General features: G+C 29.2%; 56 protein-coding genes and 1 other annotated feature (1 of these 57 running past the window's edge). Of the genes, 46 read left to right on the plus strand and 10 right to left on the minus strand.

What is annotated here, in order from left to right:
• Positions 1-131: 131 nt before the first annotated feature.
• The 3 genes from htpG to ACLVEP_RS05390 are packed head-to-tail and all read left to right on the plus strand — an operon-like array spanning position 132 to position 2,877.
• Positions 132-2,021, plus strand: a complete 1,890-nt coding sequence (htpG, locus tag ACLVEP_RS05380; RefSeq protein WP_412583343.1) for a molecular chaperone HtpG — start codon at positions 132-134, stop codon at positions 2,019-2,021.
• A 53-nt stretch (positions 2,022-2,074) separates the two neighbouring features.
• Positions 2,075-2,611, plus strand: coding sequence for a nitroreductase family protein (locus ACLVEP_RS05385; RefSeq protein ID WP_412583344.1), 537 nt, complete (start codon positions 2,075-2,077; stop codon positions 2,609-2,611).
• The gene (locus ACLVEP_RS05390; RefSeq protein WP_412583345.1) at positions 2,611-2,877 is read left to right on the plus strand and encodes a hypothetical protein; all 267 of its coding nucleotides are present in this window, start codon (positions 2,611-2,613) and stop codon (positions 2,875-2,877) included. The genes ACLVEP_RS05385 and ACLVEP_RS05390 overlap by 1 nt, the downstream gene beginning before the upstream one ends.
• A 28-nt stretch (positions 2,878-2,905) precedes the next feature.
• Here ACLVEP_RS05390 and ACLVEP_RS05395 read toward each other — a convergent pair whose 3' ends face one another.
• The 3 genes from ACLVEP_RS05395 to ACLVEP_RS05405 form a co-directional block, all read right to left on the minus strand.
• On the minus strand, positions 2,906-3,910 hold the full coding sequence (locus ACLVEP_RS05395; RefSeq protein WP_412583347.1) for a hypothetical protein: 1,005 nt from the start codon (positions 3,908-3,910) through the stop codon (positions 2,906-2,908).
• A gap of 54 nt (positions 3,911-3,964) precedes the next feature.
• Positions 3,965-5,638 carry a Na/Pi cotransporter family protein gene (locus ACLVEP_RS05400; RefSeq protein ID WP_412583349.1) on the minus strand — a complete coding sequence of 558 codons (1,674 nt, stop codon included), beginning with the start codon at positions 5,636-5,638 and terminating at the stop codon, positions 3,965-3,967.
• A gap of 79 nt (positions 5,639-5,717) precedes the next feature.
• On the minus strand, positions 5,718-6,665 hold the full coding sequence (locus tag ACLVEP_RS05405) for a Na/Pi cotransporter family protein (protein WP_412583351.1): 948 nt from the start codon (positions 6,663-6,665) through the stop codon (positions 5,718-5,720).
• A 94-nt stretch (positions 6,666-6,759) separates the two neighbouring features.
• Here ACLVEP_RS05405 and ACLVEP_RS05410 point away from each other — a divergent pair, with 94 nt between their 5' ends.
• The 7 genes from ACLVEP_RS05410 (at position 6,760) to ACLVEP_RS05440 (ending at position 13,158) form a co-directional block, all read left to right on the plus strand.
• Complete coding sequence (locus ACLVEP_RS05410; RefSeq protein WP_412583353.1) at positions 6,760-8,499, plus strand: ABC transporter ATP-binding protein; 1,740 nt, start codon at positions 6,760-6,762, stop codon at positions 8,497-8,499.
• A 66-nt stretch (positions 8,500-8,565) separates the two neighbouring features.
• Positions 8,566-9,264 carry an HAD-IIB family hydrolase gene (locus tag ACLVEP_RS05415; RefSeq protein ID WP_412583467.1) on the plus strand — a complete coding sequence of 233 codons (699 nt, stop codon included), beginning with the start codon at positions 8,566-8,568 and terminating at the stop codon, positions 9,262-9,264.
• Positions 9,265-9,297: 33 nt separating this feature from the next.
• Positions 9,298-9,552, plus strand: coding sequence for a hypothetical protein (locus ACLVEP_RS05420; protein ID WP_412583355.1), 255 nt, complete (start codon positions 9,298-9,300; stop codon positions 9,550-9,552).
• Positions 9,553-9,602: 50 nt separating this feature from the next.
• Positions 9,603-9,807: a binding site (T-box leader), on the plus strand.
• Positions 9,808-9,854: 47 nt separating this feature from the next.
• Entirely contained in the window at positions 9,855-10,619 is a 765-nt protein-coding gene (locus ACLVEP_RS05425) for a transporter substrate-binding domain-containing protein (protein WP_412583357.1), read from the plus strand.
• A gap of 25 nt (positions 10,620-10,644) precedes the next feature.
• Entirely contained in the window at positions 10,645-11,328 is a 684-nt protein-coding gene (locus tag ACLVEP_RS05430; RefSeq protein ID WP_412583358.1) for an amino acid ABC transporter permease, read from the plus strand.
• Positions 11,321-12,046 (plus strand): amino acid ABC transporter ATP-binding protein, encoded by a 726-nt coding sequence (locus tag ACLVEP_RS05435; RefSeq protein ID WP_412583360.1) that lies wholly within the window; start codon positions 11,321-11,323, stop codon positions 12,044-12,046. The genes ACLVEP_RS05430 and ACLVEP_RS05435 overlap by 8 nt, the downstream gene beginning before the upstream one ends.
• Positions 12,046-13,158 (plus strand): aminotransferase class I/II-fold pyridoxal phosphate-dependent enzyme, encoded by a 1,113-nt coding sequence (locus tag ACLVEP_RS05440; RefSeq protein ID WP_412583361.1) that lies wholly within the window; start codon positions 12,046-12,048, stop codon positions 13,156-13,158. Before ACLVEP_RS05435 ends, ACLVEP_RS05440 begins: the two co-directional genes overlap by 1 nt.
• 61 nt (positions 13,159-13,219) lie before the next feature.
• Here ACLVEP_RS05440 and ACLVEP_RS05445 read toward each other — a convergent pair whose 3' ends face one another.
• Positions 13,220-14,131: a LysR family transcriptional regulator gene (locus ACLVEP_RS05445; RefSeq protein ID WP_412583363.1), complete on the minus strand. Its 912-nt coding sequence runs from the start codon at positions 14,129-14,131 to the stop codon at positions 13,220-13,222.
• A 120-nt stretch (positions 14,132-14,251) separates the two neighbouring features.
• Between ACLVEP_RS05445 and ACLVEP_RS05450 the strand changes: the two genes are divergently transcribed.
• Together ACLVEP_RS05450 and ACLVEP_RS05455 are read left to right on the plus strand one after the other, a co-directional pair.
• On the plus strand, positions 14,252-15,670 hold the full coding sequence (locus ACLVEP_RS05450) for a pyridoxal phosphate-dependent decarboxylase family protein (RefSeq protein ID WP_412583365.1): 1,419 nt from the start codon (positions 14,252-14,254) through the stop codon (positions 15,668-15,670).
• A 644-nt stretch (positions 15,671-16,314) separates the two neighbouring features.
• A complete protein-coding gene (locus ACLVEP_RS05455; RefSeq protein WP_412583367.1) occupies positions 16,315-17,199 on the plus strand; it encodes an AraC family transcriptional regulator in 885 nt (294 codons plus the stop codon).
• Positions 17,200-17,213: 14 nt separating this feature from the next.
• Here ACLVEP_RS05455 and ACLVEP_RS05460 read toward each other — a convergent pair whose 3' ends face one another.
• Positions 17,214-18,515 carry an oligosaccharide flippase family protein gene (locus ACLVEP_RS05460; protein ID WP_412583369.1) on the minus strand — a complete coding sequence of 434 codons (1,302 nt, stop codon included), beginning with the start codon at positions 18,513-18,515 and terminating at the stop codon, positions 17,214-17,216.
• Between the two features lie 60 nt (positions 18,516-18,575).
• On the opposite strand from ACLVEP_RS05460, the gene ACLVEP_RS05465 reads away from it, so the two are divergent.
• The 4 genes from ACLVEP_RS05465 to ACLVEP_RS05480 are packed head-to-tail and all read left to right on the plus strand — an operon-like array spanning position 18,576 to position 23,373.
• Positions 18,576-18,866, plus strand: coding sequence for a post-transcriptional regulator (locus tag ACLVEP_RS05465; RefSeq protein WP_270591472.1), 291 nt, complete (start codon positions 18,576-18,578; stop codon positions 18,864-18,866).
• A gap of 34 nt (positions 18,867-18,900) precedes the next feature.
• Positions 18,901-20,529 (plus strand): single-stranded-DNA-specific exonuclease RecJ, encoded by a 1,629-nt coding sequence (gene recJ / locus ACLVEP_RS05470; RefSeq protein WP_412583370.1) that lies wholly within the window; start codon positions 18,901-18,903, stop codon positions 20,527-20,529.
• Positions 20,530-20,580: 51 nt separating this feature from the next.
• Positions 20,581-21,099 carry an adenine phosphoribosyltransferase gene (locus tag ACLVEP_RS05475; protein ID WP_022001752.1) on the plus strand — a complete coding sequence of 173 codons (519 nt, stop codon included), beginning with the start codon at positions 20,581-20,583 and terminating at the stop codon, positions 21,097-21,099.
• 45 nt (positions 21,100-21,144) lie between these two features.
• Positions 21,145-23,373 (plus strand): RelA/SpoT family protein, encoded by a 2,229-nt coding sequence (locus ACLVEP_RS05480; RefSeq protein ID WP_412583372.1) that lies wholly within the window; start codon positions 21,145-21,147, stop codon positions 23,371-23,373.
• Between the two features lie 48 nt (positions 23,374-23,421).
• On the opposite strand, the gene asnA is transcribed toward ACLVEP_RS05480, so the two are convergent.
• Entirely contained in the window at positions 23,422-24,429 is a 1,008-nt protein-coding gene (gene asnA, locus ACLVEP_RS05485) for an aspartate--ammonia ligase (RefSeq protein ID WP_412583374.1), read from the minus strand.
• A 168-nt stretch (positions 24,430-24,597) separates the two neighbouring features.
• Between asnA and proB the strand changes: the two genes are divergently transcribed.
• Together proB and ACLVEP_RS05495 are read left to right on the plus strand one after the other, a co-directional pair.
• Positions 24,598-25,719, plus strand: a complete 1,122-nt coding sequence (proB, locus tag ACLVEP_RS05490) for a glutamate 5-kinase (RefSeq protein WP_412583376.1) — start codon at positions 24,598-24,600, stop codon at positions 25,717-25,719.
• A gap of 4 nt (positions 25,720-25,723) precedes the next feature.
• Positions 25,724-26,953: a glutamate-5-semialdehyde dehydrogenase gene (locus ACLVEP_RS05495; protein WP_412583378.1), complete on the plus strand. Its 1,230-nt coding sequence runs from the start codon at positions 25,724-25,726 to the stop codon at positions 26,951-26,953.
• Here ACLVEP_RS05495 and ACLVEP_RS05500 read toward each other — a convergent pair.
• Positions 26,950-27,507 (minus strand): TetR/AcrR family transcriptional regulator, encoded by a 558-nt coding sequence (locus ACLVEP_RS05500; RefSeq protein ID WP_412583380.1) that lies wholly within the window; start codon positions 27,505-27,507, stop codon positions 26,950-26,952. The two genes, ACLVEP_RS05495 and ACLVEP_RS05500, sit on opposite strands and share 4 nt — an antisense overlap.
• Positions 27,508-27,670: 163 nt before the next feature.
• Between ACLVEP_RS05500 and ACLVEP_RS05505 the strand changes: the two genes are divergently transcribed.
• From ACLVEP_RS05505 to ACLVEP_RS05535, 7 genes are all read left to right on the plus strand, one after another.
• A complete protein-coding gene (locus ACLVEP_RS05505; RefSeq protein WP_412583382.1) occupies positions 27,671-28,630 on the plus strand; it encodes an acyltransferase family protein in 960 nt (319 codons plus the stop codon).
• 86 nt (positions 28,631-28,716) lie between these two features.
• On the plus strand, positions 28,717-29,181 hold the full coding sequence (locus ACLVEP_RS05510; RefSeq protein WP_412583384.1) for a MarR family winged helix-turn-helix transcriptional regulator: 465 nt from the start codon (positions 28,717-28,719) through the stop codon (positions 29,179-29,181).
• A complete protein-coding gene (locus ACLVEP_RS05515; protein WP_412583386.1) occupies positions 29,168-31,390 on the plus strand; it encodes an ABC transporter ATP-binding protein in 2,223 nt (740 codons plus the stop codon). Before ACLVEP_RS05510 ends, ACLVEP_RS05515 begins: the two co-directional genes overlap by 14 nt.
• Positions 31,383-33,233 (plus strand): ABC transporter ATP-binding protein, encoded by a 1,851-nt coding sequence (locus ACLVEP_RS05520; RefSeq protein WP_412583388.1) that lies wholly within the window; start codon positions 31,383-31,385, stop codon positions 33,231-33,233. Before ACLVEP_RS05515 ends, ACLVEP_RS05520 begins: the two co-directional genes overlap by 8 nt.
• Positions 33,234-33,311: 78 nt before the next feature.
• Positions 33,312-34,028, plus strand: a complete 717-nt coding sequence (locus tag ACLVEP_RS05525; RefSeq protein WP_412583390.1) for a GntR family transcriptional regulator — start codon at positions 33,312-33,314, stop codon at positions 34,026-34,028.
• A 60-nt stretch (positions 34,029-34,088) separates the two neighbouring features.
• Positions 34,089-34,547 (plus strand): COG2426 family protein, encoded by a 459-nt coding sequence (locus ACLVEP_RS05530; protein ID WP_412583392.1) that lies wholly within the window; start codon positions 34,089-34,091, stop codon positions 34,545-34,547.
• 39 nt (positions 34,548-34,586) lie between these two features.
• On the plus strand, positions 34,587-35,606 hold the full coding sequence (locus ACLVEP_RS05535) for a molybdopterin-binding protein (protein WP_412583394.1): 1,020 nt from the start codon (positions 34,587-34,589) through the stop codon (positions 35,604-35,606).
• Here ACLVEP_RS05535 and ACLVEP_RS05540 read toward each other — a convergent pair.
• On the minus strand, positions 35,590-36,471 hold the full coding sequence (locus ACLVEP_RS05540) for a LysR family transcriptional regulator (protein ID WP_412583396.1): 882 nt from the start codon (positions 36,469-36,471) through the stop codon (positions 35,590-35,592). The two genes, ACLVEP_RS05535 and ACLVEP_RS05540, sit on opposite strands and share 17 nt — an antisense overlap.
• Before the next feature lie 110 nt (positions 36,472-36,581).
• Here ACLVEP_RS05540 and ACLVEP_RS05545 point away from each other — a divergent pair, with 110 nt between their 5' ends.
• The 8 genes from ACLVEP_RS05545 (at position 36,582) to ACLVEP_RS05580 (ending at position 46,687) form a co-directional block, all read left to right on the plus strand.
• Positions 36,582-37,859 (plus strand): adenylosuccinate synthase, encoded by a 1,278-nt coding sequence (locus ACLVEP_RS05545; protein ID WP_412583398.1) that lies wholly within the window; start codon positions 36,582-36,584, stop codon positions 37,857-37,859.
• A gap of 15 nt (positions 37,860-37,874) precedes the next feature.
• Positions 37,875-39,422 carry a glutamine-hydrolyzing GMP synthase gene (guaA, locus tag ACLVEP_RS05550; RefSeq protein WP_412583400.1) on the plus strand — a complete coding sequence of 516 codons (1,548 nt, stop codon included), beginning with the start codon at positions 37,875-37,877 and terminating at the stop codon, positions 39,420-39,422.
• Between the two features lie 257 nt (positions 39,423-39,679).
• Positions 39,680-40,693 (plus strand): LacI family DNA-binding transcriptional regulator, encoded by a 1,014-nt coding sequence (locus ACLVEP_RS05555; RefSeq protein WP_412583402.1) that lies wholly within the window; start codon positions 39,680-39,682, stop codon positions 40,691-40,693.
• A 163-nt stretch (positions 40,694-40,856) separates the two neighbouring features.
• On the plus strand, positions 40,857-42,509 hold the full coding sequence (locus tag ACLVEP_RS05560; RefSeq protein WP_412583404.1) for an AAA family ATPase: 1,653 nt from the start codon (positions 40,857-40,859) through the stop codon (positions 42,507-42,509).
• Between the two features lie 128 nt (positions 42,510-42,637).
• Positions 42,638-43,681, plus strand: a complete 1,044-nt coding sequence (locus ACLVEP_RS05565; protein WP_412583406.1) for an alcohol dehydrogenase catalytic domain-containing protein — start codon at positions 42,638-42,640, stop codon at positions 43,679-43,681.
• Positions 43,681-44,532: a GRP family sugar transporter gene (locus ACLVEP_RS05570; RefSeq protein WP_412583408.1), complete on the plus strand. Its 852-nt coding sequence runs from the start codon at positions 43,681-43,683 to the stop codon at positions 44,530-44,532. Before ACLVEP_RS05565 ends, ACLVEP_RS05570 begins: the two co-directional genes overlap by 1 nt.
• A 135-nt stretch (positions 44,533-44,667) precedes the next feature.
• The gene (locus ACLVEP_RS05575) at positions 44,668-45,915 is read left to right on the plus strand and encodes an AIR synthase-related protein (RefSeq protein WP_412583410.1); all 1,248 of its coding nucleotides are present in this window, start codon (positions 44,668-44,670) and stop codon (positions 45,913-45,915) included.
• 25 nt (positions 45,916-45,940) lie between these two features.
• Entirely contained in the window at positions 45,941-46,687 is a 747-nt protein-coding gene (locus ACLVEP_RS05580; protein WP_412583412.1) for an HAD family hydrolase, read from the plus strand.
• Positions 46,688-46,711: 24 nt separating this feature from the next.
• Here ACLVEP_RS05580 and ACLVEP_RS05585 read toward each other — a convergent pair whose 3' ends face one another.
• Positions 46,712-47,329, minus strand: a complete 618-nt coding sequence (locus tag ACLVEP_RS05585; RefSeq protein WP_412583414.1) for a hypothetical protein — start codon at positions 47,327-47,329, stop codon at positions 46,712-46,714.
• 160 nt (positions 47,330-47,489) lie between these two features.
• Between ACLVEP_RS05585 and ACLVEP_RS05590 the strand changes: the two genes are divergently transcribed.
• The 3 genes from ACLVEP_RS05590 to ACLVEP_RS05600 all read left to right on the plus strand — a co-directional run bounded on the left by ACLVEP_RS05590 (position 47,490) and on the right by ACLVEP_RS05600 (position 49,309).
• Entirely contained in the window at positions 47,490-47,921 is a 432-nt protein-coding gene (locus ACLVEP_RS05590) for an NUDIX hydrolase (protein WP_412583416.1), read from the plus strand.
• 33 nt (positions 47,922-47,954) lie between these two features.
• Positions 47,955-48,170: a hypothetical protein gene (locus ACLVEP_RS05595; protein ID WP_412583418.1), complete on the plus strand. Its 216-nt coding sequence runs from the start codon at positions 47,955-47,957 to the stop codon at positions 48,168-48,170.
• Between the two features lie 311 nt (positions 48,171-48,481).
• On the plus strand, positions 48,482-49,309 hold the full coding sequence (locus ACLVEP_RS05600) for an HAD family hydrolase (protein WP_412583419.1): 828 nt from the start codon (positions 48,482-48,484) through the stop codon (positions 49,307-49,309).
• Positions 49,310-49,347: 38 nt separating this feature from the next.
• Here ACLVEP_RS05600 and ACLVEP_RS05605 read toward each other — a convergent pair whose 3' ends face one another.
• Positions 49,348-50,469, minus strand: a complete 1,122-nt coding sequence (locus ACLVEP_RS05605) for an aldo/keto reductase (RefSeq protein ID WP_412583421.1) — start codon at positions 50,467-50,469, stop codon at positions 49,348-49,350.
• 152 nt (positions 50,470-50,621) lie between these two features.
• Between ACLVEP_RS05605 and ACLVEP_RS05610 the strand changes: the two genes are divergently transcribed.
• The 10 genes from ACLVEP_RS05610 to ACLVEP_RS05655 form a co-directional block, all read left to right on the plus strand.
• Entirely contained in the window at positions 50,622-51,116 is a 495-nt protein-coding gene (locus ACLVEP_RS05610; RefSeq protein ID WP_412583423.1) for a hypothetical protein, read from the plus strand.
• Between the two features lie 73 nt (positions 51,117-51,189).
• A complete protein-coding gene (locus ACLVEP_RS05615) occupies positions 51,190-52,059 on the plus strand; it encodes a DUF362 domain-containing protein (RefSeq protein ID WP_412583424.1) in 870 nt (289 codons plus the stop codon).
• 144 nt (positions 52,060-52,203) lie between these two features.
• Positions 52,204-53,328, plus strand: coding sequence for an aldo/keto reductase (locus tag ACLVEP_RS05620; protein ID WP_412583426.1), 1,125 nt, complete (start codon positions 52,204-52,206; stop codon positions 53,326-53,328).
• Between the two features lie 153 nt (positions 53,329-53,481).
• Entirely contained in the window at positions 53,482-53,829 is a 348-nt protein-coding gene (locus ACLVEP_RS05625; RefSeq protein ID WP_412583428.1) for a hypothetical protein, read from the plus strand.
• A 128-nt stretch (positions 53,830-53,957) separates the two neighbouring features.
• Positions 53,958-54,365 (plus strand): DUF3842 family protein, encoded by a 408-nt coding sequence (locus ACLVEP_RS05630; protein WP_412583429.1) that lies wholly within the window; start codon positions 53,958-53,960, stop codon positions 54,363-54,365.
• A gap of 153 nt (positions 54,366-54,518) precedes the next feature.
• Positions 54,519-55,322: an ATP-dependent sacrificial sulfur transferase LarE gene (gene larE, locus ACLVEP_RS05635; RefSeq protein ID WP_412583431.1), complete on the plus strand. Its 804-nt coding sequence runs from the start codon at positions 54,519-54,521 to the stop codon at positions 55,320-55,322.
• On the plus strand, positions 55,285-56,031 hold the full coding sequence (gene larB, locus ACLVEP_RS05640; protein WP_412583433.1) for a nickel pincer cofactor biosynthesis protein LarB: 747 nt from the start codon (positions 55,285-55,287) through the stop codon (positions 56,029-56,031). The genes larE and larB overlap by 38 nt, the downstream gene beginning before the upstream one ends.
• Entirely contained in the window at positions 56,031-56,825 is a 795-nt protein-coding gene (locus tag ACLVEP_RS05645) for a LarC family nickel insertion protein (protein ID WP_412583435.1), read from the plus strand. The genes larB and ACLVEP_RS05645 overlap by 1 nt, the downstream gene beginning before the upstream one ends.
• A 2-nt stretch (positions 56,826-56,827) precedes the next feature.
• Positions 56,828-57,226, plus strand: a complete 399-nt coding sequence (gene larC, locus ACLVEP_RS05650; protein WP_256276236.1) for a nickel insertion protein — start codon at positions 56,828-56,830, stop codon at positions 57,224-57,226.
• Between the two features lie 10 nt (positions 57,227-57,236).
• Positions 57,237-57,671, plus strand: the 5' portion of a protein-coding gene (locus ACLVEP_RS05655; RefSeq protein ID WP_412583436.1) for a class I SAM-dependent methyltransferase. Its footprint extends 273 nt past the window's final position; the window shows 435 of its 708 coding nt (coding positions 1-435); its start codon is at positions 57,237-57,239; its stop codon lies off the right edge, out of view.

Raw genomic sequence — 57,671 nt, forward strand, 5'->3', positions numbered from 1 at the left:
CAAACCATTGATTTTAAAGGGTTTGCAAAAAAATAACAAAAATATTAGCACTCAATGCTTGACTATGCTAAAGCAAAGTAATATACTGTTTTTAGCATTTAGATAGCAGGAGTGCTAAAGGAGGATATATTATGGCAGAAAAAAAACAATTTAAAGCAGAATCTAAAAGATTATTAGACTTAATGATTAATTCTATATATACACATAAGGAAATCTTTTTAAGAGAATTGATTTCCAATGCAAGTGATGCAACAGATAAACTTTATTATAAAGCATTAACTGAAAATATTTCAGAAATCAATAAAAGTGATCTTACAATCGATTTAGCTTTTAATAAAGAAAATAGAACATTGACTGTTACTGATCATGGTATTGGAATGAACAAAGAAGAATTAGAAGAACATTTAGGTACGATTGCTAATAGTGGTTCTTTCAAATTCAAAAATGAAAATGAAAGTGATGATATTGATATTATTGGTCAATTTGGTGTTGGTTTCTATTCAGCATTTATGGTTGCTAAAAAAGTAGAAGTTTCTTCAAGAGCTTATGGTAGTGATCAAGGTTATACTTGGGTATCTGAAGCAAGTGATGGTTATGAAATCTTTGAAACAGATAATTTACCAACAGGAACAACTATTAAACTTTATTTAAAAGATAATACTGAAGAAGAAAATTATGATGATTATTTAGATCAATATCATATTGAATCTTTAGTTAAAAAATATTCTGATTATGTACATTATCCAATTAAAATGGATGTGACAACATCTAAGAAAAAAGAAGATAGCGATGAATATGAAGACGTTGTTGAAAATAAAACATTAAATTCAATGGTTCCTTTATGGAAAAGAAATAAAAAAGATATTAAAGATGAAGAATATAATGAATTCTATAAAGATAAATTCAATGATTTCTCTGATCCAATGAAAGTCATTCATACATCTGTAGAAGGAAATGTTTCTTATGATGCATTATTATTTATTCCAAGTCAACCACCAATGAATTTCTATTCAAATGATTATGAAAAAGGTTTACAACTTTATAGTCGTGGTGTCTTCATTATGGATAAAGCAAGCGATTTAATTCCAGAACATTTTAGATTTGTAAAAGGGTTAGTTGATTCACAAGATTTATCATTAAATATTTCAAGAGAAATGTTACAACACGATCGTCAATTAAAAGTTATTGCAGATCGTATTGAAAAGAAAATCCAAAGTGAACTTACAAATATGTTGAAAAAAGATCGTGAAACATATGAAAAATTCTTTAAAAACTTTGGTTTACAATTAAAATTTGGTATTTATCAAAGCTATGGAATGTTAAAAGATAAATTACAAGATTTACTTTTATTCTATTCGGGTAAAGAAGAAAAAATGATTACTTTAAAAGAATATGTTGAAAACATGAAAGAAGGACAAACAGAAATCTATTTTGCTAGTGGGGAAACAAAAGAAAAGATTTCTCATTTACCACAAGTAGAAGCTGTTAGAGATCGTGACTTTGATGTTTTATACATGATGGATAATGTTGATGAATTTATGATTCAAATGATGAGAGATTATGATTCTAAAGCTTTCAAAAACGTTGCTCAAGGTGATTTAAACTTAGATAGTGAAGAAGAAAAGAAAGAATTAGAAAAGATCAATGAAGATAATAAATCATTATTAGAATCATTAAAAGAAGCTTTAAAAGATAAAGTTGTGGATGTTAAAGTATCAAATAGATTAAAATCTCATCCAGTATGTTTAGTATCTGATCAAGGTGTATCTTTTGAAATGGAAAAAGTATTAAATGCAATGCCTGATGGTCAAGATGTTAAAGCAGGTAGAATTCTTGAAATCAATCCAAATCATGATATCTTCAAAGCCATTCAAAATGTTTATCAAAATAATGCAGATAAGATCAATGATTATGCTTCATTGTTATTCGATCAAGCATTGTTGATTGAAGGATTATCTATTGAAGATCCAGTGGCTTTTTCAAATAAGATTTGTGAGCTCATGATTGAATTAAATAAGTAAGGCTATCATTCGATAGTCTTTTCTTTTATAATAAAAGCAGGAGAGTGAAAATTATGGAGTTACAAAATGTTTTACAACAAAGAAGAAGTATTCGAAAATATAAACAACAACCTGTAGAAAAAGAAAAAATTGAAGAAATGATTCAAGCTGGCATCTATTCAGAAAGTTGGAAAAATAGCCAAACACCACGATATCATGTTATTCAATCAAGGGAAATGTTGAAACAGTTTAAAGAAAAATGTTTACCAGAATTTAATCAAAAAAATATAGCTGATGCACCTGTTTTAATTGTGACAACATTTGTTAAAGATCGTGCAGGTTTTCAAAGAAATGGAAGTCCTGACAATGAATTACAAAATGGTTGGGGTGTTTATGATTGTGGACTAGCTAATCAAAACTTGATCCTTAAGGCGACTGAACTTGGTTTAGGAACACTTGTTATGGGAATCAGGGATGAAAGAGCTATCCGTGAACTTTTAGAAATTCCTGTACAAGAAACGATTGTTTCTGTAATAGGTGTGGGTTATCCGGATATTGAACCAAGTATGCCAAAAAGAAAAACAATAGAAGAAGTGAGTACGTTTTATTAATGAAGAAATTACTGTATAAAATTTGTAAACCACATCATAAATATAAAATCAATTTGGTTGATGTTTTATTGCTTATTGAACCTGTGGTCATGAATACATCTTATTTTATGATTGGAAGAGTATTTTTGCTTATAGCGTTAATTCTTAACTATCTAGCCCATTATCTTTGTCATGATGATTATAGTGAGCTTGAAAGACGTGTACTTATTTCAACAATGATTATTATTGCTTTACTTCTTATCTATCTTATTATTACAGGTAAATAAAAAATCCACTTTGAGGTGGATTTTTTGTTTATTTATAAAACTCAATAATATTTTGATAATCATTTTTTAAACTAAAGTTTGCAGAAACAAAATAGAAATGATTTTCTTTTTTATAGAGTAAAGTATCATAAGATGTATCAAGTTTAAATAGATAAGTATTTTTATCAATTTTAATAACAGGAACATCTTCATAATTTTTTAAATAACGATTAAAGAAAGTGTTTGTTTTGTCAGTTGATTTAAAACAATAATCTTTACTATACATGAGGTCACCTTGTTTGTTTTCTTCAAAATAAGAAGTAGATTCAACAATAAAACTATTAGTGTGTTTGTAGTTTGGATATTTCTTTGAATTTGTTTCTTTATCAAATACTTGCAATGTTAAAATATTTTGATTTAAAGGAATATCCTTTCTATCAGTAATATCTAAAACACATCCAAGTATAGCTACTACACAAGTAACAATAGTCATAGCGTAGAAGAGATGTTTAATAATCTTTCCAAAGCTTTTTTGACAAGCTAAAACAATTTTATAAAGGCTACGAATAAGAATTGTTATAAATAAAATAAGAGGTAAATAATGGATGAAAATACTTCCATTAGTTAGAAATTCTTGAACTTGATTTTTTTGTAAAACAAGCTGTGCAACAAAAAAAGCAAAGAAAGTCCATAAAACAAAATAAGTTGTTGTACTAATTTTACGAGTACTTAAATATTCATCAATTGCTTTTTGTCTTTCTTTTGGTAAAGCACGTTTATTTTCAGTTGTAAAAATAATAAATTTTCCTATTTTACCATAATAATCAAACATTTGTTTTTCATATTCATTGATAAAATCGTGCAATGCCTTTCTTTTAGGAGTTGCTGGTTTTTTGATCAGTAAATCTACATGGTAGTAGTAGTGTTTATCATTTTTTACAAAATGACTGATTTTACCTAAAGAGGTAGGGTTAATCCCTTGTTTAGATAATTCATTTAAAGTGTTTTCTAATTGCTTATATTCAGTTATATCATAATCTAATAATTTATACATATGTGACTCCTTTGACTGTTACATCATAACAAAAATAGTCATGGAAATCCATGACTATTGATTAAATGCAGAATCAACTTCATAATCAGGTTTGAAGTTTTCTTCTTCTAACATATAAGATTCAGCAATGTTTTGGCAATGATCACCAATACGCTCTAAATTAGATAAGATATCAACGTATGTAGAATTGACAATAACTGATTTTTCAGTTTTATTAGTAACACGTTGAATATGTCTTTGTTTTGCTTTTTTATTATAATAATCTAAGTTACTTTCACGATCATCGACATATATAATATCATCTAAATCATGTTTATCAAAAGCCACCATTGCATGATTTAACATTTCAATATCCATATTGATCATAGCAATAATATCATCTTTAGCTTCTGATGAAAAATCATCTTTTTCATCATAAACAGCTTCAAAGAATTGAGTTAAGTTAATACATAAATCACCGACACGTTCTAGATCTTTAATTGATTTCATATCAGCAAAATATTCTTTTGAATCATGATCATTTAATTGTTCATGTGAAATAAGTAATAAATATTCAGCAATCTTTTTATCTAATAAGTTGATTGCATTTTCTAATTCTTCGACAGCTTCTTTAGCAGTAGAACTTTTAGAAATAAAATATTCTCTAACATTTTCACAAGCTTCAACAGTAATAGCTCCCATTTCTAAAATCTTGTTTTTAGCGATAGCTAAAGCATGAGAAGGGAACAATTGAACAACATGAGGATCTAATTCTGATAAATCCATTTGTAATTCTTTTGAATGATTTGGAATGATTTTTTTAATAATAACAACAATCTTATTAATAAATGGAAAGAATAAAATCGTTGTTACTATATTAAAGATACCATGAGCAACTGCAAGTTGTAATTCAGGGGACATGGTACTTACTGAATTAATATATTGAATCAATAAAGTAAATGGTGATAAAACAATCATGAATAAAACAGATCCAATAACATTAAATAAAACGTGGAAGAAAGCAGCTCTTTTAGCAGGGATAGATCCACCAATGGATGCTAGAACTGCTGTAATTGTTGTTCCAATATTTGATCCAAATAAAAATGGTAAAGCAATATTTAAACCGATAGCACCTGCTCCATACATTTGTTGAACAATGGCAATGGTTGCAGCTGATGATTGAATCGCACATGTAAGAATTGTTCCACCAAGTAAACCAAGCCAAGGACTTTTCATTAAGAATTCAGTAATTTGTGTAAATTCTGGAACTTCAGCGATCATCGATAAATTGTTTCCCATTAAATCTAAGCCATAGAATAAACAACCAAATCCAAAAATAATTTGTGATAAATACTTTGTTTTTTTGTTTTTAGAAAACATAGAAACAAACGCACCAATAATAATGAAATAAACCGCATATTTAGAAATCTTTAAACCAACTAAAACAGAAGTAATAACCGTTCCAATATTGGCACCCATGATAATTCCTACTGCTTGATTTAAATTCATTAAACCAGAACGAATCAATCCAATGGTAAGAGCTGTTGTCCCAGAACTTGATTGAATCAAACATGTTACTAAGGCCCCAATTAATATTCCTTTTACAGGACTTGAGGTGTATTTATCAATAATGTCCTTTAATTTATCTCCAGCATAACTTTTTAAACCATCACCCATATAATCGATACCAAATAAAAATAAACCAAGCCCTGCCAGAATCAAAGGCCAGTTGATATCTGCTAATGTCATATAATCACACTCCTATATTTTCTATTTTAAAGGAATGTTAATTTTGTGTAAAGATTATGTTAAGTTTCTTTACAAAACCTTAACAATTCTCTTTAAAACACTTTTCTATAAATGAAATTATATACTTATAAAAAGGAAAAATAAGGAATGTGGTGACAATATTGAAGAAACCATGAATAAAAGCAAGTTGTAAACGAGGTGAAATAGGAATATAAAAGCGAAATGTTAAAAAAAGATGATAAAAAGGCGTCAGGAAAATCATGAAAAAAGTCGTTCCAATAACATTAAATAGGAAATGAAATAGAGCAGCTTTTTTAGCAGAAGAATTCGCTTTAAAAGCAGAAAGAAAAGCGGTAATGGTTGTACCAATATTACAGCCAAAGATATAAGGAATAGAAACGTAGAGAGAAATAGCTTTTAAATGATACATTTGTTGGACAATGGCAATCATGGCGCTAGATGACTGGATAAGAGCAGTCATGATGCTTCCACCAAACATGGCAAGAATAGGATGATTTGTAAAAAGTGTTACTAATTTCATGAATTCAGGAAGTTTGGTAATAGCTTCAAGATGCATTGACATAAGTTCTAATCCATAAAATAAACAACCAAGCCCAAAAAGAATTTGTGCAAGGCCTTTTATTTTAGGATGATTAGAAAATAATAAACAAAACGCACCAATAATCAAAAAGAAAGAAGCATATTGAAAAAGATCAAAACCTACAATAAAAGCTGTAATCGTTGTACCGATATTAGCACCCATAATAATACCAATACTTTGAGAAAAAGTCATAAGGTTTGCATTAATTAAACTGACCGTTAAAGCTGTTGTGGCAGAACTTGATTGAATGATACAAGTGATAAAACAACCGATCATAATAGATTTAGAAGTAGAAGATGTACATTTAGAAAGAAGATTTTTTAAACGTGTTGGCGAAAGTTCTTGTAAAGAAAGGGAAAGATAGTCAATACCAAATAAAAAAAGGGCTAGACCAATTAAAATAGAAGTCCAAGAAACCTGATTCATGAAAAAGCCTCCTTTTTCATAATTTAAAAATAATCATTTTTAACTAGAAAAAATAATCATTCTTTGTAAAAATATATGAAGGAGGTGTTTTTATATGAAAGGAAGATGGAAAAAATTCTTATCTTACTATACAAACTATAAAGTCTTATTTTTTAAAGACATGTTTTGTGCGATGGTTTCAGCTGCTATTACGCTTGTTTATCCCATGATTACACGCTATATTACAGGAACGATTTTAAATCAACCAGAAATTGATTATTCTAAAATTTATTTACTAGGAATTTTTATGCTTTGTTTGATCGTTGTTGAATATTTTTGTAATTATTTTATTGGTTATTTAGGACATGTTATGGGTGTCTATATGGAAAGAGATTTACGTAATGAATTATTTAGTCATTATCAAAAATTATCTTTTCGCTTTTATGATGAACAAAATACAGGACAATTGATGTCACGTCTAACGAATGATTTATTTTCTTTAACTGAACTTTATCATCATGGACCAGAAGATATTGTCATTTCGATTATTAAGTTTATTGGGGCCTTTATTTTACTTTCATATATTAATGTCAAATTGACATTGATTTTGTTTGCGATTTTACCATTTATGTTTTTATTTGCTTGGTATTATAATAAAAAGATGAAAAAAGCTTTTAAAAGAAATAAAGAGAGAATTGGGGATATCAATGAACGCATTGAAGATAATTTATCAGGAATTCGTGTTGTTAAAAGTTTTGCAAATGAAGATCAAGAGTTAGAACGTTTTGATAAACAAAATGGACATTATGTAAATGCTAAGAAAAATAGTTATTATTATATGGGAAGATACAATGCAGGACTTACTTCTTTTACGAGTTTAATTACAGTATCGGTTATCTTTTTTGGAACCTTATTTATTTCTTATGGAAGTATTAATGTTGCAGATTTAATTGCCTTTTTGCTTTATGTCACGAACTTAATAGATCCTGTAAAAAAACTTTTAAACTTTACGGAACAATTTCAAGAAGGCGTGACTGGTTTTGAACGTTTTATGGAAATACTAGAAATTGAACCAGATATTCAAGATACAAAAAATGCAGTTGTATTACAACATGTTGAAGGGAATGTCACTTTTGATCATGTTTCATTTCGCTATAATGAACAAACACCTTATGTGTTAAATAATATCAATTTAGATGTAAAACCAGGAGAGTATATTGCTTTTGTTGGATCATCAGGAGTTGGTAAGACAACGATTTGTTCTTTGATTCCTCGTTTTTACGAAGCAACGAAAGGAAATGTCTTAATTGATGGAATCAATGTCAAAGAAATCAAACAACAATCTTTAAGAGAAAATATTGGGATTGTTCAACAAGATGTTTACTTATTTACAGGAACCATCATGGATAATATTCGTTATGGAAATTTAGAGGCAAGTGATGAAGAAGTCATTGAAGCCGCTAAAAAGGCAAATGCTCATGATTTTATTATGGAATTAGAAGATGGCTATGATACGGATTGTGGACAACGTGGGGTCAAACTTTCAGGTGGACAAAAACAACGTATCTCAATTGCACGTGTTTTTTTAAAGAACCCACCAATTCTTATTTTTGATGAAGCGACAAGTGCGTTAGACAATGAAAGTGAAAGCATTGTGCAAGAATCTTTAGAAAAGTTATCTCAAGATCGTACAACTTTTGTCATTGCTCATCGTTTATCAACGATAAAAAATGCTAAACATATTTGTGTTTTAACAGAAAATGGCATAGAAGAACAAGGAACACATGAAGAGTTGATGAAATTGAATGGGAATTATGCAAGGCTATATAATATGCAATTTAAAGGAGAAGAGTAATATGGAAAGAAAATATATATTTTTTGATATTGATGGAACACTTTTAGATGATAATCCAGGAGGAAGATTTTAGAAAGTACATATCGTACATTATATAAATTAAAAGAAAATGGACATTTTGTTGCTATTGCTACAGGAAGAGCACAATATATGGCGATGGATGCTGCTAAAGAAGCTCATATTGATTGTTTGGTAACAGATGGGGGAAATGGTATTACTTTACATAATGAACTTCAATATATTAAACCAATTGATTTTGTTCAAGCCAATCGTGTCATTGATCAATGTATTGAACATCATTTACCATTTGCAGTTGCATTGGGCAATGAAGCTGTTTTATATACGAATCAAAGTGATCAAAAAGATCAAAAACTTCCTGTAAAATTAGTTGTTGATGAAAGCATAGACTTTCATCAAGTAAAAGAAATTTATAAAGTATTTATTGAATGTAGTGAACAAGAAGAAAAATTATTAGATTTAGGAACTTTGGAATATATGCGCTATTTTAAAGGTCAAATTATTATTGAACCAGCAGATAAATATAAAGGTATTTTAGAAATGGTTCATTTATTAAAGGGAAATGAAAAGGATATTGTGGTCTTTGGGGATGGCTTAAATGATATTTCTATGATTGATCAAGCACCTTTAGGTATTGCTATGGGTAATGCAATCGATGAAGTCAAAGCAGTCGCAAATTTTGTGACAAAAAGAAATGATGATGACGGTATTGAATACGCTTGTCGTCATTTTGGCTGGATTGATTAAGTAAAATAGGCTATACTAAAGATGGGTGAGATCATGGAAATTATTAAAGATATTTTGATTATTGCTGGAATATTTGTATGTATGGCATTAGGTATTTTCTTTTTATTACATAGTGGTGATGCTAAAAAGAAAACCAAACAAACAATACAAGATACAAGAGACAGTATTCAAGAAGTAAATCAACAACTTGATGATGTTTTAGAACAATTGCAAGAAATGAATGCTCCTTTAGAAAAAGCAATGAAGGTAGTGCATTCTTTCAATGATAAAGTTTTATCAAAAAAATAATCGAGGAATGTTGACAAAGCTTAAATATTATCTATAATACAGGTATATAAATAAACTCAATGAAAAAGAGAGTAGTTTTATTGGATATGTTAGAGAGCCTATGTTGGTGGAAATTAGGTATTGAAAATAAAATGAAGCGCACTTTGGAGAGGGTTATCTGAATACATAGGATAACAAGCAAACCAGCTTTAACGGTGAGGTGGATATGATTATCATATCAACAAGAGTGGTACCGCGGAATCTTTCGTCTCTTAGCAATTGCTAGGAGACGTTTTTTATTGGGTAGAAAAGGGGAAAAGAATATGAAAAAAGTATTAAAATTAATGTTAGCACTTGTAATGACTTGTGCTATTGCTGGATGTTCATCAAGCAGTAAAAATGATGCTGATGTAACAATTACAATTGGGACATCACCTGATTATGCACCTTATGAATCATTAAATAAAAAAGGTGATATTGTTGGTTTTGACGTAGACATGGTCAAATTATTTGAAGGTTATTTATCTGATATGGAAGGTAAAACTTATTCATTAGAATTCAAACAAATGGATTTTGATAACATTGTTACTCAAATTCAAGGTGATCAAATTGATTTAGGTATTTCTGGTTTTACTTATAGTGAAGATAGAGTTGTTGAATGGTCTGATCCATATTTAGGATCTCAACAAGTTGCTGTTGTACCAAATGGTTCATCAATTACTTCAAATGATCAATTAGTTGGTAAAAAATTAGCTGCTCAAACTGGAGCTACTGGTGAACAAGCTGCCAAAGAAGTTAAAGATGCAGATGTTGTTTCAATGAAAAATGTTCAAGATATTTTCAATGGTTTAGCAAGTAATCAATATGATGCAGCAATCGTTGATTTAGGTGTTGCTAAACAATACGTATCTAGTGGAAACTTTACTCAATTAGATGGTTCATTAATGGATGAAAAGAATTATATTATTGCTAAAAAAGGTAATACAAAAATGATCAAATTAATGAATAAATGTATTGAAAAATTCTTAGCTTCAAAAGATTACGATAAATTATGTAAAAAATATGATTTATCACCATTAGAAAAATAAAAAATTATAGAAAAGGGGTATAGAAATGTTTGTAGCTTTTTCAAAAGTGTTTACTCCTGAAAACTTACTTTACTTTGCTAAGGGTGCAGTAGTATCGCTTTTACTAGCTGCTGTATCCCTTTTATTTGGTATTGTTTTTGGGATTTTAGGATCTTCTGCAAAAAGATCAAAATATAAAATTTTAAGAATTATTGGTAATGTGTATGTTGAAGTGATTCGTGGGACACCAATGTTACTTCAAATCTTGATTTTATTCTCTGTTATTCCATCTATTTATACAGCGTTTACAGGAAATGTATTGAGAATTAATGTCTTTTTAATTGGTGCTATTGCTATGTCTATTAATAGTGGAGCTTATTCAACAGAACTTATTCGTAGTGGAATCAATGGTGTTGATAAAGGACAATGGGAAGCTTGTGAAACTTTAGGACTATCTTATAAACAAACAATGAGACTTGTTATTTTACCACAAGCTTTCAAAAGAATTGTTCCGCCAATGATTAGTGAATTTATTACATTAATTAAAGATTCATCATTAATCAGTTGTATTGGAGCAGTTGAATTATTAAAATCTGCACAAGTAGTGGGGGCACAATATTATGATGTTATGTCACCTTATTGTATCGTCGCAGTTTATTATTTAATTATGACAATTAGTATTTCTTATTTAGGTAGATATGTAGAAAAGAGGTTAGCTGAAAGTGATTAAAGTTGAACATATATCAAAACAATTTAAAAAAGTAAAAGCAGTTGATGATGTTTCTCTTGAAGTTAAAAAAGGAGAAATCGTTTGTTTAATTGGACCTTCTGGTTCAGGTAAAAGTACAGTTTTAAGATGTATTCATGGTTTAGAAGTGCCTGAAACAGGAAATGTGTACCTCAATGGAGAAGTTTTAGATCCTAAAAATGCTAATTATCAAGAATTAAGAAATAAAATGGGCTTTGTTTTTCAACATTTCAATTTATTTCCACATATGACAGTTTTAGAAAATTTAACACTTTCGCTTACAAAAGTACGTCATATGGATGAAAATCAAGCAAATGAAATTGCTTGTAATTATCTTACAAGAGTTGGTTTATTAGATAAAAAAGATGAATATCCAAACAAATTATCTGGTGGACAAAAACAAAGGGTAGCGATTGCAAGAAGTTTATGTACAAACCCTGAAATTATGCTTTTTGATGAGCCTACAAGTGCCTTAGATCCAGAAATGGTTATTGAAGTATTAGAAGTTATGCAACAACTTGCTAAAGAAGGAATGACAATGATTGTTGTCACTCATGAAATGGGCTTTGCTAAAACAGTTGCTGATCGTGTTATTTTCTTAGAAAATGGTAAAATCGTTGAAGAAAATGATGCAAAAGCTTTCTATGAAAATCCTAAAACTGAACGTGCTCAAGATTTCTTAAAGAAGGTTATGCACTAATGAAACTACAACGTTTTGAAGTAGAGTCTTATATGACTTTACATGAAAATAACTGTCGTTATAACTTGGCAGATACAGTTGCTAAATCTTTAACTTTAAAGGAATTATTAGCGTATGACAAAAAAGATTCATTAGAAGATTTAATGAATCTTTCTTTAGATTATGGTGCTATTGAAGGTTCTCATGAATTAAAAAAAGGTATTTTAAGTTTATATCAAAGTGGTGATGATGAAGAAATTGCTATTTGTCATGGTGGTGTCAATGCCAATGAACTTGTTTTAATGACATTACTTTCAACAAATGATCATATTTTATCATTTTTACCAACGTATCAACAACTTTATAGTTTTCCTGAATCTTTAGGGGTAGAAGTTGATTTTATTCATTTAAAAGAAGAAAATGAATGGAAAATAGATTTTGAAGAATTAGAAAAAAATATTAAAGAAAATACAAAAATGATTTGTTTGAATTTACCAAATAATCCTACTGGAACAACTTTAGATCATGATGAAATGCAACAACTGATTCAAATATGTAAAAAGCATGATCTCTATGTTCTTGTTGATGAAATCTATCGAGGACTTTATCAAGAAGAATCTATTAGTGATCTTTATGAAAAAGGAATAGCAACAGCAGGACTTTCTAAAGTTTTATCAACTCCTGGACTTCGTATTGGTTGGATCAAAACAAAAGACAAAGAACTTATTCGTTTAATCAATGAAAGACGTGATTATTCGATTATTAGTAGTGGACCTATTAATGATTATTTAGGAGCTCTTACGTTAAAATACAATAATGAAATTTTAGCAAGAAATCGTGAGATTTTAGAAGAAAACAAAAGTTATTTAAAGAAGTGGCTACAAGCTCATCCACATCTTTCCTGTGTTATTCCAAAATATGGAACAGTTTGTTTTCTAAAATATGATTACCAAATAGATTCAAATACTTTCTGTGAAAAGTTACAAGAAGAAACAGGGGTCTTCTTTGTACCGGGATGTTGTTTTGACGTGGAAAATCATTTACGTTTTGGACTTGCAAATGATCCACAACTCGTTAAAGAAGGTTTAGAAGTATTTTCAAATTGGTTAAAAAAACTAGACACTTCAAGATAAAGAAGTGTCTTTTTTATATGTTCAAAAGGCTAAATGTATGATTATCAAAATATTCATACATTTATAACTTAAATTCATTATTAAAATAATCTTTTGTAAATTCAATAAAAGCATGGGCTTGAGGTGTTAGCCATTTTTTTTGATGATAAAATAGTTGCAAATCCATTTCGAGAGAGGGTACATCTACTTTGATTAAAGAAAGTAGGTTGTTTTTAAGTGCTTTATTTACAGAAAAAAGTGGAACAAAAGATAAACCAGTATGATTTTCTATAAGGTGTAAAATTGTTTCCGTATTACTTAATTCAATAATTGGATCAAGAATGATATTTTGAGACGTCAATATTTTGTCTAATTCATCTCGATAGCTTTCTCCTTTTTCTGTCAAGATAAAGTCATGTTGACAAATTTCTTTTAAAGATAAAGATTGCTTAGTTGAAAAATAATGGAATGGTGATACAAAAACAACAGGAGATGTATTTAAATGAATTCCTGTCATACTTTTAAAAAGACGTTTGTTTTCAAAAGTGAAAAATAAATCGATATTATTATTTAAAATATCGTTGATTAATAAATCACGTCCTTTAGTATCAATAATGATATGTACATGCGGATATTGTTTGTGGAATTTGGCTAATAGTTGGGGTAATAAAGCTGTTGAGACAGATTCAATACTTCCAATGCGTAACGTACCACTTATATCACGATTCTTGTTTTCATATGCTGTTTGTAAGGTTGTTGTTGCTTCACTAGCAAGATGAACAATTTCGTTTGCGTAAAAACGGAAAAGTTCTCCTTCTTTGGTTAATGAAACACCTTTACTTAAACGATCAAAAAGTTTGATGCCTAATTCTTTTTCTAACTGTTTCATTTGAATTGTAATGGCAGATTGTGTGTATCCCAATTTTTTGGCGGCATGAGAAAAACTATTAAGTTCTGCTATTTTTAAAAATGAAGTGAGATTTCTAAGTTCCATAATGTTCTCCTTATGATATAAAAATAATTTAAGTATGTATAAAATATATGAATTTTACTTATATCAGTTCTAATGCTACTATGATTTTGTAAAAAATCAAGTAAGAAAAGGAGAATACAAATGGAAAACAGAACAGATTTATCTAATCAAGAAGTAGAAAAAGTAATTAAAGATTTTATTAAAGATTATTTTGTATTTCGTCAAAATTTAAAAAACGAAAATGTTGTAGAAAATATTGATGAACAACAATTAAAAAAAGTAAAAACCATGACAATTCCTAAAAGAGGGAGAAGTCTAGAAGAAGTAACAAAAGAAATGAATGAATCTATTTATAAATATGGTTATAATGTCAATCATCCTCGCTATTTTGGATTTATCCCTGGACCTTCTTCTACACTTTCTTTATTAGGAGATGTCATGACAAGTGCTTATAACCGTCACGCAGGAAGTTGGACAACATTTCCAGCTGGTTGTCATATAGAAAATGAACTTATTCAATGGTTATGTCAACAAGCAAATTATCCAAAAAGTGCGAGTGGTGTTTTTGTTTCGGGTGGTTCGATGGCCAATATGACAGCTTTAACGATTGCAAGAGATACAATATTAAAAGAAGATCAATGGCACAAAGGGGTTGCTTATGTTTCTAATCAAACACATAGTTCTGTTGCTAAGGGATTAAGAATTATTGGTATTGGTAATAGTCGTATCCGTAAAATTGAAACAGACAAAAATTTTTGTATGAATGTAGATCAACTTGAAGAAATGATAAAAAAAGATAAAGAAAATGGTCTTATTCCTTTTGTTATTATTGCAAGTGCTGGAACAACAAATACAGGAAGCATTGATGATTTTGAAAAAATATCAAAACTTTGTCAAAAATATCATATGTGGATGCATGCAGATGGAGCTTTTGGAGCATCTGTGTTATTATCAAAAAAACATAAGGATTTATTAAAAGGTATAGAAAAAGCAGATAGTATTAGTTGGGATGGTCATAAATGGTTATTTCAAACATACGCTTGTGGAATTGTTTTGGTAAAAGAAAAACGACAAATGTTAAAAAGTTTTAGTGTTCATCCAGAGTATTTACAAGATTTGGAAATGGATGAAACATATTTTAATCCTTGGGATATGTCTATGGAGTTAACAAGGCCAGCGCGTGGTTTGAAATTGTGGCTTACTTTACAAGTTATGGGAAGTGATGCAATTTCTGATGCAATCGATCATGGTTTTGAAATTGCTGATATTGCTGAAAAGCAATTACAAAAATGCAAAGATATTGAATTTATTTCACATTCACATATGGGAATTGTTAATTTTAGATTTTCTCCAGAAAATTATTCAAATGAGGAAAAAGATAAAATTAATCATGAAATTTCAATGAGAATTGTAAATAGTGGTTATGCTGGAGTATTTACGACACAACTTCAAGGGAAAACAGTATTAAGAATTTGTTCTTTACATCCAGAAACAACAAAAGAAGATATAGTAAAAACAATTTCAAAGTTAGAAATGTATTATCGAGAAATTATGAAATAGCATTTGTATTTTAAATTAAACATTAAATTTATTATTTAGGCTGTATTAAAGATAAATTTTGGTGATAATTTCTAATAATATTTGTTTAAATACTTTGTTTGTTGATTTGTTTTATTATGTGGAAAGTGATGAATTGAGATAATTAGAGAAATATTTAATCAATCATATTTGTGATACAAATATCTATGAAGAACTATCAAACAATTATGATAGTTCTTTTTAACTTTATTGCAAAATTAATCATATTATTAAATATAGTAAGAATGATAAAGATATTTATGAAGATAGTACTTATAAATATTATCTTTTATTATTGATTCATTGCTAAAATAAACAAAGCAATTATTCTTATTTGGAGATTAAAAAAATATCTAGATTTTGAAGATTTGACTATAATTATATTTTTGTATTAAGTGATAATATTTGTTTGAATGAAAAATGTGATGTTGTTATCTATAAAATTATTTTGAAAATAGTAGAAACAACAAAGAAAAATGAGTTTTCAAAAAAATAATTAACAGTTTATATCTTCTAAAGTTCAATGATATTAAATATGATATTATTTTTTCTCTATTTAATTAGAATTTATTACTAATATTTACCATGTGATAATTTTTTTAAAAGTATTAAAGGAAAATAACAAGATGGCAAAATATGAAAAAATTGAAGATGATTCAAAATTACCAATAAAGTTAATTCGTTTTATCAATGATATATCTGGTCCAATTGAGAAGCATTGGCATAATAGTATTGAAATTGTTGTTCCACTTTCTGGAAAAGGATTTGCGTGGATTGATGGAAAGACATATGAATATGAAGGAATGAATTTAAATCAGGGAGGTCATCGTGTATTTGTGATTAATTCTCAAAGTATTCATTCTTTTGAATCTTATGATGTTCCTATTCCTTATTATGGATATGCTTTACAAATTAATTATAAATTTCTAAAGAGTATTTGTCCTACAATAGATCAACTTTCTTTTATAGAAAGACCTGATTATCAATATTCAAAGAAAATAAAAGAAATGATTTGGCAATTAGATGAAGCTTATCTTTGTGAAAGTCATTATAAAAATGCTCTTATTATGAGTAAGTTATATGAGATTGTTTATTATTTATTAGAAAATATTTCTAATAAAAAAGAAAATTATATTGAAAATAGAAGTGTAAAAAATAAAAAGAGGATAACTGAGATTGTTAATTATATAGATCAACATTATCAAGATGATTTACATATTCAAGATATTGCTGAACATTTTTCTATGTCTGCAAATTATTTTTCTAGATTTTTTAGAGAAAATTTGAATACAACTGTCAAATCATATTTAACTACTGTGAAGCTTGTATATGTTAAAAAAGATTTATTAGAAACAGATCTTCCATTGATTGATATCGCAATGGCTAATGGGTTTCCAAATTTGAAATCATTAAACAGAGAATTAGAAAAAGATTGTCAAATGACTGCTACCCAATATAGAAAAATGATTAAAAAAAGTATTAATTATACAAATAGCACTGATTTAGATTGAATAGTTATACTTTATTACTGCGCAGAAGTGTCTTTTATTATTTTAAAACAATAAATTGCACTTAAAGTTAAAGTAGTAATTAATCCTGTAAATAAACTAATCAAAATGACATTGACATAAAGATAACGTGATAAAGTATATGTTAGAATGATTTCTAAAGTACATTCAATTATGGAAATGATAAACATGACTTTATTTTTATTTTTGGCTTGTAAAATTGTAGAGAGTGGTGTTTGTAAATAAAATAGTAAAAAAGGAAAAGACATATATTTTAATTGATGATAGCCACTTGTTGTGTTATAGAGAATTAATAAAGATTGTTTTGGAAAAAAATAGAAAATTAAAGTAAAAGGAAGGCCAATAAGAAAACAAATAAATAAAGCATAAAGTAAATGTAAAAAAGTATTATTTCTATGGTAATAAAGATCATCTGTGGCAATAGGCAAGTAGAGGCGATAGATAATCGTACAAAAGAAGGTAGGAGTCACAAGCATGGAGACGACATAGCCAGAAAGGATGGCATATTGGTCTTGGATAAAGTTTTGAGTTAAACCGAGTCGGGTCAAAACATGAATTAAAAGGATTGGCTCTAAAAAATTCATAAAACAATGGTAAAGCCGAGAACCAGTTAATGGTAATGAGATGTTTAAAAGATCTTTCATAATCAAGTTTTGTTTGTTGATGTTTTTTAAAGGAGCAAAAGAATATCTTTTACGACTTAAAAGAAGTAGATAGATAATTGACATCAATTCACCAAAACTCATTGATAGATAGGCTATTGTTACTAAAAAAGGTAAGGATGAACTCAAAGGATTTTTTAAAAATAAATAAGTAAATAAAAGTCGTGATGTTTCTTCAACAATTTGACTTTTAGCAATGACATAGACATGTCCTTTGGCTAAATAATAGTTTTTAATAATACCACTGATAGCAATTAAAGGGATAAAAATTAAAAAGGATAAAATGGGATATAGAGTATAATCATTTTTTAATAAAGAATGAGCAATAAAAGGGCTTAAAATAAAAAGTGTTCCACAAATAACAATGACAGAAAAAAAGGATAGAATAATTGCGGTAATAATGACTTTATAGTTTTTGTATTGGGGATGTGAAATTAGACGGAAAACAGCTGAAGGAATACCAACTTGTCCAAGTGTTAAACACAAAGAAAGCGTTGGCATAATGACAAGATATAATGACATGGCTTCTAAAGGAAGAAGCCTTGAAAGCAACATTCTATTTAAAATACTAAATATTTTAGAGATAGCTGAACTAGCAGAAAGAATGATGAATGAATTGATGAGTTTTCTTTTCATAAAAGACTTCCTTTATGTCGAATTTTCATCTATAATAGACGAAGTGGGAGTTGGTTTATCATGAATGAAAAACTGGATTATAAATTTGGTAAATATGATTTAGATTTTCTAATCAAATTAAAAGCTCATGAGTTTCGTAAGCAAAAGATAGATAATATATCCGAAAAAGAAATAAGAGATTATTTATTCAATATTAAATGGAAATCTCAAAAGAGTCTACCAATGTGTGACATTATTGATGATGTAATGAATTTACAATTTTCGGAAATTTTTGATTATTTAAGTATACAAGCAGTTAAAGAAGCAAGTACACTTGATTTAGCAGCATTTCAAGAATTCATTTCAAAATAGTTGGTAACAACTATTTTTTATTTAAGGAGATAATATGAACTGGGATATAAAAGAAATACATAACTATAATGAATATATGCAAAAGTATTCAATACATTCTTTACTTGCAAAGATTTTTGCACAAAGAGAATATAATGAACAAGATGTTCAAGGACATACTTCGAAAAGATTGATTTATCATGATTTTTCATTGTTTTTAGATGCGGATTTAGTTTTAGACCGTATACAAGAAGCTTTAGAAAATGATGAAAAAATATGTATTTATGGTGATTATGATTGTGATGGGATCTTGTCAACAGCCATTCTTGTTCAAGCTTTTTTAGAATTAGGGAAAAAAGTTGGGTATCATATTCCTAATCGCTTTGAAGATGGTTATGGACTAAATAAAGAAAGAGTTCAACAAATGTATGAAAAAGGGTATTCATTGTTGATTACAGTAGATAATGGTATTAAAGCTTATGAAGCTATTGATTTAGCTAATGAACTTGGTATTGATGTTATTGTTATTGATCATCATGACTTTGATGAATTGCCTGATGCCTGTGCTATCATTCATACAAAAATGTCGCCAGATTATCCGTTTAAAGAAATATGTGGTGGTTTTTTAGCTTATAAACTAGCCAGTAGTTTGCTAGGAAAACATGATAAATATTTGTTTTCTTTAGCAGCTATTACTACAATTTCAGATATGATGCCTTTAGTTGATGAAAATAAATCACTCGTTTTACGAGGCCTTCAATTTATGAATCAAGAAAAATATTTACAATTAGAACTGCTTATTGGTGAAAATCAAAAATATAATACAACAACCTTAGGGTTTAATATTGCTCCAAAAATCAATTCATTTGGAAGATTACCAGAACTTGTGAATCCTAATCATTTAGTTAAATATTTTTTAAAAGATGTTGATCAAAAATTTGCGATTCAAATTTCTCAATACGCTAAGAAAATCAATAGTAGAAGACAATCACTTACAAATGAACAATATAAAAATATTTTAGAAAACAATCCACAAGAAGAGTTTTTATACAGTTATAATCAAGAAGTTCACGAAGGAATTGTTGGTTTAATTGCAGGTAAATACACACACGAATTTCAAAAGCCAAGTTTTGTTATGAAATATGATGAAAAAAACGAAGTTTATCGAGGAAGTGCTAGAAGTATTGAAAGTATTCCATTAAATCAAATATTTGATGATTTAAAAGACTATTTTGTTCAATATGGAGGACATGCTTTAGCGGGTGGCTTTCAAGTAGCCAAAGATGAAGTTTTAACATTGAAAGAAGCACTCCATAGCTATTTAACATCACATACTTTTTCTAATGAAAAAGTTCTTGAAGGAATTCAAATTGAATTAAATGAACTTACTTTACCGGCTGTTAAAGAATTAGAATTGTTAGAGCCATATGGTCAATGTAATGAAGAAATGAAATTTGTTTTAAAAGATATTACTAATTTTACAAGTCGTGTATTATCTGATGGAAAACATTTGCGCTTTGACATTTCTTTAAATAAAGGTAATTTACAAGCACTTTATTTTAATTGTTCGAAAGAAATTGAGCAATTACAACAAAAAAAGACAATTTCTTTAATAGGAACTTTAAAAATTAATAAATATCTAAATACAGAGTCAATAAATATGATTATTGAAGATATGAAATAGTTTCCTTGATAAAAAAAGTTTGATATAATAGAAATAGGAGGAGTACATAAAATGGACTTTAAAAAATATATTGAAGATATTAAAGATTTCCCTGAAGAAGGAATTATCTTTAGAGATGTAACACCTTTATTAAAAGATAAAGAAGCTTATAAAGAATCAATTGACACATTCGCTAAATGGATCGATGGACTTGGAGTTCAAGTAGATGTTGTTGCTGGTCCTGAAGCAAGAGGATTTTTATTTGGATGTCCTGTTGCTTACAAAGTAAATGCAGGTTTTGTACCTGTTAGAAAACCAGGAAAATTACCAAGAGAAACAGTTTCAGCAAGTTATGATTTAGAATATGGAAAAAATGAAGTTCATATTCATGCTGATAGTATCAAACCTGGTGAAAATGTTGTTATTATTGATGATTTACTTGCTACAGGTGGGACAGTTGAAGCAACTATTCAACTTGTTGAACAACTTGGTGGAAAAGTTGTAGGAATTGCCTTTTTAATTGAGCTAGAAGCTTTAAAAGGTAGAGAAAAATTAAAAGACTATAATGTCTATTCAGTATTAACTTATTAAATAAAAGAGAGGAAACTCTCTTTTATCATATGAGGGGGTTATAATATGAAAGAGTTTAAAAAAGCTGGAGATAAAGTCACTATAGAAGATGTCTATGAATCATGTAGACGCTATATTACCAATGAAGATGATATGAAGCTGATTAAAAAAGCTTATGATTACATCATGGTTAAACACGAAGGACAAAAACGAAAAAGTGGAGAACCTTATACGATTCATTTGATTTGGGTTGCTTATATTTTATCAACATTACAAACAGGACCACTTACAATTACAGCTGGTCTTTTACATGATGTCATGGAAGATTGCAATGTATCGCGTGAAGAAATGATCAAAGAATTTGGAGAAGAAGTAACGACCCTTGTTGAAGGTGTTACTAAAATTTCTAAAATGCCATTTAAAGATGAAGCAGATTTTTATGCTGAAAATCATCGTAAAATCTATATCGCAATGGCTAAAGATATACGTGTTATCTTAATTAAATTTGCCGATCGTTTGCATAATATGCGTACATTACAATTTATGCCCCCAGAAAAACAAAAACGTATTTCTCAAGAAACTTTAGAAGTTTATACACCAATTGCTCACCGTTTAGGGCTAAGTGATATTAAAACAGAGTTGGAAGATCTTTCATTATCTTATTTAGATCCAATTGCTTATCATGATATTGCGCGACTTCTTCAAACAAAACAAGATGAACGTAAAGAATCTGTGGCGAAGATGATGGAAGAAGTTGAAAATTTATTAAAGGAAAATCATTATCAATATCGTATTTTAGGTCGTGCGAAATCTATTTATAGTATTTATAAGAAAATGTTTAAAAAACATAAACGTTTTGATGAACTTTATGATCTTTATGCACTCCGTATTATTTTACAAAATAAACTTGATTGTTATAGTGTTTTAGGATTGATTCATGATCATTATCGTCCAATTCCAGGACGTTTTAAAGATTATATTGCTATGCCTAAACCAAATATGTATCAATCACTTCATACTTCTGTTATTGGCGAAGATGGAAATACTTTTGAAATCCAAATTCGTACTGAAGAAATGGATGAGCTTGCTGAACTTGGGGTTGCTGCTCATTGGCGTTATAAAGAAGGCAAAGGTTATTCTGCCAAAGCGGAACAAAAAGAAATTGGAGAAAAACTTCAATGGTTACGAGAATTTATTTCTTTGTCAGATGATATCAAAGATGGCGATGCCAAAGAATATTATGACTCAATTTCTCGTGATATCTTTGAAGCGAATGTTTATGTTTTAACACCACAAGGAAAGATTGTTGAACTTCCTAATGGATCAACACCAGTTGATTTTGCTTACCGTATTCATACAGAAGTAGGACATCATACTGTTGGGGCTATTGTTAATAATGTCATGGTACCTATTGATACAAAATTAAATACAGGTGATGTTTGTGAAATTAAAACCAACAAACAATCTGCTGGACCAAGTGAAGATTGGTTGAAATTTGTAAGAACAGCAGGGGCACGTAATAAAATTCGTACATTCTTAGCAAAAAAAGGAGCAGAAACGAAAAAAGATACAATTGAAGATGGTAAAAAAATCTTAAAAGATGAAATCAAAAAACGTGGACTTGATGAAAAGAAATTTTTGGATCCAGAAACTTATAAAACGTATTTAGGAGCTTTTGGAGCAAGAAGTTTAGATGATATTTTCTATTTTATTGGAAAGAAAAATCTTTCAGTAGCAACACTTTTAGAAAAAGTAAATCCAAAGAAAACAGGTTTCTTTGATAACTTATCTAAAATCTTACAAAGAAATAATGAACAAAGAGAAAAATTAGAAAAGACAACATCTAATAATGGAGTTGTTGTTAAAGGTGTTTCAGGATTAAAGATTCAACTTTCTAAATGTTGTAATCCAATTCCTGGAGATCAAATTACTGGTTATGTTTCTCAAGGACAAGGAATCAAAGTTCATCGTGTGGATTGTCCAAATATTAAACAAAAAGAAATTCAAAGCCGTTTAATTGATGTTTATTGGGATTTTGCATCACTTTCTAATTTGAAATTTGATGCTGATTTACAAATTGATGGCTTAGATCGTACAAATTTATTAAATGATATTATTACGGTTTTAGGACAAATGAAAATCAATATTTTAAATATTCATGCAGATGCATCAGATGATGGTAGAGCTTTAATTAAATTAAAGATTGGTGTTGATGATGCTGAACATTTAAATCGTGCAATTGCTAATCTTGAACGTATTCAAGGAATATATGACATTAAAAGAGTTATCCACTAAAGATAACTCTTTTCAGTAAACAAAAAGTCTATCGTTTGAATAGACTTTTTATAATAAATGAATATTATTTTTTTCACATTCATCAATCATTTCTTGAGGCCAAATACTTGCTTGTACTTCACCGATATGAGCACGATTTAAAAGTAACATGCAAAGTCTTGATTGACCAATACCACCACCGATAGTGTAAGGTAATTCTTTATTGATAATGGCTTGATGATATGGAAGATTTAAACGATCTTCACAGTTTTCTTTCTTTAATTGTTCAACTAAAGAATTTTCATCAACACGGATTCCCATAGATGAAATTTCTAATGCACATTGTAATGGTTCATACCAAAATAATAAGTCACCATTTAATTTCCAATCATCATAATCTGGTGCACGTCCGTCATGTTTTTGACCGCTTTGTAAAATATCACCAATTTGCATAACAAAGACACATCCAAGTTCTTTACATGCTTTATTTTCTCTTTCTTTAGATGATAAATCAGGATATTGATTTTCTAATTCTTGTGCAGTAATAAAATGTACACGATCAGGTAAACGGTTCACAACATGAGGATATTTATACCAAACTTCATGTTCCATATGTTTAATAACTTTGAATATTTTGTTAACATGATTTTTTAATGTTGTAATATTACGATCTTCTTTTTCAATAACTCGTTCCCAATCCCATTGATCTACATAATAAGAATGTAAGTTATCAACTTCTTCATCTTTTCTGATGGCATTCATATTTGTATAAAGTCCTTCACGAACACCAAAACCATATTTTTTAAGTGCCATTCTTTTCCATTTAGCAAGAGAATGAACAACTTCGATATCATCATTTTCAAAACAATCAATTTGGAATGAAACAGGTTTTTCAACACCATTTAAGTTATCATTTAAACCACTGCTTTTTTGAACAAAAAGAGGTGCTGAAATTCTTTCTAACATTAAAGCTCTTCCAAATTCTTTTTGAAATGTATCTCGAATGTATTTAATTGCTTCTTGTGTTTGTCTTAAAGATAACACAGGATCATATTTTTCTGGAATGATGAGATTCATTTTAATTTTTCCCCCTTAATAATATGTATTATTTTATCATTTATCTAAAGATATGAAAGATAATAATAAAAAATTATAATTCATATAAAAAAATATCAGATGTATTCATTTGTTGTCAATCGCTTATCTTTTCTGTATAATAAGGAAAAATGAAAAGTAGGTGTAAATATGAGAAATCTAGAACATGTCAAACATGTTATTATAAAAATAGGTTCTACTTCTTTATGTAACGAAGATGGACAATTGGATAAAGAAAGAATTTTAAAACTTATCCAACAAATAGCAGTTTTAAAAAGAAAAGGTCTAAAAGTGACACTTGTTTCATCAGGAGCTATTTCTTCAGGAATGGGTGTTTTAAATTTAAAAGAAAAGCCAAAAGAAATTTCTAAAAAACAAGCACTTGCGGCGATTGGACAAGCACATTTAATGCAAATCTATGAAGATTTATTTTCTTTGTTTCATTTAAAATGTGCTCAAATATTATTAAATCATGATGATTTTGATCATCGTAAACGTTTGATGAATTTAAGTTATGCTTTATCTTCTATTTTAGATTATGATGTGATTCCTATTATTAATGAAAATGATACATTAGCGGTAGATGAAATCAAAGTAGGAGATAATGATACATTATCTGCCTTACTATTACCTATTGTGGATGCACAATTACTTGTTTTAGTTTCAGATATTGATGGACTTTATAATGATAATCCACATACTAATCCTGATGCTCAATTATTAAGTGATATTGAACTTGTGGATGATAAAATTATGAACTTTGCGAAAGATTCAAGTAGTCAATTTGGTACAGGTGGGATGGTAACAAAATTGCGTGCTGCAAAAATCGTTAATGATTATGGAGGAGATATGGCCATTGTTAATGGCAACAATGAAACAGCTCTTATTGATTTATTAGAAGGAAAACAAATTGGAACGTATTTTAGTGGAAAAGCTGGTCGTACTTTAAGTGCTAGAGATCATTGGATCATGTATCGAAGTTCTCCTAAAGGAAAGGTCATTGTTGATGATGGTGCATGTGAGGCTTTAAAAACACATACAAGTTTACTACCTAAAGGAATCAAAGAAGTTGAAGGTTCATTTATGCAAGGTAGTGTCATTGATGTTCTTTCTTTTAAAGGACAGTTAATAGCAAGAGGTATTACGAATTATTCAAGTGATGAGTTAAAATTGATTAAAGATCATCATAGTAATGAAATAGAAAGTATTTTACATTATAAAGATTATGATGAAGTCATTCATGCAGATAATCTAGTCATTAATAAGGGGTGAAATTATGATTAAGGAACAACTTAAAGAAGCTAAAAAAGCATGCCGTTTTATGCAAAATGTTAAACCAGAGGTAAAAAATAAAGCTTTAAAAAATATTTCTGAGGCATTAATTCAAAAAAGTGAATTGATTATTCAAGAAAATCAAAAAGATATTGCAGAAGCTAAAAATAATGGTATTAAAGAATCAATGGTTGATCGTTTATTATTAAATAAAGAACGTATTGAAGCGATGGCAAAAGATATTTTAAAAGTAATTGATTTACAAGATCCGATTGGAACGCTTGTAAGAGAAATTAAAAGACCCAATGGTTTAGTGATTCAACAAATTAGAATTCCTTTAGGAGTGATTGGTGTAATTTATGAATCAAGACCTAATGTAACAGTAGATATTGCCAGTTTATGTATTAAAACCAATAATGTTTGTGTTTTAAAAGGCGGTAAAGAAGCAATTCATTCAAATCGCATCTTAGTTCAAATTATAAATGAGGCCATTCAAGATGTTTTACCAGCACATACAGTTACTCTTATTGAAACAAAAAAACATGAAGAAACTTTAGATTTAATTCAAGCCCATGATTATGTAGATGTCATTATTCCTCGTGGAAGTGCAGGGCTTATTCAATATGTTGTTAAAAATGCAACTGTTCCAGTAATTGAAACAGGAGCAGGAATTTGTCATCTTTATGTTGATCAAGAAGCCAATCTTGATATGGCTTTAGAAATCGCAAAAAACGCAAAAATTCAAAGACCATCTGTATGTAATGCAATTGAAACGATTCTTGTTCATCAAAAAGTAGCACCAGAATTCTTACCAAAACTTCAAGAAATATTTAAAAATGTACAAATCTATGGTGATGAAAAAACAAGAAAAATCATAGATTGTCTAGAAGCTACTGAAAAAAATTATGCTACAGAATATGATGATTATATTTGTAATATAAAAGTTGTAGATGATATTGAAGAAGCAATTGAACATATTTATAACTATTCAACAAAACATTCAGAATCGATTATTACCGAAAATAAAGAAACAGCAAAATATTTCATGGAGTCTTTAGATTCGGCTTGTGTTTATCATAATGCTTCTACACGTTTTAGTGATGGAGGAGAGTTTGGTTTTGGTGCAGAAGTTGGTATTTCTACACAAAAGCTTCATGCCAGAGGACCACTTGGTTTACAGGAAATTACATCTACAAAATATATGATTTATGGAAAAGGACAAACTAGAAGTTAATGTCCTTTTTTTAATGAATAATGAATGATTGATTCTTCTAACTCTGAAATCATTTCTTTTAGTTGGTCAATAGGGTATGAAAAATTAGTTTTAATCCAGTAATCAATCATAGAAAAAGCCCCTTGTACACAGTATCTTGATAAGTATTCTATCTCTAATGAAATTTGAGATAAATGATATTTTTTAGACCAAGTTGTTTGATATTCGTTAATAAAAAATTCTTGCAATTTATAAAATAAGGAATTTTTTCTTGAAAAAATCATTTCACATAACTGTTTATTATCAATAATACAATTGAGAAGTAGGTCGTAGATTTCTATGTAATCAATATCTTTATTTAATAAATCGATGAGACCATTAAAAATATCTTTTTCATATGCGTCATATAAATCATAAATATCTTTATAATGACTATAAAATGTTGCTCTATTAATATTAGCTAAATCAGTTATTTCTTTTACAGAAATTTTGTTTAATTCTTTTTCAGTTAATAATTTTACAAAAGTTTTGTAGATTGCATTTTTTGTTTTTTGGTAACGACGATCTTTAGCCATCAGTAAGCCTCCTTATGTAGATTATAAAATAAGACAACACATAAAAAGTTACTGTTGTTTAAGCAACAGTATTTTTTTAAATGGTGGTCGTAAATGGTATATAGAAATTGTACAATGAAAGTAGATATAAAACAACACATGTTGTTTAAAAAGGAGAGGTATTATGAGAAAAAGAAATCAATTGTTAGATTTTATGAAATTTTTACTATCGATCTTTGTTATCACTATTCATTGTCAGCTATTCAAGGATTTTCAAAAAGATCTCTATGTGGGTTTTACAATGGGGTTAGCAAGAGTTGCTGTTCCGTTTTTCTTCGTTTCGTCGGGATACTATTACGCTAAAAAAGTAGAATCTAATAAACCAGTAAGAAACTACATTTTAAAATTGATTAAATTATTATTGATATATGAAGGTGTGGAATTCATTGTTATGGGATATTTTGTTTATCCAATGTATAATAATTTATTTTTGCTTTTGTTCAGGTGCTTAAGCGTAGGAATTACAGGTGCTTATTGGTATATTACATCTTTATTGCTTACATACGTGGTTGTAACACCTTTATGGAAAAGAAATAAAATGAGTATATGTATAGTTGTTGGGTTACTTCTATATTTTGTAGCAATGACAAATGATAGCTACAGCAGTTTGTTTTTAGGAACAAATCTACAAAAATTAAGTTTAATACATACACAAATATGGACTTGGCCTCAAGCTGGGCTAGGGGAATCATTGTTATTTGTTTCTATCGGTATGAAGATATATGAAACAAATAGACAAGATAGATGCAATATTTATATGTTAATTGTAAGTTTTATAATGTTGTTTTTTGAATCATATTTTTTACAATCAATGTCACCTAAGGATGCGAATTGTTATATTTCACTTATTTTTTGTGCACCTTTATTATTTATAGAATGTTTAAAAAAATTTAGAATTTCATTTAATACAGAATTATTAGGAAAAATTTCTATGTATATTTATATGACACATCCTATTGTTTTAGCAATCATATGTAATTTTGTTGTTTTTAATAATACGTTTTATAAGTTTTTTGTTGTAACTTTTGTAACACTTCTAATTAGTATAATTACATATCGATTAAAAAATAGAAGGATATTATAAATTAATTAGTGTACTAAATATATTGACATTAGTTAGTGCACTAATTATAATATTTAGTATACTAACTAATATAAGGGAGGTGTCCTATGGATCCGTTGGAATTTGAGGATATTAAAGAGATTTTTCTACAATTTAAATCTCTTCATAAAAATATTCACGAACTTACAAGTAAAAAAAGTAGTATTGAAGGATTATCAGCTGATCAATGTTATTTATTAGGACTAATTGATCATTTTGATCATCCTAATCAAAAAATTCTTGCAGAACGTTTGAAAATCACACCAGCTACGTTATCGGTAAGATTACAACGTTTAGAAAAGGCTGGTTTTATTGAAAAAGTTGTAAGTAGACAAGATAAAAGAAATGTTACTTTGCATATTACGGAAAAAGGAAATAAAGAAATTGAAAGTTGTAAAGATGGTATGAAAATGTTTACAACACGTTTGTTTGATGGAATAAATAAAGAAGATTTAGATAGAATGAAAACGTATTGTCAAATCTTTGAAAAAAATATTCATTTAATGAAGGAGGAGTTAGATGTTCAAGATTAAAGGATATTTAAAGAAATTCTGGTATTTAATTCTTGCTTGTATTTGTTTATTGTTTGTACAAGCACAAACAGAATTAATTTTACCAGATTATATGAGTGATATTGTTTCGGTGGGGATTCAAGCAGGGGGATTTGCTTCACCTGTTTCAGAAGTTTTAACGGAAGAAACTTATCAACATTTATTATTGTTTGTTGATCAAAAAGATCAAAAAACAGTAAAAAAAGATTATAAAAAAGTTAGTAAGGCCAATCAAGATATCGTTGATACATTTCCTAAGGCTAAAGGGAAAACAATTTATCAATTGAAAGATTTATCAAGTGATGAAGAAAGTGAATTAGAAGATATTTTAATGAAACCTATGTTAATTATTACTTCACTTGATAGTATGGATACTTCTAGTAAAGAGTATCAAGAAAAATTTGGTCAATTACCACCAAATATGAGTGTTTATGATGTGATTTCTTTTATGGATGAAAGTCAAAAATCAAAAATGTTTGAAGATATTGATACAAGAATGGATACAATGGGTGAAAGTACTTTAAAAATTGCAGCTGGTAATGGTGTTAAAGCTGAATATAAAAAATTAGGTGCTGACATTGATAAAGTTCAAACTGATTATATTTTAAAAACAGGTTTAAAGATGTTAGGAATTGCTTTACTTGGAACAATTGCTGCTATTTCAGTTGCTTTCTTTGCGACAAAAGTTGCTGCTGGTGTGGCACGTACTTTAAGAAAAGATGTTTTTGAAAAAGTAGAAAGTTTTTCTAATGAAGAATTTAATCATTTTTCAACAGCGTCACTTATTACACGTACAACAAATGATATTACTCAAGTACAAATGGTGACAATGATGCTTTTACGTATTGTATGTTTTGCACCAATTATTGGTATTGGGGCTTTAATTAAGGTCTTAAAAGAATCACCATCAATGACATGGATCATTGCAGTTGTTATTCTTGTTATTTTTGGTGTGATGGCTGTTGCTTTTGCAGTTGTTATGCCAAAATTCAAAATTATTCAAAATTTAATTGACCGTTTAAATCTCACAATGCGTGAAAATTTATCAGGAATGCTTGTTATCCGTGCTTTTGGTAATGAAAAACATAGTGAAGATCGTTTTGATAAAGCCAACAAAGATGTTACAAATTTAAACTTATTTGTTAATAGATCAATGGCTTCTATTATGCCGATTATGATGTTTATTTTTAATGTGGTTACTTTAGTGATTGTTTATTATGGTTCTAAACAAATCGATTTAGGTAATCTAGCAATTGGGCAAATGATGGCCTTTATGCAATATGCAATGCAAATTATTATGGCCTTTTTAATGATTGCAATGATTGCTATTATGTTACCTCGAGCTAGTGTTGCTGCTAATCGTGTTTATGAAATCATTGAAACAAAACCAACAATTCAAGATCCAATAAATCCAGTTGCTTTAGACGAAGATAAAAAAGGACTTGTTGAATTTAATCATGTTTCATTTGCTTATCCAGGGGCAAGTGAACCGGTTTTAAAAGATATTGATTTTGTTGCTAAACCTGGACAAACAACAGCTTTTATTGGCTCTACTGGTTCAGGAAAATCAACACTTATTAATTTAGTACCTCGTTTTTATGAAGTTAGTGAAGGAAGTATTAAGGTTGCAGGGGTTGATGTTCGTGATATGACACAACATGAATTACGTGATCGTATTGGACTTGTTCCTCAAAAAGGAAACTTATTTTCTGGAACAATTCGTTCTAATTTAAAATATGGCGCACCAGAGGCAACTGATGAAGAATTAGAAGAAGTGATTCGAGTTGCGCAAGCAAAAGAGTTTATTGATCAAAAAGAAGAACGTTTTGATATGGAAATTTCACAAGGTGGAACAAACGTTTCTGGTGGTCAAAAACAAAGACTTGCGATTGCTCGTGCAATAGCTAAAAATCCAGATATTTATATTTTTGATGATAGTTTTTCAGCTCTTGATTTCAAAACAGATGCTAAACTTCGTCAAGAATTAAATCAACTTGTTAAAAAGACAAAAAGTACAGTTTTATTAGTAGGACAACGTATTGCTTCTATTATGGATGCAGATCAAATTATCGTGTTAGATGAAGGTCAAATTGTTGGTAAAGGGACACATGATGAATTAATGAAATCATGTCAGGTTTATCAAGAAATTGCCTATTCTCAATTATCTAAGGAGGAACTAAGTCATGAGTAATGAAAGAAGAAGACAAGGGCCTCGTGGACCAATGGGACGTGGAATGAGAGGCAATGGTGAAAAAGCTAAAAACTTCAAAGGAACGTTAAAGAAATTATTTGTTTATTTAAAACCTTATTATTTTAAATTAGCAGTTGTTATTATTTTTGCAGCTGGTTCAACAGTATTTACGATTGTAGGACCAAAGATTCTAGCAAAAGCAACAGATAAATTATCTGAAGGAATTATGGCCAAAGTAACAAATACAGGCGGAATTGATTTTGATTATATTGGTATGATCTGTTTGATTCTTGTTGGTTTCTATCTTGTCAGTGCACTCTTTAGTTTTATTCAAGGGTTTATTACATCTTCGATTTCACAAAAAGTTGCTTATGATTTAAGAAGTTCTTTATCTAAGAAGATGTCAAGAATGCCTTTGAGTTATTTTGATAAACATTCTAGTGGAGATACTTTAAGTAGGGTAACAAATGATATTGATACAATTGCCCAATCACTCAATCAAAGTTTATCACAAGTGATTACATCTTCTGTTACAGTTGTAGGAATCTTTATTATGATGCTTACCATTTCAGTAAAGATGACCTTGATTGCAGTGCTTGTTTTACCACTTTCGATGTTACTTATTATGTTTGTTATGAAACATTCTCAAAAGTACTTTAGCAGACAACAAAAAAGCTTAGGAGATGTCAATGGTCATATTGAAGAAATGTACGGTGCTCATGATGTTGTTAAAGCCTTTAATGGGGAAGAAGATTCTGTCAAAACATTTAATGAATATAATGATGCACTTTATGATTCAGCATGGAAATCTCAATTTTTATCTGGTTTAATGCAACCTTTAAGTAACTTTGTTGGAAACTTAGGTTATGTAGGTGTTTGTTTATTAGGTGGTTTTTTAGCTGGTGGTAATACAATTACGATTGGTGATATTCAAGCCTTTATTCAATATGTACGTCAATTCAATCAACCAATTGCCCAACTTGCGCAAACAATGAATATGTTACAAAGTACAGCAGCCGCTGCTGAACGTGTTTTTGAATTCTTAGAGGAAGAAGAATTAGAACCTGAAACAGTTAAAATTGAAACAGATGAAGTTGAAAAACTACATGGTTCAGTTACTTTCAATCAAGTCAATTTTGGTTATTTACCAGAAAAAACAATTATTCATGATTTCAATATGCATGTTCATGCTGGACAAACAGTCGCTATTGTTGGTCCAACAGGAGCAGGAAAAACAACGATTGTTAAATTATTGATGCGTTTTTATGAATTAAATAAAGGTTCAATTATGATTGATGGTCATGATATTAAAGATTTTTCAAGACATGATTTAAGAAGCTTATTTGGAATGGTTTTACAAGATACATGGCTTTTTAATGGAACAATTAAAGAAAACTTGATGTATGGTAAATTAGATGCCAGTGATGAAGAAGTAAAAAATGCTTGTGAAATGGCATATGTAGATCATTTTGTCAATACTTTAGAAGATGGTTATGATACAGTTCTTGATGAAGAAACATCAAATATTTCACAAGGACAAAAACAATTACTAACGATTGCTAGAGCCTTCTTAAAAGATCCTAAAATTCTTATTTTAGATGAAGCAACTTCTTCGGTCGATACACGTACAGAAGTACTTATTCAAAAAGGTATGGAAAAATTAATGGAAGGACGTACAAGCTTTGTTATTGCACACCGTCTATCAACTATTCGTGATGCTAATACAATTATTGTCATGAAAGATGGCGATATTGTAGAAATTGGTAATCATGAAGAATTGTTGAACAAAGGTGGTTTCTATGCCTCACTTTATCAATCTCAATTTGAGGGTAGTGAAATTTAGAAGCAAATAAAAATTTGCTTCTTTTTCTTTTCAAAACATAGTTTTATATGATATAGTACAAGCCGAGGAGATGATGTTATGGTTAAAAGAAAACCACAATATGTCAAGATAAAAGAATATATTATTCAAAATATTGAAGATGGAAAATATAATGAAAATGAACAAATTGAAAGTGAACATACTTTATGCGAACTTTTTGGTGTTACACGTATGACAGTACGTCAAGCATTAACAGATTTAATCAATGAAAATGTAATCTATTCTGTTCCTAAAGTAGGATCATTTGTTTGTAAAAAATCAAGATTTAAAAGTTTTGATGGATTAAACAGCGTAACCGAAGACTGTGCTAAGAAAAAAGAAGAATGTACAAGTCATGTTGTTTTAAATGAACTTGAAGAAGCCACTGATTTAATGAAAAAAGAAATGGCTTTAGAAGATAATAAAGTATGGCATGTTAAACGTGTAAGATTTGTCAACGGAGAACCTTTATGTTTTGAAGATGATTACTGTAACTATGATTTAACAGGGGATATTCCTTTAGAAGTATCAAGTACATCTTTATTTAATCATTTTGAAAATGATCTCAATTTACATATTGCTTTTTCTGATCAACAAATTGATGCAGTTTTAGCAGGAGAAGAATTAGGAAAATATTTACAAGTAGATCCAGTAACACCACTACTTAGAGTTTTATCAATTACATGTTTACATAATGGTAAATGTATTGAATATGGGTATACTTATTATCGTGTAGACAAGTATACTTTCAATCAAGTTGCATATCGTAGAAAATAAAAGGATGTTGTCAAATTCTTTTGGTTTGTTATAATGAGAATGTTAAAAAGGAGACTTTAGATGAATTATTTATATATTGCGCTAATATCAATGGTTCCATTGATTGAACTTAGAGGAGCAATTCCTGTTTCTCAAGGATTAGGATTACCAATTATTCCATCTTATATTGTTTGTATTTTAGCAAACATGGTACCTGTACCTTTTATTTACTTATTTGCTAGAAAGATTTTAGTATGGGGTTGTGATAAACCTGTCATTGGAAAATTTTTCACTTGGTGTTTAGATAAAGGTGAAAGAGGTGGAAAGAAACTTCAAGAAAAAGTAGGAAGAAGTACTTTTGTCGCTTTATTATTATTTGTAGGAATTCCACTTCCAGGAACGGGTGCATGGACAGGAACACTTGCAGCTAGTATTTTAGATATGGATTTTAAATCAACAACCATTGCTGTTATGCTAGGAGTTTTACTTGCTGGTGTCATTATGATGGCTGTTAGCTTTTTAGGATTTTCATTAATTTAGAAGTATCTTTATACTTCTTTTTTTGTAAGGAGGACGTGTATGAACGTAGAAATTATTAATGTTGGAACAGAATTGTTACTTGGAGAAATTGTCAATACCAATGCAACCTATTTACAAAAAATGTGTAAAGAATTAGGTTTTAATGTTTTCTTTCAAACAGTAGTAGGAGATAATCCACAAAGATTTTTAGATTGCTTGGATATTGCGTTTAATAGAGGATGTGATTGTGTTATTACAACAGGAGGATTAGGCCCAACAGAAGATGATCTTACGAAAGAATTATCAGCAAAATATTTAGGATTAGAAATGATTTTTGATGAAGATGAAGCAAAGAAAGTCAATGATAAATGCTGCTTTGTAACACAACTTGATAAAGTCAGTGATAATAATTTTAAACAAGCTTATTTTCCAAAAGATTGTTATGTATTAGATAATCCCATTGGTACAGCGAATGGGTGTGTGATGTCTAAAGATGAAAGAATGATTGTTAATCTTCCTGGACCACCTAAAGAAATGACTTATGTTGTTGATCATCAACTAAAACCTTATTTAGAAAAATATCGTCAAGCGAAGATTTATACGTATGATTTAGTAACTCAAGGAATTGGTGAATCAGCTGCAGCTACTTTAATTGATGATATTGTTCAAAGTCAAAAAGATGTTTCAATTGCTTTATATGCTTCTGAAGAATATGTAAGGGTAAGACTTGGAGTGAAAGCAAAACATCAAAGTGAAGCCGATGAACTTGTTAAACAAACAAAGGAAATGATTGAAGAAAGATTGAAAGATTATCTTGTGGAAAATCCTAATTTATTTGAAGAAGTCATGAAAAAAGTCAGTGGTTTTACGATTTTAAATGAATGTGATTTTTCTTTAAGTGACTATTTTGTCAATAATGGAGGACCTGTGTTTATTCATTTAACTTTAAAACAACATCCATTAGGTGAAATTGTACATGTATTATTAAAATATAAAGAAAAAGAAATATCTTTCGATATTCCTTTACTTGTGAAAGCAAGTCTTTCTTTACCTAAATTAGAATCTAAATTGATTTATTGAATTGATCAATTAATTCGATAAATTTTAAAGTTGCTTGTGATAAGCTTCTTCTTTTAAGATAAGCATAACCAATGCTTCTTGAAGGAAGGGGCTTTTTTAATTTTAATTCATAAACTTTATTTTTATCTAGAAAATCATGAGAAAATTCTTTAACAACACAAGCATTTCCTAAATTAGCATGAGTAAATTCTAATAACAGATGATGTGCTCCTAATTCCATTTCGGGATTTAATAAAATTCCATGTTTAGCAAAGTATTTATCAATATAATTTCTAGAATTACTTGATTTTTCTAAAAGAATAAGATTCTTTTTCGCAATTTCTTGATAGCTGTAAAGATGTTCATCTTTTTCTTTAGAAATAAAGATATCATGAATGGTTAAACATTCTTTCATGGCAAGACTTTCATCATCAAAAGGAAGATTGATAAATGCAAGATCAATTGTTCCATTTTTTAAATGTTCAACTGTTTCAATAGAGGTTCCATTAACAACATTGATTTTAATTGTGGGATAAAGATGATGAAATTGTTTTAATAGGTCAATTAAGTAGTTTTCACAGATTGAATCACCAGCACCTATATTTAACTGTCCAGAGAGTAATTCATTATAATGAGAAAGTTCATTTTCAACACTGGTAATTAAAGCTAAGGCTTCAGTAATGTTTTTATGAAGCAACATACCTTCTTTAGTAAGCGTAACACCTTTATTTAAACGGATGAATAGTTGGGTGTTGAGTTCTTTTTCTAAAGCATGGATTGTTTGGGAAACAGCGGATTGTGAAATGAATAAATTCTTTGCTGCTTTTGAAAAAGAAAGGGTGGAAGCAGCTTCGTTAAATATCTTATATTGTTCTAGTTTTATCATATTAGCACTCCTTATACCAAATATATTATATATTAATTTTACTTATATTAAAATATAGCATATAATAAAAATGTATGAAAAAGCCAATGATAGAAAGGTGGAAATGAATTATGGCTGGTGTAGTTGTTGTAGGAAGTATGTGGGGAGATGAAGGTAAAGGAAAAGTTACCGATTATCTTGCTCAAAAAGCAGATGTTGTATGTCGTTATGCTGGAGGTAACAATGCAGGTCATACAATCGTTTATGGTGGTAAGAAATTTGCATTAAAATTAATACCATCAGGAATTTTCTCAGGACACGAAGTTATCATGGGAAATGGGATGGTTGTTAATCCTAAAGCATTCTTAGAAGAAGTTAAATATTTAAATGATGGTGGTATTGATACAAGCAAAATTAGAATTTCAGATCGTTGTCATGTAATTTTACCTTATCATCTTGAAATTGATGAATTACAAGAAAAAAGAAAAGGTGATAAAAGTATCGGAACTACAAAAAGAGGTATTGGACCTGCTTATGTAGATAAATATAGCCGTATTGGTATTCGTATGGGAGAATTCATTGATGAAGAATTATTCTTAGAAAGATTAAAAGAAACTTTCCCAATGAAAGTCGCTGAATATCCTGAATTAAAAGATATGTTTACAGTAGAAGGTATCTTTGAAGAATACAAAGAATACGCTAAAATTATTAAACCTTTAGTATGTGATACAGGTATGTTATTAGATCAATATTTACGTGAAGATAAAAAAGTTTTATTTGAAGGAGCTCAAGGAGCTATGTTAGATATTGATTATGGTACTTATCCATTTGTTACATCTTCACATCCAGGTGCTAATGGGGTATCTGAAGGAGCTGGTATTGGACCTTTATATATCAAAGAAGCAATCGGAATCATTAAAGCTTATACAACTCGTGTTGGATCAGGACCATTCCCAACTGAATTAAATGATGCAACAGGTGATTTAATCAGAGAAAGAGGACATGAATATGGTACTGTAACTGAACGTCCTAGAAGAACTGGTTGGTTTGATGCGGTTGTTGTTAACCAATCAAGAAGAATGTCTTCTTTAACAGGTATTTCTTTAATGTTATTAGATGTTATGAGTGGATTTGATACAATTAAAATCTGTAAAGCTTATAAATTAGATGGTAAAGAAATTTATGGTTTACCTGCAACTGTTAAAGATATTGAAAGATGTGAACCTGTTTATGAAGAATTACCAGGATGGCAAGAAGATATTACACATGTAAAATCTTTTGAAGAATTACCTGTAAATTGTCAAAACTATATTCGTAAAATTGAAGAACTTGTTCATTGTCCAGTAAGAATGTTCAGTGTTGGACCAGATAGAGAACAAACTGTTGTTTTAAAAGATATTGAATTTTAATAAAGGAGGTCTTTCATGAAAAGAGAATTAGTTATTGTCATGGATTTCGGTGGGCAATATAACCAATTAGTTGCACGTCGTGTTCGTGAATGTAATGTTTATTGTGAGATTTATTCTTATAAAACACCTTTAGAAAAAATTAAGGAAATGAATCCTAAAGGAATCATTTTAACTGGTGGACCAAATAGTTGCTATTTAGAAGATTCACCAACTTATTCTAAAGAATTATTTGAATTAGGTATTCCTGTATTAGGATTATGTTATGGTGCTCAATTAATGCAACATGTTTTAGGTGGTAAAGTTGAAAGAGCAGATGTAAGAGAATATGGTAAATCAATTTTATTAGTTGATCAACCTGAATCTAAGATTTTAAAGGGTGTTCCTGAAACTTCTACAGTTTGGATGTCACATTTTGATTATATTTCAAAAACAGCACCTGGATTTGAAATTACAACACATACAAAAGATTGCCCAGTAGCATCTTGTGAAAATAAAGAAAAAGATTTATACGCTATTCAATTCCATCCAGAAGTTTTACATAGTGAATATGGTAAAACAATGCTTTCTAACTTTGTATTAAATGTATGTAATTGTGCTGGTGATTGGCGCATGGATTCTTTCGTTGAAGAACAAATCAAAGCTATCAAAGAAAAAGTTGGTGATGGTAAAGTATTATGTGCTTTATCAGGTGGTGTTGATTCATCTGTTGCGGCAGTATTACTTTCTAAAGCAATCGGTAATCAATTAACTTGTGTCTTTGTTGATCATGGTTTACTTCGTAAAAACGAAGGGGATGAAGTAGAAGCTGTTTTTGGACCTGATGGAAATTATGAATTAAATTTCATTAGAGTAAATGCTCAAGAAAGATATTACGAAAAGCTAAAAGGTGTTACTGAACCAGAAGCTAAACGTAAAATCATTGGTGAAGAGTTTATTCGTGTTTTTGAAGAAGAAGCAAAGAAAATTGGAGCAGTTGATTTCTTAGTACAAGGAACAATTTATCCAGACGTTGTTGAAAGTGGTCTTGGTGGAGAATCTGCCGTTATTAAATCACATCATAATGTTGGTGGATTACCAGATCATGTTGATTTTAAAGAAATTATTGAACCATTACGTGATTTATTTAAAGATGAAGTACGTAAAGTTGGTTTAGAATTAGGAATTCCTGAATACTTAGTATTTAGACAACCATTCCCAGGACCAGGTCTTGGTATTCGTATCATTGGTGAAGTTAATGCTGAAAAGGTAAGAATCGTTCAAGATGCTGATGCAATTTATAGAGAAGAAATCGCTAATGCTGGATTAGATCGTTCAATCGGTCAATACTTCGCAGCTCTTACAAACATGCGTTCTGTAGGAGTTATGGGTGATGAAAGAACTTATGATTATGCAATCGCCTTACGTGCGGTTAATACTATTGATTTCATGACAGCAGAAGCTGCAGAAATTCCATATGAAGTATTAAATAAAGTTATGTCACGTATTATAAATGAAGTTCGTGGGGTAAATAGAGTAATGTATGATATTACAAGTAAGCCACCAGGAACTATTGAGTTTGAATAATAAAAACGGTTAAAAGTGCTCATTTTATGGGCACTTTTTCACTAAAAATATTTTCAAAATGTTCTCAAAATTTACTTTTTGTCATTTCTTTGCTGTTATAATCGTAAAAAAGCTCAGAGTATATAAATTAATGAAAGATTTAAAGTCTAGATATAAACTAATAAAGAGTATATTATTAGATATTAAATGTTATGTCGCATTTCATAGATGTATTTTTCTATAAAATGAAGTATAATGACTACTAAAGGAGTGTATTTATGAGTATTACAATTACACAAATCGCTAAACTTGCAGGTGTTTCAAGAGGTACTGTTGATCGTGTTATTCATCAACGTGGACGAGTTGCTCCTGAAGTAGAAAAGAAAATACGTGATATTATGGAAGAAAATGATTATCATCCAAATATGTTAGGAAGAGCATTGGCTGTTTCTAAAACACCACTTACAATAGGAATGATTATGATTGAAAAAGGAAATCCTTTCTTTCAGTTGATTCATTCAGGGATGAAAGAAGCAATGTCTCAATTTAGAGATTATCCAATTTCAGTTGATTTTAGACATATTAAGGGTGTGGATGAAGATGAATATTTAAATGTACTTGATGAATTAGAAAGTAAAGTAAATGCTTTAATTATAGCAGGATTACAAACACCACGAATTATTGAAAAAGTAAATCAAATTGTAAAAAAAATTCCTGTGATGACTTTAAATATTGATTTAGAAGATTCTCATAGAATTGGCTTTATTGGAATTGATGATTATAAAGCAGGGACTTGTCTTGCAGGATTAACAAGTGATTTGACAAGACCAGGAGAAAATGTGTTGATTCTTTCTGGTTCAAAAACAGTACATTCACAATCACAAAGAGTTAAAGGATTTCTTGATATCATGAAACACTATCCAGAGATTTTACTAAGTGATGTCATTTATACAAAAGATGAACTAGATATATCAAATAGACTTTTAAAAGATGCAATTTCAAAGAAAAAATATAAAACAATTGTCATGGTAGATTCGTGGCTTGCAAACGCTGGAGAAGTTGTCACACAAGCGGGTTATGATGATATTAATATTTTAGGATTTGACTTAATGCCACAAAATAAAGAAGCATTGAAAAAGGGAAAAGTTACTTATATCATTGATCAAAGTGCTTATATGCAAAGCTATGAATGTGTACATAAAGTATGCGAACATTTGATTTATGGTATAGAACTTCCAAAAGGGAAAACATATCTTCCTATTCATATTTATAATAAGTATAATTTAGAGTGATTTCTTTATTTATTGAATTTTTCTTAAAAATACTGCTATAAATTAGTTAAATAGATTTATAACAGTATTTTTATTTTGAATTGATTTGTATGATAGTGAACTGAACATACTTATAGCAAACAAATTATAAATAGTTTATAATAAAAACGAAAGGGTGATGGGAATGAAGGCAATACCAATAGGAATATCTGATTATAGGAAGTTACGCCAAAATGACTATTACTATGTTGATAAAACTTTAATTATAAAAGAATTTTTAGAAAAAAAGAGTCAAGTAACATTAATTACACGTCCTCGAAGATTTGGAAAAACTATTAATATGTCTATGATGGCAGAATTCTTTGATATTACAAAAGATTCAAAAGAAATCTTTAAAGGTACTAAAATCATGGATACACCTTATGCTAAAGAAATCAATCAATATCCAACAATCTTTATTTCTTTTGCAGATGCAAAAAGAGATAAGACATCTGTTGTTTCAACAGTAAAAGATCAAATATTGAAAGAATGGGATAGATATAATTATGTTTTTAATAATCTGTCAAAATATGAACAAAATAAGCACGATGTTTTAGAAAATATTTTAATGAACTATTTAAATGGAAGTTTGGAAGGAATAGGAGATGCTATTTCTTTCTTAATGGAAAAACTTCAAAGTTACTATAATGAAGAAGTTATGGTGTTTGTTGATGAATATGATACGCCTTTTATTGAGTCTCATGTTAATTGTTTTTATGATGAAGTAAGGGGCGGCCTTTCAAGTTTACTTCATAATTCTCTTAAAACATCTAATAGTTTAAAATATGCAATGCTTACAGGGATTCAAAGAGTTGCTAAAGAAAATATTTTTAGTGATTTAAACAATTTAGATGTTTATACTGTATTAGATAATGGATATAATAATTTCTTTGGTTTTGATAATGAAGAAACTCAACAAATATTAGAATATTATCATTTAAAACTAGATGATAAAGTTAGAGAAATGTATGATGGTTATAAGATGGGAAATATTGAAATTTATAATCCTTGGTCAATTTTAAATTATGCTAAAAGGCAAGAACTCATACCTTATTGGGTCAATACGAGTGCTAATGTTATGATTAAAGATGCTATAACAAAATCAGATGATGATTTTAAAAATGAATATGAAAAATTAATAACTAATGGTCAAATTGAAACAATAGTCAGTATGCAAACAAGTTTTTATGAGGAGGCCGATAATTCAACATTATGGGGACTATTTGTCAATGCAGGTTATTTAACAGTTAAACAAATCATAGATCGTTATAACGATAGATATTGTATTATGATTCCAAATGCTGAAGTAAGAAAAGAATTTATTAATTTAACGGAATATCAATTAGGATTAAAAAATGGAAAATTATTCAGTGTCGTAAGTGAATTGATAGAAGAAAAACCAGAAGCATTTCTTGAACAATATCAAAGTATTTTGATGATACCTAGCTATCATGATTTAATGAGTGAAAACAGTTATCATATGATGATGTTAGGAATGTGTTTATGTTATTCTTCGCAATATGATGTTATAAGTAATCGAGAAGTTGGAAAAGGCAGAAATGATATCATTTTAAAAGCAAAAGATAAAAATAAAACATCTTTTATTTTAGAATTTAAATATTTCAAAGAGGATAAAAAGAATAGTGAAAAAATTCTTGAAAATCTAGCTAATGAGGCTATTCAACAAATCAAAGATAGAAAATACGATTTTGAATTAACTGGAAAAGTTATTTATATAGGGTTAGCACATCATGGAAAAGATGTTGTTATGAAATGGAAAGAAAAAAATAATGTATAGAGGGTACTTCTCATACATTATTTTTTTATGTAAGCACTTGCATATATTGTCTAAAAGTATTATGATTAATTTAAGAAATGTGCACGAGCACATGCATGGTGTGTGCGCACACATAGGAGGGATATAATATGGAAACAATGAAAGCGATTATTTATGAAGATGTTGGAAAGTTTAGTGTAAAACAAGTACCTGTTCCTAAAGTAGAAAAGAGTACAGACTTATTATTAAGAGTAGATGCTTGTTCTATTTGTGGAACAGATGTTCACATTTTATCTACACCACCAGGAGTTGATGCAAAGAAAGGAATTATTCTTGGTCATGAAATGGTAGGAACAATTGTAGATAAAGGACCTGATGTTAAGGGTTATGATATTGGAGATCGTGTTGTTATTGATAACAATGTTCCTTGTGGACATTGTGAAGAATGTCAAACAGGCCACTATAATACATGTTTGAATATGAATGGTAAGGGTGTAGATGACGATGGTGTCTTTGCACAATATTGTGTATTCCCAGCTAGTTGTGCAACAAAAGTACCTGCTTCTTTGCCAGATGATCTTGCTGTTTTTTGTGAACCTGTAAATTGTTGTATGGGTGGTATTAAAAAACTTGGAACAATGCTTCCTGGACAAACAGCTGTTGTATTAGGTGGAGGACCTATTGGACTTTATTATATGAAATTATTACAACTTAAGGGTGCTGGTAAAGTTATTGTTTCTGAGGTATCAGATTTTAGAAAGAAATATGCAGAAGATATGGGAGCTTATAAAGTTGTTAATCCACTTAAAGAAGATCTTGCTGCTTATGTAAAGAAAGAAACAAATGGCTATGGTGCTGATATCGTTATTGATGCTGTTGGTACATTATTAAATGATGCTCTAGCATGTGTAAGACGTTCAGGAACAATTCTTTTATTTGGTTTAAATGGTAATGCAAAACAAACAATCTGCCAAAGTGATATTGCTATGAATAATTTATCTATTTTAGGTAGCTACATTGGACATTTCACATTTGAACCAACTGTTCGTTTATTAGATAGTGGTATTGTTGATTTTAGAAATATGATTACTCATCGTTTAACTTTAGATGATTTTGGTATTGGATTAGATGCAATGCGTAAAGGTGAAGCCTTAGAAGTTGTTTTATATCCAAATAAGGAGAGTGTTGAATAATGAATCTATTAATTGCACTTATTCCAGCAATATGCTGGGGGTTAAATCCGACAATCGTAGGTAAAATTGGTGGTAAACCAATTCAACAACAATTAGGGACAGCACTTGGTGCAACACTCTTTGCAGTAGTTATTTATATAATCATGCATCCTGCATTAACAACTTCATTAGTTATTGGATGCATTATCTCAGGTGCTTTTTGGAGTGTTGGACAATTGCTTCAATATAAATCTTATGGAGTCCTTGGTACAGGAAAAGCTTTTGCAATTTCTACAGGATTCAACCTTGTTTTAAATTCTTTATTTGGTGTTCTTATCATGGGTGATTGGGCTCAAGCAAATCAAAAGCTTATTGGATTTGCTGCTTTAGCTGTCATTATTTGCGGGGCCGTTCTTACTTCTTATAGTGATAATAAAGAAGAATGTGATTTAAAAAAAGGGGCAATTATTTTAGCAATTGCTGCTGTTGGATTTACAGGTTATTCATGTGCACCAACATTTGTAGGAGCTGGAGGAATACAAGCAGTATTTCCACAAGCAATTGGTATGATTGGAGGGTCTTTGATTCTTAGTTTATTTGAATCTAAAGATATTAAAAAATTTGATACTGTTACTTTTAAAAATATGATTCCAGGATTAGTTTGGGCATGTGCTAATATTGCTATGATTTATGCTAATAAACTTAATGGGGTTGCCATTGGATTTACATTATCACAAATGGCTGTCGTTGTATCAACATTTGCCACACTTGTTATTTTAAAAGAAAAGAAATCAAAGAAAGAACTTTTACATACAATTCTTGGTACAGTTGTTGTTGCTATTGGAGGTGTCATGATTGGCTTTACAAAATAGGGATGGTTTTCCATCCCTTTTTTATTTTAAATTATAAAGAGTTCAATCAATAATTGAGTTATAATAGAAGAAGTTCAACTAATCAATGATACCAAAAAAGATAATTAGAAATTAAAATATAAGTGAGGGATGAAAATGTTAGATTATAAAAAAATAGGTTTATATTTACTTGAAAAAAGAAAATTATATCAATTAACACAAAAGCAATTAGCTGATCAGCTAAATATTTCATTTCAAGCAATTTCAAGATGGGAAAAAGGTTTATCTATTCCATCAGTAGATTTATTAAATGAACTTGCAAATTTATTTCAAATAACAGTTGATGAAATTTTAAAAGGTGAAGATAAATGGCCAGTATTTTCATATGAACAATCAGGAGTAGATGTTACAAAAATAGATTTAGTAAATTATGATTTAAAAGATATTCTTAATCAGTATCATTATAATCCAGCATTTCGAGGAGCAATTTATGATTTAAATGATCATTTAGTTTCTCAAAAATCCCTACAAATTGTTTCTAAAGTACAAGAGCCAGTAACTAAACAAAAACTTACTATGGAATATGGTTATATTCAAGAATTAGTTGAGGATATTATATGTACCTGTATAAATGATTTATTAATGATAGGGGCTCAACCACTCTTTTTAACAGAAACACTTATCATGGGACATTTAAATAAAGAAATATTAGAGTCAATTATTAGGGCTTTTCATATTTTCTCTAAAAAATATAATATTAAACTATTAACGGGTCAATGTTCGATTAAATCACAATCACTGCAATTTGATGATTGTCTTATTTCTACAACAATTACTGGGATTTTAGATAAATCTAAAGAGATAGATACTTCTTATATAACTGAAGGAGATATTATTCTAGCAATTGAATCAAATGGAATTCATCATTATGGCTATTCATTGATTGATACTTTAATATCTACGATTCCAGAAATAAAAAAAGAAGTTATTGAAGGACGTAGTTTTATTGAAGAAATCATGAAACCACAATATTGTTATTATGAAAGTTTAATAGGTTTAATTGATAAAAAAAGAGTCAAAGGATTAGTAAATATTTCAGGATGTGGATTTCCAAGAAATTTAACAAGAATGATTCCTGAAGGATTATGTGCAAATATTGATTTAGCTCAGATTAAAATACCGCCTATTTTTCATTGTTTAAAAAAATATTTAAAAGTGAGTGATCAAGAAATGTTAAACACATTTAATTGTGGAGTTGGTTATATTGTTATAGTTGATGTTAATAAACAAGAAGAGGTGTTAAATCATATTAATCAATATTTTTCTTGTAAAGTAATTGGTATAATTCAACGAGGACAAAAGAAAATAAAATTAAGAAATAGTTTAAACTGGAATGAGTACTGAGAAACTTCTAAAAAGGAGTACTTATATGAAAATTTTAGTAAGTGATTTAGATGGGACTATCTATCGAAATAAAACAGTATCATCTATCGATTTAAAAGCAATAAATGATTTTGCTAGTAGTCATATGTTTGTTATAGCGACAGGCAGAAATGAAAATACTTTTTCTTTTTTTAGTGAACAATATGATTTAGCTTATCAATATGTAATTTTATGTAATGGAGCATTAATACAAGATAAAAAAAATCAAACGATTATTAAACATCCTTTTAGTAAAGATGAAGATCTTTCACCTTTATTTAAAATACTTCATTTGTATTCTAATCAACAAATAAGTGTCAGCTTATCTTTTGAAAAAGGTGGTCTTTATTTACCGAAATGGCAAGATGATTTATCTAATCAGATTAGATCTAATTTAGTATATGGAATGATTGGTATTTGTCTAGAAGTTGTTGATAAAGATTTAAAGGTTGTTGAAAATATATATCAACAATTATTAAAGAATACATCATTTAATATTGAAAGAAATAATCATTATATCGATATTTTACCTAAAGGTGTTAGTAAGAAAAATGCTATCAAAGAATTAATGGATAGATGTCATTTAAAAGAAGATGATCTTTATGTTATAGGCGATTCTTACAATGATCTATCTATGTTTGAAATCAATAATCATAATTTTATCATTGATAAGGGAATAGAAGCTTTAAATAAAAAAGCAACTTATATTGTTGATTCTATAAGTGATTGTCTAAAGATAATAGATAAAAAATAGTAAAGGTATCCTAAAAAGATACCTTTACTTAGTTTTTTCAAGTTTTTCAATATAATTTGTTACATCAAGCGTATTTGTTTTTAAGATATTTCTCAAATGGTGGTTATCTATAATAGAGATGTACTTATCTTCTAATAGAACAAATAATTTTTCATAATCTTTATTTTTTATAGGATGGCCAGATGGATAAATTGTTATTATTGATTGATCATTCAAATAAAATAAAAGCTTTATTTTATAACCTTTTTGAGCCCATAACATAGAGATAGGTTCATATGAAAGTTCAACTTTTTCAATGTTATTTAGATATATTTGCTTTTTAGGATAAATCTTTTTTCCAATAATAAGATTTATTGTTTCTAAAAGCATTTGAAAGTATCCTTTATAAACATAATAATTTATAGAAATTTGATTGATTTCAAGATAGTTAGTAATGGTTGCTAGAGGAACAACAATAAACATAGTGATAAAGAAAGCAATGATTCCTATATAAATACAAATAGAACGATTTAATGGAGTTAAAAATGTTAATAAACCACCTGTTCCAATACCACCAATAAGTCCATAAAAACTAAAAGCAATAAAGTTTACAATAATATTTTTTCTTGTGGCTTTTTTTCCAATAATGAAAGTTTTATTCATTTATAATCCCTCCTTCAATTATTATTATAGATGACTGGCAATGAATGATAAGACCTTTGGCGTCAACGACACAAATGTGACATAAAAAGAGTTTAACATAATCAAGATTTATTAAATATAATTTTCTATTATATGTTATAATCAAAAAAAGGAGTTAGCTATGCAAGTACAATTTTATGAAGAAGTTGAAGATCAATTATTAAAGTTTGCAGTTATTATTTCAAAGTATCAAGATAAATGGGTATTTTGTAAACATAAGTTAAGAGATACTTTTGAAATACCAGGTGGTCATCGAGAAGAGAATGAAAATATTTTAGAAACGGCTAAAAGAGAATTGCATGAAGAAACAGGTGCAATCGATTTTAAAATAAAGCCAATCTGTGTTTATTCTGTTATTGGAAAAAATAGAGTCAATGATACGGGAGAAGAACTGTACGGTATGCTTTATTATGCAAATATTTATTCTTTTGAAGAAAGTTTGCATAGTGAAATGGAGAAGATTGTTTTATTTGATGAATTTCCTGATTCATGGACATATCCTGAAATTCAACCAAAATTAATAGAATATTACATAAATTTAGAAAATAAATAAATTAAATTTATAAAAAGCATAAGAAGATATTGTATGGATAATAAAGATAATATGAATGAATGTATGTGGATGCTGATGGGAAGTATTCATGAAAGTAATCGAGTTACTGTAGCAAAGTGCTTAGATATGATGGAAGAAAAGGGTATTTCAAAGGATGAAATGATTTCTAACTTAGAATCTGTAAAAGAGGCGTTATTTACCCTCTATAATGAAAAAATAAATGTAATTATTAATGAATTAGAAAAGTAGTATGAAGATGATTATAAAATGATAGTTTTTTATCTATAAATATGTATAATCATGATAAATGTTTTAAAACATCCTATGATGACGAGTGGCGGTTCTGACTCGGCAATAATATAAAAAATGACCGAGCGATGATGATGTGTGAGAGCAAAGACACATCGGTAAAATAAAAAATGGTTCAAGGATGTACTAGAGGAATCTAAAAGATTCCTTTTTTTGATTAAAGCACACTATTAGAAAATTAATATGATATTTTATTGAAAACGTTTTCTTTTCTAGATATAATTAGGAAGAATAAAGAAAGGAAATATAAAATGAAATATTTATTTTTAGATGTTGATGGAACATTGATTGATTATAAAGCAAAGTTACCTGCTTCAGCTAAAAAAGCAGTGGAAGAAGCACAAAAGAATGGACATAAGATTATTGTTTGTACAGGATGTAGTCGTTGTGAAATAGAAGCAAGAGATATGGATTTAAATTTTGATGGTGTGATCTATGGAAATGGTTGTTATGTAGAATATAATAATGAAGTGATTTTTCATCAACCATTAACTTTAGAACAATGTACACGTTTTGTAAATTGGTGTAATGAAAGAGATTTAGCGTTCCGTTTAGAATGTAATGATGGAATGTTTTTAAGTGAAGGTTATGAAGAAAAATCATTAATGGCACGCTATAAATATACTTATGGGCAAGGTGTGGATTATACAAATAAACCTGTTCCACCGCTAGCAAGACATATGATTAGTGGAGAAAACTTATTAAGAGATGATGTTAATAAAACTGCATTTGTTTTAAAATCTTATCAAGATTTTTTAGATGCTAAAGAAGAATTTTCGGATATGACGGTTGATACATGGGGTGGTAAAGGTGAACTTGCTTTATATGGAGCAACACGTGCTAAAGGATTTGATAAAGAAAATTCAATTCATCTTTTATTAAAACATTTAAATGTTGATCCTAAAGATGCCATTGCTTTTGGTGATGGTGTGGTCGATATTCCAATGTTCAAAGCTTGTGGCTTTTCTGTAGCGATGGGTAATGGAAATGATGAAGTCAAACAAGCAGCAAGTTATGTAACAGATGATGTAGATCAAGATGGTTTATATAATGCCTTTAAATTTTTAAAACTTATTTAAAAAGAGAAATCACGAGGATTTCTCTTTTTTGATCATTTTTATTCTTTTTCAAAAGTTTGTGCGACTTCCACAAGTAAATCTCTAATATGTAAATGTTGTGGACATATTTGTTCACATAAACCACATTTTAAACATTCACTTGCTTTTGCATTTTTAACTGTATGAACATTGTTATAGTAGTAATCACTATTCCAATCTCCATAAACTTTTTTAGCGTTTAAGCAGGCAAATAAATCTGGAATGGCAATGTTTTTTGGACATTTTTCCATACAGTAACGACAAGCAGTACATGGGATAAAGTTTTTGCTTTTGAAGATTTCTGTGACTTGTTTAACTGCTTCTTGTTCTTTTGAAGATAATGGTTGGAAATCTTTCATGAAACTTAAGTTATCTTCCATTTGTGCCATATCACTCATTCCTGATAAAACCATCATCATTCCATCAAATCCAGCAGCAAAACGTAAAGCATAACTTGCCGGTGACATGTCACCTAAATCTTCATAAATGCGTTTTGCTTCTTCAGGTAAATTAACTAAGTTACCACCTTTAACAGGTTCCATGACAATAATTGGTTTGTTGTGTTTACGACATACTTCATAACAAGCTTTACTTTGTACAGCAGGATCTTCGTAGTCTACATAGTTAAATTGAATTTGAACGACTTCAATATCAGGATTTTCAGTTAAAATCATGTCTAAAACATCTGCTTTATCATGGAATGAAATCCCAAAATGTTTAATTTTTCCTTCTGCTTTTAATTTTCTTGCTTCATCATAAGCATGTAATTTTTTGTATTTAGCATAAATTTCATCACTTTGAGCATGCATTAAATAAAAATCAAAATAGTCAACACCACAAGCTTCTAATTGACTTTCAAACAAAGGTCTAATTTCTTCTTGTTTATTAAAATGATGTGTTGAAAGTTTATCTGTTAAAATATATTGATCTCTTGGATAACGAGAAGTTAAACATGCTTTTAAAGCAATTTCACTTTTTCCTCCTAAATATCCATGAGCTGTATCAAAATAGTTGAATCCTTGTTTTAAAAAATAATCAACCATTTTAGATGTTAAAGTGTAATCAACTTCATCATCTTTCATAGGAAGTCTCATACAACCAAAGCCAAAATTTTTCTTTACTTCATTAAAATATGTATTCATAGCGCCTTTCTCCTTTATAAAAAATTATAAAGAAAATAATTTAGATAAACAATATCTCTTTCTAATCATTTTTATAAGTTTTACTTATGAATAGCCATTGTTTTAAAAGAAATATTAGTATAAAATAATAAGAATTATAAGGAGTAAATAAGATGGAAAACTATATATTTAAACAATTAGATAAACATGATGCAAAAGCAATGTTTCAACTCATTCTTGAAAGAATGGATTGGTTTGAACAAAAAGGGATTCAACAATGGGAAAAAGGTGACTACGATAACATTTATCCGTTAGGATACTATGAAAAAGAAAGTGAGATGGGACATCTCTATGGATTAATTGATCAAGAAACAAATCAACTTGTCTGTGGTGCTGTTTTATTAGAAGAAGATGCACGTTGGAAAGATCAAGCAAATGCTTATTATATTCATAACCTTGCTTCTAATCCTTATCAAAAAGGAACAGGAAAATTATTTTTTTCTTATCTAGAAACTTTTTCAAAAGAAAAAGGAAAAGAATATTTAAGATTAGATTCTTTACGTGGAAATGAAACATTAGAAAAATATTATTCAACGCTTGGCTTTGTAGAAAAAGGAACATGTGTTGAGGGAAATTATCATGGTATTTTAAGGGAACGAAAACTTTAAAAAATATTAAAAATCTTCTTGACTCTAAACTCAACTTTAGGTTTATAGTTGACTTAGAATAGGAGGATTACTTATGAAATCAAAAGTTTATTTTACAAGAACAATAACACCTGAAAAGGTTTTAGAAATGTATGAAGTATTAGGAAAAGAATTAACAGGGAAAATTGCTGTTAAGCTTCATTCAGGAGAAGAAGGAAATCAAAACTTTTTAAAACCTGATTTTTGGAAACCAATTATTGATAAGTTAAATGGAACAGTTGTGGAATGTAATACGGCTTATGAAGGGTCTAGAAATACAACTGAAAAACATTTGATTACAATAAAAAAACATGGATGGTCTCGATATTTTGATGTTGATTTAATGGATGCTGAAGGTCCTGATATGATTTTAGATATTCCTGAAGGAAAAGTGATTCAAAAAAATTATGTTGGGAAAGATATGAAAAACTATGATGGTATGATTGTTTTATCTCATTTTAAAGGACATCCAATGGGTGGTTATGGTGGAGCTTTAAAACAACTTTCAATTGGTTGTGCTTCATCTTATGGAAAAGCGTATATTCATGGTGCTGGAGAACCTGAAAAGATTTGGACAGCTGATCATGATTTATTTTTAGAATCAATGGCAGATGCTGCTAAATCTGTTCATGAATATTTTAAAGGAAACATTGTTTATATCAATGTCATGAAAAATATGTCAGTTGACTGTGATTGTTGTGCAGTAGCAGAAGATCCATGTATGGATGATATTGGTATTTTAATTTCAACGGATCCAATTGCTATCGATCAAGCATGTATTGATTTGGTTTATGCTTCTGATGATAAAGGAAGGGATCACTTAATTGAAAGAATTGAATCTCGTCATGGTATTCATACCATTGAAGCAGCCTCAGCACTTGGATATGGTTCAAGAGAATATGAACTTATTGAAATAGATGATTAATCTTTTTCCATGCTTAAAAGACATAGTGTGATATTTAAAAGAGGTATTTGCCTCAATTATGTAAGAATGATAAAATAATAAAAGGTAAGAAAGAGTACTTACTTGAAGGCTAATTTAAGGAAAATAAATAGGAGGAAAAAGGAAATGAGTCAAAAGAAATTAGGTTTTGGTTTAATGCGTTTACCATCATTAGATCCAAATGATGCTTCAAAAATTGATATTGAACAAACAAAAAAGATGGTTGACACATTTATCGAAAAAGGTTTTACATATTTTGATACAGCATGGATGTATTGTGGATTTGCAAGTGAAAATGCAGCCAAAGAAGCCCTTGTATCACGTTATCCAAGAGATGCTTATACACTTGCAACAAAATTACATTCAGGTTTTATTAAAACAAAAGAAGACCGTGATCGTATTTTTAATGAACAACTTTCAAAAACTGGTGTAGAATATTTTGATTATTATTTATTACATGATATTAATGCACATAGTATTGAAGTTTATAATGAATTAGATTGCTTCAACTGGATTCAAGATAAAAAAGCAAAAGGTTTAGTTAAAACAATTGGTTTTTCTTATCATGATGGTCCTGAATTACTTGATCAAGTCTTAACAGAACATCCAGAATTTGAATTTGTACAATTACAAATCAACTATCTTGATTGGGACAGTGTTGGTGTTCAATCAAGAAAATGTTATGAAGTTGCTACAAAACATCATAAACCAGTTATTGTTATGGAACCTGTAAAAGGTGGAACACTTGCAAAAGTACCAGAAGAAGTTGAAAAAATGTTTAAAGAATATCATCCAGATATGTCAATTCCTTCTTGGGCTATTCGTTTTGCAGCAAGCCAAGAAAACGTTATGATGGTTTTAAGTGGTATGTCTAATATGGAACAATTAGAAGATAACTTAGGTTATATGGAAAATTTTAAACCATTAAATGAAGAAGAATATGCTTTAATTAAAAAAGCAGTTACTGCCATTAATTCAACAATTACTGTCCCATGTACAGGATGTGCTTATTGCGTTGATGGTTGTCCTATGAATATTGCTATTCCAAAATACTTCTCGTTATATAATGCAGATTTACAAGAAGTAGAAGAAAAAGGATGGACACCACAAGGAGAATACTACAACAACTTAACAAAAACATTTGGTAAAGCAAGTGATTGTGTTGAATGTGGTCAATGCGAAGGGGTATGTCCACAACATTTAACAATTATTCAATATTTGAAAGATGTTGCAGGTCATTTTGAAAAATAATAGAATATAGAAAATTACCTCATGGAAATGAAAAAATAAGTATTATTGGTTTGGAAACAAGTTCTTTAGAACAAGCAAGTCAAGAAGAAATGGCTCAAACATTAAATCATGTTTTTGATGCAGGAATCAATTATATTGATTTAGCGGCAGGACATGCACCTATTTTCTAAGCAGTTGGAAAAGCAATTCAAGAAAGAAGATTTAGATGTTGTTATGTTTAGCATCAATCCAGCTTATGATTTGAAGTTTGGTGATTATGCCATTGGTGAATTTGATGAACGTATGGATCTTTATCGTCGTCTTGAAAAAGAAGGCGTAGGTATTTCTGTCATGAAAGCTTTTTGTGGAGGAAAACTTTTAGATGCAGATAAGTCACCATTTCATCAAGCCTTGACAGAAACTCAATGTATGCAGTATGCTTTAGATAAACCGACTGTTTTAACGGTTTTACCAGGAATTAGAAATGATGAAGATTTAACGTATTGTTTGTCACCATTGTGATAAACGATGTCCATTTCATGTTCAACAAAGTAAACGAATGCAAGAAATTACTGATTATTTTCATGAATAAGATATAGAGATACGAAATCGAAAATAAACAAGAAGTTTATTATATATCAGGAGGAAAAATGGAAATTGTTGTTATTGATGGACAAGGTGGCGGAATTGGAAAAAATATTATACAAGTTTTAAAAGAAAAACATCCAGAATATACCATCATTGGTGTTGGAACCAATAGTATGGCAACAACACAGCTAAAAAAGGGTGGTGCTGATATTATTGCAACGGGGGAAAATGCTGTTGTTTATAATGTTAAACATGCCTCTATTGTTGTTGGTCCGATTGGAGTTGCTTTTGCAAATTCAATGTATGGAGAAATTACACCAGCTATGGCAAAAGCTATTGGAGAAAGTGAAGCACGTAAATATTTTATTCCAGTTTCTAAATGCAGTGCTCAAGTCGTGGGCGTTGTATCTAAATCAATATCTGAATATATTGATGACCTTGTTGTTATGATTGAAAAAATAGGAAAATAGAAAGTATCGTATACATGAAGTATCGATTATAGTTGAAACTATAAATGACTTATGTATACGATATTTTTTTGAGTAAAAATATATGACTTTTTTCCAATATTAAATAAAGCCTTTAAGTGAAATTATATAAAGAAGTTAAATAGGGGGATTTATATGAATAAATTAGAATTATTACAAGAAGAATTAAGAAATTATGGAAAAGTAGCAATTGCGTATAGTGGGGGTGTTGATTCCAATTTCTTATTTCATGTTGCTCTTGAAACTTTAGGAAAAGATAATGTTTTACCTGTTTTATGTCGAGGTGCTATGATGTCAAAAGAAGATATTGAAGGAGCACTTGAACAATTAGAAGGATCAAATCATGTGGTTTTATCAGTGAATCCATTAGATGTAGAAGCTTTCCATTTTAATCATAAAGATCGATGCTATCATTGTAAAAGAAGTATTATGTCAAAGGTTATTGCCGTTGCTAATGAACATGATTTTTCTTATGTTTTAGATGGGAAAAACAAGGATGATGAAAAAGTGTATCGCCCTGGTTTAAAAGCATGTGAAGAACTAGGAATTATTTCACCGTTAGCGAACAATAATTTAACAAAACAAGAAATTAGAGATTATTCAAAACAACTTGGAATTACTACTTATAATAAACCATCCAATGCTTGTCTTGCTTCTCGTTTTGATTATAATACAGAACTTACATTAGAAAAATTGAAACTTGTTGAAACAGGTGAAAAATATTTACATGATTTAGGAATGCTTCATGTTCGTTTAAGAGTACATGGAGATGTGGCACGTCTTGAAGTAGAACCACAAGATTTTATGAAAATTATTGAAAATAAAGAATTAATTCAAAATATTAAAAATCTTGGATTTAGATTTGTAACACTTGATTTAGAAGGAATTAGAAGTGGAGGTTATGATATTGAAAACACTAGAAATTCTACAAAAGGTTAAAAATAATGAACTTACAATCGAACAAGCTCAAAAAATGATTGAACAACCTTTGGATTATGCAACGATTGATTATGATCGAAAAAAAAGAACAGGAAATCATGAAGTAATCTATGGTGCTGGTAAAACCAAAGAACAAATTATTGGGATTGTAAAAGATATGTTAGACCATGATATCCATTCTATTTTAATTACACGTGTAGACCAAGAAAAAAGTGAAACCATTTTAAAAAAATTTCCACAAATGATTTATGATTCTTTATCGCGCATTTGTTATATTGATGAAGATCAAAAAGAAATCAATAAAGGAAAAATTGTTGTTGTTTGTGCGGGAACATCAGATTTACCTGTTGCTCGTGAAGCCATGCTTACAGCTCAATTTTTAGGGAATGAAGTTGAACTTGTCAGCGATGTGGGCGTGGCAGGTATTCATCGTTTATTCCATCGTTTAGATACCATTCAAACAGCAAATGTTTTAGTTGTTTGTGCAGGAATGGAAGGGGCTCTTGCCTCTGTTGTTGGAGGACTTGTGGATAAACCAGTTATTGCTGTACCAACATCAATAGGATATGGTGCTAATTTTGAAGGGTTATCTGCACTTCTTGCTATGCTTAATAGCTGTGCTAGTGGAGTCAGTGTTGTTAACATTGATAATGGATTTGGAGCAGGGTTTATGGCCCATACTATTAATTGTTTAGGAGGAAAGAAATAGTGAAAGTATTATATTTTGATTGTAGTAGTGGAATCAGTGGAAATATGACTTTAGGAGCGTTATCTGAATTGATTGATGATCCTGATTATTTAGTCAATGAATTGAAAAAATTAAATGTTGATGGTTACCATATCCATATTTCTAAACAAAAGAAAAATGGGATTACTGGAACTTATGTTGATGTTCATCTAGAACATGAACATAGTCATCATCATGAACACGAACACTTACACCATGAACACGTTCATCACCATCATCATGAACATCGTAATTTGTTCGATGTTAATAAAATTATTGATGAAAGTGAAATTGATGAAAAAGCAAAAGATCTTGCTAAACGTATCTTTTTAAGAGTTGCTAAAGCTGAAAGTAAAGTTCATAATGAAACTTTAGAAAATGTTCATTTTCATGAAGTAGGAGCCATTGACTCTATTGTTGATATTATTGGAACAGCGATTTTATTATGTAAAATCAATCCAGATGTGATTTATAGTAGTGTCGTTAATGATGGCTATGGATTTATTGAATGTGCACACGGAATGATTTCTGTTCCTGTACCAGCAACATCAGAAATCTTTGCAGCAAGTAATGCTATTACACGACAAATTGATGTAGATACAGAACTTGTAACCCCAACAGGTGCTGCAATTATTGCAGAAATTGCGAGTGAATTTACAACAATGCCTGCTATGAATGTTCAAAAAGTAGGTTGGGGAACAGGTACAAAAGATTTAGTAATCCCAAATGTTTTAAAAGTCTCTCTTGGAGAAATTAAAAAAAAAACGAAATTATAGTCATGGAAACCAACATTGATGATTGTAGTGGAGAAATGCTTGGCTTTGTAATGGAACAGCTTTTAGATAAAGGAGCGTTAGATGTTTTCTTTACATCTATTTTTATGAAAAAAAATAGACCAGCGTATCGTTTAACAGTCGTTTGTAATGAAGAAAAGATGGATTTATTACAAAAAGTGATTTTTACACAAACAACCACTATTGGGATTCGTTATCGTAAGGAACAAAGAACCGTTTTAAAAAGACAAATTAAAGAAATTGAAACACCACTTGGAAAACTTCAAGTAAAAGAAGTGGAAATCGATGGTGAAAAGAGATGTTATCCAGAATATGAAAGTGCTAAAAAATTAGCTTTAAAACATCAATGTTCTTTACAAGAAATATATCATCTTGTTAAATAAAGGAGAATTTATGACAAGTCAGTTAAATAGAATTGCAGATTATTGGAATCAACGTTCTTTTGGTTATTCTTTGGATAACCAAGAAGAACTTTTACATGATCAAGAAAAATGGATAGAATTAATAAATCGTTATCTAAAAATAAATAAAGGAATGAAAGTATTAGACTTAGGATGTGGGCCAGGCTTTTTTTCTGTCATGCTTACAAACTTAAAATGTCAAGTTATTGGCATTGATTATAGTGATAAGATGTTAGAAGAGGCTAGAAATAATGCACGAAAGTTTGGGGTAAATGTTAAGTTTCAAAAGATGGATGTTCAAGATTTAGCTTTTCAAGATGAAACTTTTGATTTGATTATCACACGTAATGTGACATGGAATTTAGAAAAGCCGGTACAAGCCTATAAGGAAATGTTTAGAGTTTTAAAAAGACAAGGACATCTTTTA

This window comes from Faecalibacillus sp. (genome assembly GCF_047023275.1).
In the GTDB taxonomy this organism is placed as follows: domain Bacteria; phylum Bacillota_I; class Bacilli_A; order Erysipelotrichales; family Coprobacillaceae; genus Faecalibacillus.

Bases quoted from the DNA above. Each gene is read 5' to 3' on its own strand.
- ACLVEP_RS05565 (WP_412583406.1), top strand. From the start codon at position 42,638: ATGGAAACAATGAAAGCGATTATTTATGAAGATGTTGGAAAGTTTAGT.
- ACLVEP_RS05555 (WP_412583402.1), top strand. From the start codon at position 39,680: ATGAGTATTACAATTACACAAATCGCTAAACTTGCAGGTGTTTCAAGA.
- ACLVEP_RS05440 (WP_412583361.1), top strand. From the start codon at position 12,046: ATGAAACTACAACGTTTTGAAGTAGAGTCTTATATGACTTTACATGAA.
- ACLVEP_RS05610 (WP_412583423.1), top strand. From the start codon at position 50,622: ATGGAAAACTATATATTTAAACAATTAGATAAACATGATGCAAAAGCA.
- ACLVEP_RS05540 (WP_412583396.1), bottom strand. From the start codon at position 36,471: ATGATAAAACTAGAACAATATAAGATATTTAACGAAGCTGCTTCCACC.
- ACLVEP_RS05595 (WP_412583418.1), top strand. From the start codon at position 47,955: ATGGATAATAAAGATAATATGAATGAATGTATGTGGATGCTGATGGGA.
- ACLVEP_RS05520 (WP_412583388.1), top strand. From the start codon at position 31,383: ATGAGTAATGAAAGAAGAAGACAAGGGCCTCGTGGACCAATGGGACGT.
- ACLVEP_RS05545 (WP_412583398.1), top strand. From the start codon at position 36,582: ATGGCTGGTGTAGTTGTTGTAGGAAGTATGTGGGGAGATGAAGGTAAA.
- ACLVEP_RS05475 (WP_022001752.1), top strand. From the start codon at position 20,581: ATGGACTTTAAAAAATATATTGAAGATATTAAAGATTTCCCTGAAGAA.
- ACLVEP_RS05580 (WP_412583412.1), top strand. From the start codon at position 45,941: ATGAAAATTTTAGTAAGTGATTTAGATGGGACTATCTATCGAAATAAA.
- ACLVEP_RS05570 (WP_412583408.1), top strand. From the start codon at position 43,681: ATGAATCTATTAATTGCACTTATTCCAGCAATATGCTGGGGGTTAAAT.
- ACLVEP_RS05530 (WP_412583392.1), top strand. From the start codon at position 34,089: ATGAATTATTTATATATTGCGCTAATATCAATGGTTCCATTGATTGAA.
- asnA (WP_412583374.1), bottom strand. From the start codon at position 24,429: ATGAATCTCATCATTCCAGAAAAATATGATCCTGTGTTATCTTTAAGA.
- ACLVEP_RS05515 (WP_412583386.1), top strand. From the start codon at position 29,168: ATGTTCAAGATTAAAGGATATTTAAAGAAATTCTGGTATTTAATTCTT.
- ACLVEP_RS05430 (WP_412583358.1), top strand. From the start codon at position 10,645: ATGTTTGTAGCTTTTTCAAAAGTGTTTACTCCTGAAAACTTACTTTAC.
- ACLVEP_RS05465 (WP_270591472.1), top strand. From the start codon at position 18,576: ATGAATGAAAAACTGGATTATAAATTTGGTAAATATGATTTAGATTTT.
- ACLVEP_RS05450 (WP_412583365.1), top strand. From the start codon at position 14,252: ATGGAAAACAGAACAGATTTATCTAATCAAGAAGTAGAAAAAGTAATT.
- ACLVEP_RS05400 (WP_412583349.1), bottom strand. From the start codon at position 5,638: ATGACATTAGCAGATATCAACTGGCCTTTGATTCTGGCAGGGCTTGGT.
- ACLVEP_RS05590 (WP_412583416.1), top strand. From the start codon at position 47,490: ATGCAAGTACAATTTTATGAAGAAGTTGAAGATCAATTATTAAAGTTT.
- ACLVEP_RS05615 (WP_412583424.1), top strand. From the start codon at position 51,190: ATGAAATCAAAAGTTTATTTTACAAGAACAATAACACCTGAAAAGGTT.
- larB (WP_412583433.1), top strand. From the start codon at position 55,285: ATGATATTGAAAACACTAGAAATTCTACAAAAGGTTAAAAATAATGAA.
- ACLVEP_RS05405 (WP_412583351.1), bottom strand. From the start codon at position 6,665: ATGAATCAGGTTTCTTGGACTTCTATTTTAATTGGTCTAGCCCTTTTT.
- larC (WP_256276236.1), top strand. From the start codon at position 56,828: ATGGAAACCAACATTGATGATTGTAGTGGAGAAATGCTTGGCTTTGTA.
- ACLVEP_RS05395 (WP_412583347.1), bottom strand. From the start codon at position 3,910: ATGTATAAATTATTAGATTATGATATAACTGAATATAAGCAATTAGAA.
- ACLVEP_RS05455 (WP_412583367.1), top strand. From the start codon at position 16,315: ATGGCAAAATATGAAAAAATTGAAGATGATTCAAAATTACCAATAAAG.
- ACLVEP_RS05480 (WP_412583372.1), top strand. From the start codon at position 21,145: ATGAAAGAGTTTAAAAAAGCTGGAGATAAAGTCACTATAGAAGATGTC.
- larE (WP_412583431.1), top strand. From the start codon at position 54,519: ATGAATAAATTAGAATTATTACAAGAAGAATTAAGAAATTATGGAAAA.
- htpG (WP_412583343.1), top strand. From the start codon at position 132: ATGGCAGAAAAAAAACAATTTAAAGCAGAATCTAAAAGATTATTAGAC.
- guaA (WP_412583400.1), top strand. From the start codon at position 37,875: ATGAAAAGAGAATTAGTTATTGTCATGGATTTCGGTGGGCAATATAAC.
- ACLVEP_RS05420 (WP_412583355.1), top strand. From the start codon at position 9,298: ATGGAAATTATTAAAGATATTTTGATTATTGCTGGAATATTTGTATGT.
- ACLVEP_RS05585 (WP_412583414.1), bottom strand. From the start codon at position 47,329: ATGAATAAAACTTTCATTATTGGAAAAAAAGCCACAAGAAAAAATATT.
- ACLVEP_RS05600 (WP_412583419.1), top strand. From the start codon at position 48,482: ATGAAATATTTATTTTTAGATGTTGATGGAACATTGATTGATTATAAA.
- ACLVEP_RS05630 (WP_412583429.1), top strand. From the start codon at position 53,958: ATGGAAATTGTTGTTATTGATGGACAAGGTGGCGGAATTGGAAAAAAT.
- recJ (WP_412583370.1), top strand. From the start codon at position 18,901: ATGAACTGGGATATAAAAGAAATACATAACTATAATGAATATATGCAA.
- ACLVEP_RS05560 (WP_412583404.1), top strand. From the start codon at position 40,857: ATGAAGGCAATACCAATAGGAATATCTGATTATAGGAAGTTACGCCAA.
- ACLVEP_RS05605 (WP_412583421.1), bottom strand. From the start codon at position 50,469: ATGAATACATATTTTAATGAAGTAAAGAAAAATTTTGGCTTTGGTTGT.
- ACLVEP_RS05500 (WP_412583380.1), bottom strand. From the start codon at position 27,507: ATGGCTAAAGATCGTCGTTACCAAAAAACAAAAAATGCAATCTACAAA.
- ACLVEP_RS05445 (WP_412583363.1), bottom strand. From the start codon at position 14,131: ATGGAACTTAGAAATCTCACTTCATTTTTAAAAATAGCAGAACTTAAT.
- proB (WP_412583376.1), top strand. From the start codon at position 24,598: ATGAGAAATCTAGAACATGTCAAACATGTTATTATAAAAATAGGTTCT.
- ACLVEP_RS05460 (WP_412583369.1), bottom strand. From the start codon at position 18,515: ATGAAAAGAAAACTCATCAATTCATTCATCATTCTTTCTGCTAGTTCA.
- ACLVEP_RS05525 (WP_412583390.1), top strand. From the start codon at position 33,312: ATGGTTAAAAGAAAACCACAATATGTCAAGATAAAAGAATATATTATT.
- ACLVEP_RS05495 (WP_412583378.1), top strand. From the start codon at position 25,724: ATGATTAAGGAACAACTTAAAGAAGCTAAAAAAGCATGCCGTTTTATG.
- ACLVEP_RS05510 (WP_412583384.1), top strand. From the start codon at position 28,717: ATGGATCCGTTGGAATTTGAGGATATTAAAGAGATTTTTCTACAATTT.
- ACLVEP_RS05505 (WP_412583382.1), top strand. From the start codon at position 27,671: ATGAGAAAAAGAAATCAATTGTTAGATTTTATGAAATTTTTACTATCG.
- ACLVEP_RS05410 (WP_412583353.1), top strand. From the start codon at position 6,760: ATGAAAGGAAGATGGAAAAAATTCTTATCTTACTATACAAACTATAAA.
- ACLVEP_RS05425 (WP_412583357.1), top strand. From the start codon at position 9,855: ATGAAAAAAGTATTAAAATTAATGTTAGCACTTGTAATGACTTGTGCT.
- ACLVEP_RS05390 (WP_412583345.1), top strand. From the start codon at position 2,611: ATGAAGAAATTACTGTATAAAATTTGTAAACCACATCATAAATATAAA.
- ACLVEP_RS05535 (WP_412583394.1), top strand. From the start codon at position 34,587: ATGAACGTAGAAATTATTAATGTTGGAACAGAATTGTTACTTGGAGAA.
- ACLVEP_RS05575 (WP_412583410.1), top strand. From the start codon at position 44,668: ATGTTAGATTATAAAAAAATAGGTTTATATTTACTTGAAAAAAGAAAA.
- ACLVEP_RS05625 (WP_412583428.1), top strand. From the start codon at position 53,482: ATGCACCTATTTTCTAAGCAGTTGGAAAAGCAATTCAAGAAAGAAGAT.
- ACLVEP_RS05620 (WP_412583426.1), top strand. From the start codon at position 52,204: ATGAGTCAAAAGAAATTAGGTTTTGGTTTAATGCGTTTACCATCATTA.
- ACLVEP_RS05385 (WP_412583344.1), top strand. From the start codon at position 2,075: ATGGAGTTACAAAATGTTTTACAACAAAGAAGAAGTATTCGAAAATAT.